Origin of the sequence: Streptococcus infantis, assembly GCF_000960085.1 — a bacterium.
Lineage (GTDB): Bacteria > Bacillota > Bacilli > Lactobacillales > Streptococcaceae > Streptococcus > Streptococcus infantis_C.
In genome coordinates, this window is the sequence record NZ_JYGT01000006.1 from 57,672 (window position 1) to 115,342 (window position 57,671).

Consider the following 57,671-nt stretch of genomic DNA (forward strand, 5'->3'; position numbering starts at 1 on the left):
GTTATCTGATTTTAATAAGAAAACCTTTGCTGAACTTGATGATAGGATTCAGAGAAAGTTTAAAAATGTTTCACTACCTATTGTTATAATTCAGAAGGATTCATCGGAAGATATTAAATATGATATATTTTCAAGAATAAATCAAGGTTCTATAAAATTAAATGGACAAGAACTATTAAATGTAATGTATAGAGGCGTATTTTTGACCAAATTAAATGAAACTTGTGAATTAGATATTGTTGATGAAATATTTGGGAAAAGAGTAGTCCTTAAGAAGAGATACGGTTATAACGAAATTTTGTTACGTGCATTTGTTATAAATGAATTTATTGATGAATCGTTTACTGCTATTAAAAAAATTGAAGTGCGAAATCCGAAACTATTAGATGGGAAAAAGGAACGCACTTATGGTGGAAGATTGAATACAGCAATCATTGAGTTCTTAAAAGAATATAGGAATGATGTAAAAAAATCTGAGGAGTTGGAGGATTTCATTTTAAAATCTATAGAGAAAGTAAATATTGTTTTTGGTAACGATGCTTTTAAGCGAATTAGTAGTAATGAACTTGCAACCAGTATCAACAAGACTGTAGCTGAAACCCAGTTAGTTATCTTATCAAGATTTTCAATTGATGAAGTAAAACAATATAAGGAAAAAATTAAAGAGTCATTTTTAGAATTCCTTGGTAAAAGTGATGAAGGTTTATTTGTGAGAGGAACAAATAATACATCTAATGTGTTAAAAAGATACGAGTGGGGAAAATTTTTAAATAAATTAATCAGGAATTAGATTTAATATGGATGTAGATAATATTTTTAAGAATTACAAAAAGTATATTGATATTTATGAAAATGACCTAAAAACATTAGATAATGAAGCTAGTACATTCTTACTCAATTCACTTTATTTATCAGTATATACAACATTTGAATATTTTTTAGACTTTTTAATTCAGCGTTATGTTGAAAATATTACTTTAAGTTCAAAAGGTATTAAACTTGAGGATTTAAAAGGATCAATAGCAATGAAATATTTTATTAATACTAATAAAAATGATAAAAAATTACATAATTTACTAATGAATCCACAAACAAAAACATTTGACTCTATTAGATCTGTTCTGTATGGTAAAATACCTAGGGAGGAATTATCTAAATATTTGAAATTTGAGTTCTTACATGATAATAAGCTAAAGGAACATTATCCAGATATTTTTGAGCAAATATTTAATGAAAGAGATTTGTTAAAGAATATTAACTTATCACGAACTGAAATGCTTGGGGGAGTTGAGAAAGTCGAAAATATTTCTGCTGAGGTGTTTATATTAAGGTATAGAGATATTCGAAATAGTATTGCACATGAAAATTATAAATTTTCAGTGGAAAATGAGCAATTTAAAGAATATGTTGAAAATTTTCAAAAAATTATTAAATGTATGATTGATAAATTCGAGACGGTTACAGGTTTCTCTGTTGATTCAAAATCAAATAACATTTTGGAGAGCCTCTAAATCATCTTATTTATATAATTAAAAAATTATACATTTTCAATATTTCACCTTAATTCTCATAGATTGTTGGGTATTGAATTCATCTGGATCGATACCGAAAACCCACCAATCGATGCTATCTGCTGGGTAGCAAAATAGTGCTGAACAACACAAAAAATCTCTTAGATTCATTTCTAAGAGATTTTTTCTTTCTTCCACCTCACAACCAGCCTTCTTCTTCGGCAGTTTTGGCTGCTTCGGTTCGGTTGCTTGCGCCTAGTTTGGAGAGGATATTGGTCATGTAATTACGGACGGTGCCGTTTGAGAGGTAGAGCTTATCCGCAATTTCTTGGTTGGAGAGCCCCTGTGCAACTCCATGCAAAACAGCGACTTCTTGCTCGGTCAAGGGATTGGGATGGGTCATCATGACTTCCATCAGCTCTGGAGAATATTCCTTGCGTCCCTCTAACACCGTATGCAGGGTTTGCATGAGTTCGGCGATGCTTCGCTCTTTCAAGACATAGGCGTCGACTCCTGCTTTGACCGCTCGTTCAAAATAGCCTGGGCGTTTAAAGGTCGTAACGATAACCACCTTAGTTTCAGGCACTTCTTGTTTGATCCACTCAAGTGCTTCGAGTCCTGTCTTGACTGGCATTTCGACGTCAAGGATGGCAATATCTGCTGCTTCTTTCCCCAAAACCTCAATAGCCTCGGCTCCATTTTTTGCCTGCAGGACAGTCTCTACATCTGGTTGAAAGCTTAAGAGCTGGCACATAGCATCTCTAAGCATACTTTGATCTTCTGCGACTAATACTTTCATCTACTTTCTCTCCTTATAAGCCAGATGCACGCGCACCTCTGTGGGATCTTTCAAACTGACCAGCTCTACTTGACCTGAGAAGGCTGCTGCACGGTCACGGACTGTATGGAGTTCATTTCCTTTTACAGCTGCAAAGCCTTTCCCATCATCTCTGACCGTCAGGAGCAGTTCCTGATCTGTTCGTTCCAGTTTTAGGTAGGCTTTTTTAGCTCTGGCATGCTTGATGATATTGGTTGCCAGTTCTAACAAAATCATAGCAGCCGTCGATTCTACATCCTGAGTCAAGCTTGCCTTGTCCAAGTGATTCTCAATCTGAACTTCAATGCCAGCAATCTCAAGCATCTTCTTGACAGTTTCTAGCTCTGAAGCTAGGGTCCGTGATTTCAGATTTTCCACAATGGTTCGCACTTCATTCATGGAATCCTTGCTTATCTGGTGAATTTCTTTTAATTCCTTCTCCACCTGTGGATAAGCCTGCATTTGAAATAACTGCAAGGCTAGATCAGTTTTAACACTCAGCATGGCAAAGGTGTGCCCCAAACTATCATGCAAATCCTGACCGATACGACTGCGTTCATTTTCAGCAAGCAATAGATTTATCTGGGCATTTTGCTTAGCCTGAGCCTCTTTCAAATCCTCTACAATTCGAATCCGAACCAAACCAAAAGTCATCAAATCGACAAAAGTAATAATTCCAAGTAGAAAGACTAGAAACTCAACTCCGATTCTCTGAAAAATCACAAGTTGCCCCACAACAAGGACTTGAGTAAGGAGAAAAGTTCGGACATGTAAAGAATTAAAACTACGTACACCGAAATGATAAGTTAAAAGATTGGAAAGGAAAAAGAAGAACCAGATATAATTTACAGCAACAAAGGCGGTATACCCAGCTACGTAGGCTAGCATGATAATCCAACAGAGCCAGGATAAACGCTGACTCTTTGTGGTTAAAACACCTAAGTAAGCCAAGACAAATAGAATATCAATCAATAAATGCCAGCTAGGAAGCTCCCCAGTCACTACAGGGACAATGGGAAAAACCATAAAAATCAAACTGGCCCAAAACATATAATGTATGCTTTTCAGTCTTTCAAGCATTAAGCATTCTCCTTATGACTTTGAAGGTAAATGGTCAAACCAAACAAAACTGCTGAAAAAACAAGTAGATAAACTGAGGCTGACAGATTGATGCTACCCTCGTTTAAGAAGCTCTTGAGCAACTCCATCAACTGATAAGTTGGTAGGCACTTCCCGATTGCTTGCATCCAATCTGGAAATAAAGAGACAGGCATCCAGAGTCCGCCTAACACAGCCAAGCCAAAGTAAAGAAGATTGCCTACGACAGACATCAACTGACTAGAAGGTAAGAGAGTCAAGGTCAAGCCAAGAGCTACAAAAGCTACACTTCCTACTATCAGCAAGAACGCAGCCCCAATCCAGTTTCCAAGAGACATATCCACACCTCTTACAAAATGCCCAATTGAGAAAACAACCAGAATTGAAACCAAATAATCAACTATCATACTTGTTATCTTTGACAGATAATATTCTACCATATTTACTGGAGTATGGCGTAATGTTTTCTGCCAGTTGTTGATTTTATCGGTATGTAAAACAACTGGGAATGAAAAGATAGCTGTCGACATCATGGAAAAGGCCGTCATGGAGATAAGGTAGTCGCGCATAAAATTAGCCGGTCCACCTGGTGTGTCCTGGTACATACCTGAAAAGAATAAATAGAAGGCTGTCGGCATCCCTACGGATAACAGATAATAGACTAATTGTCGTTTGGTCAATAGAAATTCTATCTTGTTTAGTGCGATCCATCGTTTCATCTTAGTCATCTCCTTTTTGTGTTTCTTCAAAGATTGTATCCAACAAGCTACGATTATTGACTTCAATTTCTTGAATTCTACAGCCTGCCTGGACTAACAGTTCCCAGAAAGCATCCGCTTCACGTGTGACTACTTGCAAAGCATCTTGTTTTTGTGACCAGTTTTCAACCAAGTTAGACTGCTCAATGACTTCCTTGTATACTAGAGGAAGGATAAAGTGCTTTTCAATCTCCTCACTGCGCATGGCTAGAGGTGTCGTATCACGAATCAACTCTCCCTTATTTAAGACCAAGATTCGGTCCGCTGTATGCTCTACCTCTTCGATATAATGGGACGAATAGAGAAGAGTTACTCCCTGCGCTTTTAGATCCTGAACAATTTCCCAAAAGCGTTGACGGGTTGAAGTATCCATGGCAGCAGTTGGTTCATCTAAAAAGACAAGCTTTGGTCGGCCAATCAAGGTCAAGACAAAAGAGAAGAGACGCTTTTGCCCACCTGACAATTTTTCTGCCAATTGTTCTTTTTGTTGCTTGTCAAACTGCAATAGTTGATCGATTTCTTGGTTGCTCAAGGGATTTGGGTAAATGCTTTGAAAGAAAGCAATCAACTCTTTGACCTTTAATTTCTGAACGATGACATTTTCTTGAGGCAGGTAGCTTCTAATATAGTCTAACTGAGAACTCGTCACTGGCAAGCCTTGGATAGATACTTGACCGCTGGTGACCAGTTTATCTCCTAGCAAACAGTCCAAGAGTGTGGTCTTCCCAGCACCATTGGGACCAATCAAGGCGACGCATTCACCTTCAGCTACCTCAAAGGAAATATCCTTCAAAATAGCCTTGCCCTTGATGTTTTTATTTAGGCTTTCTACCTTAATCATGTTCATGATATTCTCCTTTCAGCCACTCCTTTCCCATCGGAAAGGCGATAAAAATCATAAATCCTAATCCCCAGGCACCACGGATGAATTGGTGAAGGAAGGCTTGATCAAACCAACCTGTAAACATTTCTACCAGCCATACCACTAGTGATAGTCCAATAAAAAGATAGAGAATCGCTTTTTTCATTTTTCAAACTCCTTTTTCACATCTGAGACCAATTTCAAACCTTCTCGGATCAACCAAGACATCATGCCAAATCCTGCAAATAGCTCCCAAGGAAAATGATAGAAACCTTCATCCAATCCTGAGAACATGAGATAAGTCATGACTCCTGCTGCTACTAAACTCATTGCGATGATTACTTTATGTTTCATTTTTTTCTTCCTCCATTTGATACATCTAGTATAATTCTTTGAAGGTATAATCACTAGAAGCTTCTGTCATGAGGAAATATGACAAATGTCACAAAAAGTCTAATCGCTATGAAAATCGAATTCTCTGAAAATCAAAAAGAGGTCGGGAAAATCCCGACCTTTCTTTTTTATTCTTCTTTAAATCCGTGTAATTTTAATGCAGCGATTAGTGTATTAGGTTTTTTAAAGTCTTCTATACTATCCGCAAGTGGTTTAAAGAAATATGTATTTTTTACTTTATTCAAGTCTGCTTTTTCAAGATCGAGTTCCATAACGACTCTCATCTTTTTGTCCTCGGTGATAAAATATTCTACATTAACACCAGGCTCGTCCTTGATTTCAAGATACTCTGGACTATCTTCCATAGCTTCACGGAAGATTGTTTGGAATTCTTCTGGAGTAACTCCAGCAGGAATCTCCTCATTTATTTTCCCAAGCATATCCATCTTGAAGTTTTTAACAACATCCGTATAAACAAAGGTCATGGTGACATCAAATTCTTCCATTTTCCCTTTAAGAACTTTTGTTTTTTCTTCTTTTGCTTGATTGGTTGTCGTTTGACTTGTAGACGGATCACTCGCTTTACTCTTGTCACTTGAGCGGTGAGGCAACAATTTACTACAACCCACAAGTAGAGTTACCGAAATAAGTGTTAATCCTAAAATCTTCTTCAATTTGAATCTCCTATTCCACACTGAAAAGATATGGATAAACCGGTTGTTGACCTTGGTGGATTTCCACTTCGACATCTTCGAATTCTTCTGCGATTTCTTGAGCAATTTCATTTGCCAATTCTTCGCTTCCGTCTTCTCCAACATAGAAAGTTACGATTTCACTGTCTTCATCCAACATATGCTTCAATGTTTCAGTCAAGGTTTGGTGCATATCAGGATTTGATACAAGAATCTTACCATCCACCATACCAAGATTATCATTTTCATGAATTTCTAGACCATCGATAGTTGTGTCACGAACGGCTGTTGTTACACTACCACTGATGACATCACCAAGGGCTGCAGTCATGCGTTCTTTGTTTTCTTCGATTGATTTGCTTGGGTCAAAGGCAAGAAGACTAGTCAATCCTTGAGGAATTGTACGAGCTTCTACCACAACAGCTGGTTGTTCCAATACTTCAGCTGCAGATTGAGCTGCCATGAAGATATTTTTGTTATTTGGCAAGAAGATGATGTTGCGAGCATTGACTTTCTCAACAGCCTTGACAAAATCTTCTGTAGAAGGGTTCATGGTTTGTCCACCTTCGATGACATAGTCCACACCTTGTGCACGGAAGATGTCTGCCAAGCCTTGTCCAGCTACTACTGCGATAAGAGCATATTCTTTTTCTTCAGCTGGCTTACTAACTTGAGCTGCTTCTTTTTCTACTTGCGCTTCGTGTTGGTTACGCATGTTATCGACTTTAACCTTAACCAAGCTACCGTATTTAAGACCTTCTTGCAAGACAAGTCCTGGATCTTCTGTATGGACGTGAACTTTAACGATTTCGTCGTCATTGACAACAAGTAGAGAGTCCCCTAGATTGTTCAAGTAGTTACGGAATTCTTCGTAGTCAAAGTCTTTAGCATAAGTTGGGCCTTGTTTGAGGGCAACCATGATTTCAGTACAGTAACCAAAAGTAATATCTTCTGTTGCCACATGTCCAGCTACAGACTTGTGGTGTTCAGCATTGATCATCTCACTCATGTTTGCTGGAGTAGCAACAAAGTCCTCAGAAGCGCTGTATTCACCAGTAAGAGCTGAAAGGAAACCTTCATAGATGAAGACCAAACCTTGACCACCTGAGTCCACAACTCCAACTTCCTTCAAAACTGGAAGCATTTCAGGAGTTTTAGCAAGAGCTGCTTTAGCTCCTTCTAAGGCTGCACGCATAACTTCAACTGCGTCATCTGTTTGCTCTGCTTTTTTCTTAGCACCGATGGCAGCTCCACGTGATACAGTCAAGATAGTTCCTTCAACTGGCTTCATAACAGCCTTGTAGGCTACTTCTACACCAGATTGGAAGGCAAGGGCCAAATCTTGGCCTGTAAGTTCATCTTTTTCCTTGATAGCTTGTGAGAATCCACGGAAAAGCTGAGAAGTGATAACTCCTGAGTTTCCACGCGCACCCATCAAAAGACCTTTAGCCAAGATGCTTGCTGCTTCTCCAACTGTTGATGCTGGTTTGTCAGCTACTTCTTTAGCTCCATTTTCGATGGTCATTCCCATGTTTGTTCCTGTATCTCCATCTGGAACTGGGAAGACGTTCAATGAATTGACATATTCGGCTTGCTTGTTCAAACGAGTTGAAGCAGCCTGTACCATTTCTTGAAATAAGCTTGTAGTAATATTTGACACGATTATTCTCCTACAACTTTGATATTTTGAATGTAGACATTCACAGTTTGAGCAGTGATTCCAAGTTGATTCTCTAGGCTAAAGCGAACACGTTCTTGGATGTTTTTTGAAACTTCACTGATTTTTGTACCGTAGCTCAATACAGTATATACATCAACTGCAATACTACCGTCTTCAGCTGCTTTAACGACTACACCTTTTGAATAATTTTCCTTACCAAGAAGGGCTTGGAAATTATCTTTGAGGGCATTTTTACTAGCCATACCGACTACACCAAAAATTTCAGTTGCTGCACCACCTACAACAGTAGCGATCACATCATCTGTCAGTTCGACTTGACCATCTTTTGTATTAATTTTTACAGTCATTTTTTTTACCTCAACTAGTTGATACTCTATTTTATCATATTTCATCCCAACTGTAAAAGCAGAATGATGTATCATCGGATATTTGCTTGATTTTTCAAATGATTTCAGCTTTCGAGCAAAAGAAAAAGACCCTGTAGGTCTTTTCATGTTTATTAAACGCGTTCTACTTTTCCTGATTTCAAAGCACGAGCTGAAGCCCAAACTTTTTTAGGTTTACCATCGATAAGAACAGTAACTTTTTGAAGGTTTGGTTTTACGGCACGTTTAGTTTGGTTCATCGCGTGTGAACGGTTGTTTCCTGATACAGTCTTACGACCTGTAAAGTAACATACTTTAGCCATTGTGTTTTCCTCCTATTAGATCTAATATAGCGGATGTGCTAGCACCACATACCGTACTATGTTATCACACTTTCTCCATTTTGGCAAGGGAATTGGAAGACTTTTTTTATTTGACGTAGACGACTTCTAATTTACCAAAAGCTACCTCTCCACGGATAATCAAGGTTTTGCTGGTTGGGGCTACAGGAGCATCTGCCTTGGCTACTCCACAAGAAGTCTCCACCTTCAGGTCCACTCTCCAGTGTTGGGGCACATAGATAACTGCATTCCCTAAACTGACTTCTACCTTCAAGGTTGCACTATCGCCTAACATCTCTGCATTGTCATAATAAATCTTGGCATTTCCACAGCTAACTTCAAACTGGTCTTCTACCAAGTCTTGGTCCTGTTTGTAAAAAGTTCCACTACCAAAGGCAACTTCCTTTTCTGTAAGAATGGTCTTTTCAGCGTCATACCACCATTTCTTTCCGTACCATGTTTTACTAGAATTAGTTAGCATACCGACCCCGAGAACGATTAGCACTCCAGCCCAAAACAGTGATTGATTGGGAATTGGTAAAAAGTCATAAAAATGATTAGCAATCATGAGGGCTACTAGGGCTGTAAAAGAGGCTGAAGTTAAGTGGCGACGCAACAAAGCTTCAACTGATTGATAAGCAAAAAATCCAATACCGATCAAGGGCCAAATGTGTCCTCCTAAAGAAGGAATCCCAAAATTCCCCTGTAACAATACTAAGGCTGCCAATACTAGCAACACAATACCAAATGCTTTCTTTTTCATGTTCTTACCTCATGTTTCTTAGATTTTCTTTTAGGAGGGATTGGTAGTGCCGTGACACGTGAACCTCCTTGTGGGTCTGATAAAAGGAAATAGTTCCTGTACCTGAGAAGGACTTGTCCACCGAGTAGACCTGACGGATATTGGCAATGGTCGACTTGGATACCCGACTGAAATAACGGGGCAGGATAGACTCCAACTCATAAAGCTTAAGCCGAACCTCGTAGGCCTCTTTCTGGGTATGGGCGTAAATCTTGTTCCCTTCCGTCTCAAAGAAGAGGATTTCTGCCAAGTCTAAGTAGTACTCACCCGTTCCCTTATAAAAGATTAGCCTAGGAGCCTTGCTTTCTTGCAAAAGTCGTTGCAAGTCAGCTATCTCATCTGTCAGGGCTGCAGCCTTGATGACAATCTCTGTCTCAGTTAATTCACTATCAATCTCGATTCGTAACTTCATCCTATCTCCTTTCTGCATCTACTATACCAAAGGCCAGAAAACTTTACAAGGGCAAAAAAGCAAGTGGTCACTTTTGACCCGTAAGTGGTTACGAGCCCAAGCTCACTTGCTTTGCTTTTTACAAAATAAAGAAAAGAATTCCCCAGAGGAGTCCACAGGCATAGCCGACTAAAACATCCTTGGGATAATGAACACCCCCTAAAACTCGCACCAGACCTAGAAGAGCTGATAAGACCAACAAAACCAACCCCACAGGAAGATTTGCATGCAGGCAAGCCATGGAAATAATGGTTGCTGAAAAGACATGGCGACTAGGCATTGAATTGCCAGAGCTGTCCTTGTCTAGTAGCGGAATAATTTCCCAAGTCTCATAAGGACGTGGTTGATTGATCCACTTACGAACTAGCGTCAATAGGACAAAGCCTAAAGCTGGCACTAAGATATAGGTGGCAAATTCTTTCCCCAAGCCCTTGCTTATAAGACTTGTCCCCAACAAAGTCAAGTAGGCTAAGGGCATCAGAACTGTCATCATGCGATTAAAAACTCGCATCAATTGTAATAGCTGTGGATGTCGAAGGAGACTTGATTTCCTCTTATCGTACCACTCTTGATAGTTTTTCATATCTATTTCTCATACTTTTCTAGGACCTGCTGAGTTGTTTTACCCTTGGCAAGCCAGTCTACTAATTTGTCCAGACGACGGATTTCCTGCATCAGAGGATCCTCAATTTCCTCAATACGAACACCACAAATCTTTCCTGTAATCGCCATCCGTTTAGGTGCATAAGACGGTGCCTGTCGAAAAAAATCTCCGTAGGTAAGGTCCCTATCCAGACAAGCAAGGATGTCACTCACCTCATAACCTGTCAGCCAACTGGTCACTTGGTGAACGGACTCTGCCCTTCCACCCTTTCGCTCAACCTTTGCAATCAAGGCTGGATAGACCGCAGAAAATTTCATATTGTATAATTTCTGACTCATACATTCCTCTTTCTATTATACCAGTATAAAGAAGAAAAAGAAGGCCGTCAAGCCTTCTTTGGGTTTATTCTTCTACTTCATCTTCTGTAAATTGACTATTGTAGAGGTCAGCATAGAAACCACCCTGAGCCATAAGCTCTTCATGATTGCCTTGCTCAATGATATTTCCATCCTTCATAACCAAAATCAAATCGGCATTACGAATAGTTGACAAGCGATGGGCGATGACAAAGGATGTGCGTCCCTCCATCAAACGGTCCATGGCTTTCTGAATCAACTCCTCTGTACGTGTGTCAACTGAAGATGTCGCTTCATCAAGAATCAAGAGCGGAGCATCCTTGAGAAGGGCACGAGCGATGGTCAAGAGCTGTTTCTGTCCGACTGACAAGGTCACTGTATCATCTAAAACAGTATCGTAACCATCTGGTAAGGTTGTGATAAAGTGGTGGATTCCTACTGCTTTGGCTGCTTCGATCACGCGCTCTTCACTAATCCCAGTTTGATTGTAGATAAGATTATCTCGAATGGTTCCTTCAAAGAGCCAGGTATCCTGCAAGACCATTGAAAAGGCATCATGCACTTCCGAGCGTTTCATCTTCTTGCTATCCACACCATCAATGCGAATGCTTCCCTTATCAATCTCATAGAACTTCATCAAGAGGTTGACAATAGTAGTCTTCCCAGCTCCAGTCGGCCCGACAATGGCAACCTTTTGACCCGCATGAGCTGCCGCAGAAAAGTCATGAATGATGGTTCGCTCAGGAGTATAACCAAAGGAAACTCGGTCAAAGACAACTTCACCCTTCATGCCAGTCAATTGTCTTGCCTTATGAGATTCGTCTTCCATCTCAACTTCACTTAAAAATTCAAAGACACGGGTCATAGCTGCACTAGCTTGTTGTAAGCTGGTAATCCCTTGGGCAATCTGTGATAAGGGTTGTGAGAAGGTACGAACATAGACCATGAAGGCTACGATAATTCCGATACTGATATGACCTTCAAGAGCCAAGGCTGCACCGACGATAATGACCAAAACATAGCTAAAGTTCCCAACAAAGAACATAGCGGGCATCATGATCCCTGAAATAAACTGAGATTTCCAGATACTATCATGTAGATTCTGATTCAAGCCTGCGAATGTTTCTTTAGTGGTATCCACAGCATTATAGCTGGTCACCACATTGTGGCCAGAGTACATTTCTTCCACATAGCCGTTGACAGCTGCTAGGTTGTTTTGTTGGGCTTTAAAGTAGCCTTGTGACTTAGCCATAATGACTGAGACAGCAGCAAAACCTACAAGGGTTGAAACAACTGTTACCAATGCCAAAATCCAGTTCATGCCAAACATGGTAATCAAAACAGCAATCAGTAGAAAGCTAGCTGAGAGAACTGTTCCCAGACTTTGGTTGAGAGACTGAGCCGCCGTATCGACGTCATTGGTAACACGAGAAAGGGTGTCTCCTTGAGAATGACGGTCAAAATAAGCAAGTGGCAGACGGTTAATTTTTTCAGCGATAGCTGTCCGCAAGCGTTTTGAAAAATGTTGGATACTCGTTGAAAAGATATAGGCTTGCGTATAGTTGAGAATGGCACCAAGTACATACAAAACAGCTAAAAAGCTGGCGATGCTAGACACAGCTACCAAATCGATTTCTGTAGCCAAACCGTCTGAAATCAAGTTGGTGATTTCCTTAATCTTAGTTGGTCCATAAACAGTGATAATACTTGAACATACAGCAGCCACGACAGCTACTAGTAGAGGAAGTTGGAGACCTGCTAGAAAAGGTTTGTATTGTTCCCAAAGGGACGTCTTCTTATTTTCCATGTTCCAATTCCTCCTTCGATAGTTGTGAATAGGCAATTTCTTGATAAACTTCGTTAGTTGCAAGAAGTTCCTTGTGGGTGCCTTGTCCCACGACTTTACCCTGATCTAAGACTAAGATCAGGTCAGCATCCATGATGGTTGAGATACGTTGGGCAACGATCAACTTGGTCATAGATTGTGTTTTTTCGGCTAGTTCTTGGCGCAAGATACGGTCTGTCTTGTAGTCCAAAGCTGAGAATGAATCGTCAAAAATGAGAATTTCTGGCTTACGAGCCAAGGCGCGTGCAATGGCCAAACGTTGTCTTTGTCCTCCTGAGAAGTTGGTACCGCCTTGGGCCACTTCGGAGTCTAGACCTGCTTCCTTATCCTCGATAAAATTCTTAGATTGAGCCAATTCCAAAGCTTGCCACATGGCAGTCTCACTTAGTGGCGTTTCTTGACTCTTACCAAAGTCTAGATTGCCCTTGACATCTCCTGAGAATAGGACGGCTTTTTGTGGGATATAGCCGACTTTATTCCGCAAGTCTTCCAAGTCATAATCCTGCACATTGACACCGTCTACTAGGATTTCTCCATCAGATACATCATAAAAACGAGGCAAGAGGTTCACAAGCGTCGATTTACCAGAACCAGTTGATCCGATAAAGGCAATGGTTTGACCAGCTTCTGCCTTGAAACTGACATGCTCCACAACCGCTTCTGAGTTTTTAGAGTAACGGAAGGTTACATCACGGAATTCCACTTGACCTTTTACAGATGATTCTGCAGTCTGTGGTTGACTAGGATTTTCAATAGAAGAATGCAAGTCTAGCACCTGATTGATACGTCCTGCAGAAACCAAGGTACGAGGAAGGACGATAAAGAGAGCTCCCATGAGCAAGAAGCCCATCACGACCTGCATGGCATAAGACATGAAGACCACCATATCACTAAAGAGTGGCAGACGGTCTGTCAGGCTAGCATCATTGATGATATAGGCTCCAATCCAGTAGATAGCTAGACTCAAGCCACTCGAAATCGCCATCATAATAGGATTCATAATCGCCATCAAACGGTTGACAAAGAGATTAAGACGAGTGACTTCCTCATTGGCTTCTTCGAATTTCTTGTCTTGATAATCCTCGGCATTATAAGCACGCACCACTCGAATCCCTGTCAAACTTTCACGAGTAATACTATTGAGTTTATCTGTCAATTTTTGAATGACAGATTGTTTCGGAAAGGCCAGAGTCAGGAGAACAGTTGTCATCAAAACATTGACGATAACAGCGATTACTACTGCCCAGAGCCAGTACTCAGACTTCCCAAGGATTTTTCCAATGGCCCAGATAGCCATGATTGGTCCACGAGTGACCACCTGGAGTCCCATGGTAAAAAGCATCTGAACCTGTGTTATATCATTAGTCGTCCGAGTCAAGAGACTTGGGATTGAAAAACGTTTGATCTCTGTCTGCGAGAAATCTAGAACACGATTAAAAATATCGCTTCGTAAATGAGTTGTGTAAGACGCTGCAACGCGAGCGGCAAAAAATCCAACAGTAACGGATGAGAGAAAAGCAAGTAGAGACAAGCCTATCATCTTAATGGCTGGTGACCAAAGATCTCCTAGCTCCGTACCTGGAGTTCCAAGTAGTTCTGTAATTTCTGAAATGTAAGTCGGTACTTCTAACTCTAGATAGACCGAGAAACAGGTAAAGAGGACAGTCAAGAGAATCATTCCCCACTCTTTTCCTGTGATACGTTTAGCGAGTTTCTTCATTCTTACCTCCCATTTTATCTACATTAGCCTGTAGTAGACCCATGACTTCTTCAAAAACAGCTAGTTTTTCCTCAGAAATTCCATCAAGTAGACTACGGTCAATTCGATCAAAGAAAGACTTGATTGGCTTCATCTGAGAGCGTGATTTGTCCGTCAATCGAACGTACTTAGCTCTCTTGTCATTTGGATTCACTTCCAATTCCACCAAACCATTTTGCACCATACGCTTCACTAAATTACTAGCAACTGACTTGGTGACATTGAGTTCTTGTTCAATATCCTTGATTAACACCGCCTGTTCAGACTCCTCACGATAGTCTAAAAATCGTATGACTTGGCCCTGCGGTCCGCCCATAAATTCAATACCACAACGTTTAGCTTCCTTTTGCACCATAAGGTGAACCTGATGACCAAAACGTTTAAAAGCTAACATCGGCTTATCCATGATTGCTCCTTTTTACACATAAATAGTTCTCACGAGAACCAATTGGTTTTCATGAGAACTATTTTATCACTTTCAAATAGGATGTCAAGAAAAAAGTTTCCTTGAGAACTATCTAAGCAGAAATTGACATTAGCTCTTATTTTATCTATAATAAACACTATCTCACATAGATACGAATCCAGTTTACTAGAAATGAGAAATTCACACATGAAACAAAAAGAACAGAAACTCTTAGGAATCCTTGCCATCATCTTTGGAGCCCTGGCGCTTCTTGGTTCTTGGATACCTATCGTCAACATCCTATCATTTTTCCTTGCCATTGCCACTTTGATTTTAGGAGTTTTTGGTATTGCCATCAATCTCAGAAACCGTAAAACATTGGCTATCATCGGGACAACCTTAGGTCTTATTTCCATTGTCCTTGTTTTAATAACTCAAGTTCTATCTACTAATGTCTTTACTGATTTCGCCAGAACCTTTAGTCACCCCTATAGAAACATCACTTCTTCAACTGATACTGAGGATTATGGTGAACTTCCTGATAGTAGTACAGGTGAGGAAGAGGATAGCGAATTCTTCACTTGGAGCCAGGAACAGTTCGATGCCTTGGTAGAAGGTGATACTTCTGATAGCGGGAAAGGTGGCAGCAACTACAAAGATATTATCAGGAAACACGGAATCCCAGATTCAGAAACAGATTCAGTTATGGGAGACTACGAAATAAAAAGAATCACCTATCTCTCCATCAGTTCAGATCCTAAGACCGTTGTGCTCACGTTTGTTAAGCAGGAAAATGGCCAGTTTCTTCTAATCCGTAAATTTGCTGTCGGACTGGACCGAAAAGAACAATCTGATTCTGGAGTGAAGGTTTAACATAACTAAAAAGGTGCCGGGAATAGCAATCGGTAGACCAAGTCTCGATTTCTAAACCCCAGCACCACGATATTTCCACAATCCATTGGATTATGGACAATTATAGATTACTAATAACGTTTTGAGCAAAAGAAATTTTTGTCTCTTTCCTGCCCCTTTTGTCATCACAGGATAAACAAACCCCTTGAAAACACTGAATTTTCAAAGGGGTTATTTTTATTCTTAGAATCCATCTACGTTAGTGTAGATTTTTTGTACGTCTTCGTCGTCTTCAAGAACGCTGTATAGTTTTTCAAATGTTTCCAAATCTTCACCTGACAACTCAACTTCTGATTGAGGAATCATTTCCAATTCAGTTACTTGGAATTCTTCAATACCAGATTCACGCAAAGCAACGATAGCCTTGTGAAGATCAGTTGGAGCTGTGTAAACAGTGATTGTTCCTTCTTCTGCTTCTACATCGTCTACATCGACATCTGCTTCAAGCAAAAGCTCAAAGATGGTATCCGCATCATCACCTGCAAAGACGATAACACCTTTGTTGTCAAAGAGGTAAGATACAGAACCTGAAGCTCCCATGTTTCCACCGTTTTTACCAAAAGCAGCACGAACATTGGCAGCTGTACGGTTGACGTTTGAAGTCAAGGTATCAACGATCAACATTGAACCATTTGGCCCAAATCCTTCGTAACGTCCTTCTGTAAAGGTTTCGTCTGTATTCCCTTTTGCCTTATCGATAGCCTTATCAATAACGTGTTTTGGCACTTGCGCTTGTTTAGCACGATCGATAACGAATTTCAAAGCAGTGTTTAATTCTGGATCTGGTTCACCTTTTTTAGCTGCAACATAGATTTCTACACCAAATTTTGCATATACTTTAGAGTTAGCTCCATCTTTAGCCGTTTTCTTGGCTACGATATTGGCCCATTTACGTCCCATTAGGAATCTCCTTTATTCACATTTTAATCTTTCTTATTATAACACAAGTCTAGCTGATTTTCACTAGAGGAAATGGATTTTCTTTTGTAAAGCAAGCTAGAATTTTCCACCAACTGCCAAGATTTTCTTGCCTTCTTTTATCCAAGGGTGTTGGGAGAGCGAGAAGTAAAGCTGGGCAGTCATAACAAGCCAAAGTAGTGGTTCACATAGGATAACACCCGTATAACCTGCCCAAGGGATAATCCAAGCGACGAAAATAATTTTACCGATAAACTCGATAAAGCTTGATACAAGTGGCAAGAATTTTTGACCGAGACCCTGCAAGCTATTTCTATAAATCAATAAAAGACTCAAAAACGGATAGAATACTGAACTGATACGTAGATACAAAGCCCCATTTTCAATCAAGTAAGCGTCTGTCGAACTTGCCAGGAAAGAAACTAGGCTAGGACTTGCAAAAAATAGGAACACACAAGCAAAGGTCGCCCAAGACATACTCAAATAACTCCCTATACGAAGACCTTGAACGATACGTTCGGGACGTTTCGCTCCAAAGTTTTGAGAGATAAAAGTCGTCATCGAAGCTGAAATAGCCGTCATTGGCAATAGGGCAAAGGCCATGATTCTACGCGCTGCCGTTTGGGCGCTGATAATGACTGCTCCAAAGCCATTAACAGAGGATTGCAAGATGACGCTTCCGATAGAGACAATTGACCCCATCAAGCCCATGGCTAGCCCCTGTTCCAAGAGATCCACATAGAGTGCCTTATTCCATTTGAAATGTTTGAGACCTGGAAGAAGCTCCGGAACACTCTTGCGAATATAGAAATAACAGAGGATTGCTGACAAACCTTGCGAGATAATGGTTGCAAGACCCGCAGACTGAACTCCTAACTGCAATTGCGTAATAAAATACAAATCCAGAATGACATTAACGATAGCTGAAAAAATCAGGAAAGCAAGCGCAGCAAGGCTATCACCAATTGAGCGCAGTAATCCTGCAAATAGATTGTAAGCAAAACTAACTCCCACACAGCTAACAATCATGGAAATATATTCATATGATTGAGGGAGAATTTCTGCAGGCGTTTCTAGGTACTGTAAGAGTGGATAAAGACCGAAGAAACCCATCAGCATGACAAGACCACTCAGGATGGCACCCAAAATCCAAGTTGCTGCAACAGCTTCTTTAATCTTAGCAAAATTACGAGCACCATAGAGACGTGCAATAACAACTCCCATCCCATTTCCGACTCCGAGAGCAAAGCCAATAATCAAATCAAAAATGGCTGTCGTAGCTCCGACTGCCGCCAAGGAATCTTGCCCTAAAAAACGCCCGACAATCAAAATATCAGCTGTATTGTAGAGCTGCTGAAAGATATTGGATAGTAAAATTGGTAAAGCAAAACTAATCAGTGAAGGAAGAATAGGACCATGAATCAAGTCCACCGTTGATTTTTTATTCATAAGGGTATTATATCAGCTTTCTAGTAGAGGAACAAGGGAGTTTCGTTAAGAAAGCGTTGCCTAGATACAAACAATCTGGTATAATCGTGACAGAAAAGGAGGGTATGTATGAGCTTAACAAGCCAGTTAATTACAGATGTATTCCCAGACCTTGAGAAAGTTGACCAATTAAACAAGGAAGCCTTTCCTGAAGAAGAACGTGTCTCCTTGGAAGAATTTTTGCTTTACCAGGATAGAGATGACGCCCACTTTTTTGCTTTTTATAACAAAGAAGAGTTTGTCGGCTTTGCCTTTGCCATTTCCAACCAAAAAGCTTTCTACATTAGCTTCTTTGCCATTATGCCCCATCTCCGTAGTCATGGATATGGAAGAGAAATCATTGAAAAACTCATTGATTTTTACCAGCGTACTATGATTCTTGAAGTGGAGCGATTGGACGAAGACTGTGATAATCTCGAACAACGAAAGGCCCGCATGGATTTCTACTTACAAAATGGTTTTAAAACTGCCAATGCCTTTTTAGAATACGAGGGAATGAGTTTTGAAATTCTCTACCGTGGTGACCATTTTGATGAAGAAGTCTATCGCAACATCTTTCAAAAATTGCAAGAAGAGAATTACTTTGACTTTCGCATCAAATACCGACGCTTTAGTGATTACTAAGCAAGACAATTCCACGTATAAAAAACATTATCTTTAATCTGATATGTTTTGAATTTCGATTTATTTTCAAAATAAAAAATGCATGCAATTTATAAAATTACATGCATTATTTATTCTTATTTACAATGTAGCTTAAGCTTCTGCTCCACCTTCTGGAAGGATAAAGTAAAGAATAGCGTAAGCAAGTAGACCTGAACCACCAGCTAAAGTGAAAAGAATCCAAAGAACACGAACTAACATTGGATCCATGTTAAAGTAGTCAGCAAGACCTGCACAAACACCACCGATTTTTTTATCTTGAACGTTACGAACTAAACGTTTGTCCATTATAGTAATCTCCTTTTTTGTTGTTCTTATTCATTTTAACATCAAATTATTAGAAATTCAATAGTTTTCTGGATTTTTCTAAGGAAATAGGCCTTTTATTCTCTTTTTCAGAAAGAGTAAACCTCTAATGAATAAAAATAAAAAGTGGAAAAACTCCACTTTTTATTTTTATTCTTCAATTTCGATTTCAAGAGCATCGCCCAAATCAAGAGTTACTTCTTGGTTAGAACTTGTTTCAGTTGCTGCTGAATTATCTTTTGAACCTTCTTCCTCTTCAATCAAACCATATTGAACACGAACTTGGTGGTCAATCTCATCAAAGATTTCTGGATGATCTGCCAAGTATTTCTTCGCATTCTCAGAACCTTGTCCGATTTTTTCACCCTTGTATGAGTACCAAGCACCTGCTTTTTGGATGATATCCAAATCACTTGCAATCTTCAAGAGTTCACCAGTTCTAGAAATACCTTCTCCGTACATGATTTCAACAAGAGCTTCTTTGAACGGTGGAGCAACCTTGTTTTTCACAACTTTAATCTTAGTTTCTTTACCGACGTTGGTATCTTTTTGGTCACCAGTTCCCTTGATTTGTGTGCTCCCACGAACGTCTAAACGAACTGAAGCGTAGAATTTAAGGGCGCGTCCACCAGGTGTTGTTTCTGGATTACCAAACATAACCCCAACTTTTTCACGCAATTGGTTGATGAAGATGGCAATTGTCTTAGTCTTGTTGATAGAAGCACCAAGTTTACGCATAGCTTGGCTCATCATACGAGCTTGAAGACCAACGTGGCTATCTCCGATATCTCCATCGATTTCCGCACGAGGTACAAGAGCTGCAACCGAGTCAATAACGACTAGGTCAACTGCACCTGAGTCAATCAATTTCCCTGCAATTTCAAGACCTTGCTCACCTGAGTCTGGTTGTGACAAGAGCAATTCGTCAATATTCACTCCAAGAGCTGCTGCATAAGCTGGATCAAGCGCATGTTCCGCATCGATAAAGGCTGCAATGCCGCCTTCTTTTTGTGCTTGTGCTACAGCATGAAGGGCTACTGTTGTCTTACCTGATGATTCTGGACCGTAGATTTCAATGATACGTCCCTTTGGATAACCACCTGAACCAAGTGCAATATCAAGGGCCAACGAACCTGAGCTCATCACTTGCACTTTTTGCTCTGCACGTTCACCCAAGCGCATGATTGACCCCTTACCGAAGTCTTTTTCAATCAATTTAAGGGCATCATTCAAAGCTTTTTCACGATCAGCTCCAAATTTTTTGCCGATTTCATCTAATTTTTTTGTTGGTTTTTTCGCCATTTTGTTCTCCTATATTTTAATGTTTTTTAGAACCTTCTTCTATTATATCAAAAGTCAGTCACTTAATAAAGCTTTGCGAACTAAGTTAAACGCATGCATAACCGCAATTTTACGAACATCTGCTCGACTTCTTCCAGCTATATTGGCTTGAATGACTTCGGAACCTGATGCTTGAGATAGGCCGATGAAAACTGTCCCTGCTGGATGCCCTTCTAGGCTATCCGGACCAGCTACTCCTGTCAAGCTAATCCCAAAATCTGACTGGGTTTTGAGGCGAGCCTGCTCAGCCATTTTTTCCGCTGTATATGCTGACACGACTCCATGTTCTTCCAACTCTTCTCGTGGAATGTCTAACATCTTAGCTTTTTCTTCCAGGCTATAAGTGACAAAACCGCCTTTAAAGATAGCTGATACTCCCGAAAATTCTGCTAATGTTGCTTGGAAAAGGCCTGCTGTCAAACTTTCTGCAGCAGTGATGGTTTTCTTCTGCTTTTTCAACTTCTCAACAACTACGCTGGCTAGGCTCGCTTCCTCCCCATAGCCATAACAGATATCCTTTAAAGCAATTCCTTCAAAAGTCTGACGTGCAAAGATTTTTTCCTCTATATTATCTAAGGCCTTTCTAGCTTCTTCTTGACTAGTAGCCTTTGTAGACAAACGCAGAGTCACCTCTCCTGTTTTTGCATACGGTGCTATGGTTGGATCCATCTGCTCTTCAATCAAATCTGATAAAATCGTCACTAGCTGGCTCTCACCAATGCCAAAGAAACGTAGCACACGTGAGTACAACTTAGCTCCTGTTGTCAATCTTGGTAGTAGCTCATTTAAAACCATTGGTTTCAGTTCACTTGGCGGACCTGGTAGGACAACATAAGTCACGCCAGCTACCTCAATCATACCACCAACCGCTAGTCCCGTTTCATTGGGTAGCGGAGTTGAGCCCTCAACAATTTGTGCCTGACGTTCATTATTTGGAGTTCGAGCATAGTCTGGTAGATGAGCAAAGAAATCATCTAATTTAGCCTGTGCTTGAGCATCAAAAGTCAAATCACGCCCTAGAAATTGTGCCAAGGTTTGTTTGGTCAAGTCATCCTCTGTTGGACCTAGTCCTCCCGTTAGGATAACTAAATCACTCCGTTTCTGAGCAATCTCCAACAAGGATAAGAGACGAGATTCATTATCTCCTACAGCCGTTTGGAAGTAGACATCAACACCGATTTCAGCCAACTTTTCAGACAAAAACTGAGCATTGGTATTGACGATTTGACCTGTTAGAATTTCTGTCCCAACAGCTATTATTTCCGCTTTCATTTTTTCCTCCTACTTATCTATTCGGATTTCTTTGAAAAAATCGCAGGAAAATTCCTACGATTTGAGTATTCATTTCTTATTGTTCTTATTGTTCTTATTGTTCTTGCTGTTCTTGTTGAATCTGTTGTTCCTGTTCCGCAACAGAACTGGTATTTTGTGGTGAATGAACATAAAGATTTTCATACAAGACTACATTGGTCTCCAAGTTCGTAACCTCTGGTTGCCCGAGCGAACGACGTAACATATTTTGCATCTCTAACATATGAGCAGATGACACAATTTGGTAGGATGTCCCGTCAATCATTGCATCCTCTCCACGCAACTGTTGAGAATCAATATTTTTAAAGGAATCTTGATAACCCATCAATTGAGGAATGGTTGTTGTCGTAATCTCGATATTGGTCTGCATGTTGTCGCTAAGAGCCTTCAGAATTTCTTGGTAGTGACTGACACTATTCAAGCTAAGAATCTTCTCGACAACTTTTTGAATCACTTCACGCTGTCGTTTTTGACGACCGTAGTCTCCCTCTGGATCCTGATAACGCATACGTGAATAGACAAGAGCTTCTTCACCATTTAACTTTTGTTCACCAACACCGATAGAAATCGTATTAAATGGCTCCTGGTCTTGAATAGAGATAGGGAAACCTAGAGTATTATTTACTGTAATACCTCCGACAGCATCAACCATTCTTTGAAGACCATGCATATTGACCATCACATAGCGGTCGATATGGATATTCATCATTTTTTGAATAGTCGATATAGCCAGTTCTGCTCCACCATTGGCATAGGCAGCATTTAGTTTCGCCTCTATTACGCTACCGTCTGGTTGTTGGATTTGTGTCAAAATATCACGCTCCAAACTCATCATAACAACTTTCTTGGTCTTAGGATTTACCGTTACCAAGATCATCGAATCACTGTTACCTTCCCATGGGTCTGTGCGTTCAACGTTACCCGTATCCACACCCATCAGTAGAATTGTCAGAGGTTCAGTTGCCTCGATAACCTTCGTTTCTTCCCCGATTTGTTTATAGGTTTTGGCTAAAGTCTGTGTACTTTGTTGATAGATTGTAAAGGCAAAAGCTCCAACACCAAGCACTGTCACAAGAACAAAGCCTAAAAACATTCCGATTATTTTTTTTACCATACTTTTATTCGTCTATCAGTCGACCCATTTGGTAAACGTCAAGAAACTCTCCTCCCTCTATACAAGCACCACGTTCCTGTAATCCTTCTATGATAAAGCCCATCTTTTGATACAGATGAACAGCTGCAAGATTGCGTTTTTGAACTGTCAATTGTAAACGTCGAATACTAGCACTCGATTTGGCCCATTCAGTAGCTTCTTCCAACAGGATACTACCGAGACCATTTCCCCAGTATGCTTTTTTGATGCCCAAAAAGACATCACCAATATGTCGAACTCGCGGACGTTGATCAGCTGTAATATTGATGACCCCTGCCAATTCATTATTCAAAAAAGCTAGTAGAGTAATCTGGTTATCCGACTGGGCTTGCTTGTCAATAAAATGCCTCATTTCTGATGTAGTCATTGCAATTCCGTCTTTATCCAGACTGGTAAAGCTAGATTCCTGACCAATCTGATCCAAAAGTGCAATAAGAACCGAAGCATCTTGGACTTCAGCTTCACGGATTAAAAGATCATACTCCATCTGTCAACCTCTGCAAAAGTTCTGCTGCTCGTTGACCATGGGCATGAAAGACAACTTCGCGTCCGTCACCATCTTTGAGAATTTCTAATTCCAGATAGTCTGCCGGAAGAGCTTCTCCTAATAGATGACCCCACTCAATAACAGTCACACCTGATCCAAAAAGAAATTCATCCAAGTCGATAGAATCTGCATCCCCTTCAATACGATAAACATCCAAGTGATACAAGGGTAGACGACCTTCATATTCTCGAACAATGGTATAAGTAGGACTTTTAATCATTTGATGAATCCCTAGACCTTTAGCCAAACCTTTTGTAAGTGTTGTTTTCCCAGCACCTAATTCACCGGTCAAAATCAATACATCATTTTCCTCTAGTAAAGAGCCTAACTCTTGTCCAAGAGCAATGAGTTCATCTTCATTTTTTATGTGCATGTAATCATTATACCAAAAAGTTTTCTTTTGCGATATTTCTACTAATAAAAAAGGAGGAGATTCCTCCTTCTTTTTTTAAGTGTTTATCATTAGTTAAGAGCCATGCTGATATAGTTCAAGATAAACAAGGCATCCAAAATCCAAATCATGACATGTACATCTTTAACTTGGCCTTTGACAACCTTTGTCAAAGTATAAGTCAAGAAACCAACTGCAATCCCTTGAGTGATTGAGTAACTGAATCCCATAAAGATAGATGTGAAGAAGGCCGGAACAGCTTCTGACATATCATCCCAAGGAATGTTTTTCAAGTTAGAGAGCATCATAATTCCGACAATAATCAAAATTGGTGCAGTTGCCGCTGTTGGAACAATCGCTAACAGTGGGCTAAAGAAGCTTGATAAAGCAAAACAGATAGCAACAACAAGGGCTGTCAAACCAGTACGTCCACCAGCACCGATACCTGCCGCAGACTCAACATATGTCGTAACATTTGAAGTACCAGCAATGGCACCAACTGAAGTTGCCACCAAGTCAGAATAAAGAGCTTTATCCAATTTAGCTGACTCATGGTTTTCACCACTTGTCGCAACGATACCAACTTTTTCACCAGTACCAATAAGAGTACCGATAGTATCAAAAATATCTGTCAATGAGAAGGCAAGAATAGCCATCAAAGTTTCTGGCAAACGAGAAGTGTTTGAAATCAAAGATCCTAAACCTTCCGAACCAAGAGCAGCGCCAAACAAGGTACCTAAATCGTTAACTGCTGATGAAAGATTGTTGTTAGCGAAGTCAATCCCTGACACATTAACAAGACCAACCGCAATGGCAAGAATAGTCGTTGTTAAAATAGAAAGGATGATCCCACCTTTGATACCTTTAACAACAAAGAAGATAGTAATAGCAAGACCTGCAAGAGCTACCAAAACTGCTGTAGTATTGAAATCTACCAATCCTGGAACAGCTGCTGAGTTCGCAGTAATCGCCGCTTGAGCCTTATCTGCTCCTTCACCTGCTACAGTATAAGTACCTGGGTCAATTGAGAATTTCAAAAGACCAGCATTCTTAATACCTACATATGCTAAGAAGACACCGATACCGGCTGAAATTGCTGAGCGAAGCGTTGTAGGAATAGATTCAATGATCATTTTACGAACATTGGTCAATGTAATAATCAGTGAAATAACTCCACAGATGAAGACCATCCCAAGAGCTTCTTTCCAAGTATAACCCATCCCAAATACGACGGTAAATGTAAAGAAGGCGTTAAGTCCCATACCTGGGGCTTGAGCATATGGCAAGTTAGCATAGAAAGCCATCATCAAAGTTCCCACAACAGAACCTATGATTGTCGCCAAGAATACACCTTGAACAGGCATTCCTGTTTGTGAAAGCATTTGAGGGTTTACAAAGAGAATATAACTCATTGCAAAGAAAGTTGTTAAACCAGCAAGAACCTCTGTACGGACATCTGTCCCGTGCTCTTTTAGTTTAAATAGTTTGTCCATTTTTAATCTCCTTTGTCATTTTACGAACAATATGACTATTATAACATCAATCATTCATCTTTTCAAGGTATTTTTACCGAATTATAAAAATCTTATCCGATGCTATTCTTCTTCTTTTTACTTATTGTCAGCTTTTCTAGCCACTTTTTGATATAATAGAAAACATCTTATCTGAAACTAGATTCGGGAGGATTTTATGACTAAAAAAATGATTGCCGTTGATTTAGACGGAACTCTACTCAACTCTGAAAGCAAACTTTCTGACTTTACTATTAAAACAATTAAGAAAATCTCTAAAAAAGGCCACCAAGTCGTTATCGCAACCGGTCGCCCATACCGTATGGCCAAAGATTTTTATGACCAACTTGAACTTGAAACGCCTATGATCAACTTCAATGGTTCGCTCACTCACCTACCAGGCAAGACTTGGAAACATGAAAAGTGTCTGACTGTGGACAAAAAATACCTCTTGGATATCGTGAAGCGTAAAGAAGAAATTGAGGCAGACTTTATCGCTGGTGAATATCGTAAAAAGTTCTACATTACGGCCCCAGACCAAGAAATTGCCGATCCTAAATTATTTGGTGTTGAAAACTTTCGCCCAGAAAATCAATTCAAGTCTGACTTAGTTACTAAAGGACCTAACTGTATTTTATTACAAACTAGGGCAGACGATAAATATGCACTAGCTGAAGAGATGAACAGCTTTTACAAACACCAACTCAATATTAACACTTGGGGTGGCCCTTTGAACATTCTCGAATGCACTCCAAAAGGTGTCCACAAGGCTTTTGCCCTCGAATACCTTCTCAATGTCATGAATATCGACAAACAGAATTTGATTGCCTTTGGTGACGAACACAATGACCAAGAAATGCTTTCTTTTGCAGGTAAAGGCTATGCCATGAAAAACGCAAACCCTGCACTGTTACCTTTTGCAGACGAGCAATTACCATTGACTAACGAAGAAGATGGAGTCGCCCACTTTTTGCAGGAACGATTTCTTTAATTTCACTCATTCTATACTTTTTGGTGGACATTAGCTACCTTAAAAGTATGGAATTTTTTTGAGCTCAAAGTCAACGAAAAAAAGATTTGAATCTTTTTATCCAGATTCAAATCCTTATAAAATATCTATTTTTTTAAAACAATACGATCAGAAACGTCGCGATCCATGTCATCGATAATAATCTGGTTCTCCTCAGCTACATAAATCTTGACCTCGTCTCCGATAATAACTTTCTGATTTTCTGGTTCGAAGGTCACCTTCTTAACCTCTTGATCTCCGTCCGCTTCCACTTCTGTCCACGTTCCGGTATTTCCAGTAACTACAAGAGTAATGCTATCACCCTCGTCTTGTCCCTTGTAGGTCCCATCTAGATTAGTAGTTGTGTCAGTCTTTACACTAGTAGTAGAACTAAAAGCGCTGGTTTCTGACACTTGACTAGCGCTCGCCTCAGAGCTAGTGCTTGCTTGGGATGAAGGTGTCGATTTAGCTGTTGACGAACAAGCAACTAAAAGACTAAGACTTGCCACAGTAGCAAGAGAAAATGTAATTTTTTTTAGTGACATAATGTCTCCTTTCTTTCAGGAGCTAAAGGCAGAAAAACTGCAGAGTTATTCTACTTATACTATATTAAATAAAGGAAACAAGGTCAATCAACCAACTATGTTTTTATAAGGTAGGCACGAACTTCAGATATAAAATAGAGGGAACCTGTAACAAACAGTAAGTCTTTCTCCCCTGCAGACTTTTCAAAATCATCTATAAAGTCTCGATAGGAAGCAACTCTATGATAGCCACTCAAATCTTGCTCCTCCAAAGAGCCTTGATAGTCGAAACTCGTCACATAGAGAGCTGTATCAGGTAAATGATCTGTCAGATAAGTTAACATTCCGCTATAATCTTTACGCTTTAAAGCACCAAAAAGAATTTGAGCATGGTAGCCTTGCTGGATTTTTTCCTGGATAAATTCAACCAAACGTTCCAAGGCTGGTAGATTGTGAGCCCCATCCAGATAAATGTGCTCAGTGATAGCTTCTAGCCTTCCTGCCCATCTGGTAGCTCGCAAGGCGGCTCGTACTGCTTCTTGATCAACCTTCTCACCTCTCTGATTCATAAGCAATAGAAAGGCTTGTATGGCAAGAGCTGCGTTTTCCTCCTGATAGGCCCCTTCCAAACCTAGTTTTAGTTGGTTCAGATTCGCAAGAGAAGAAGAAAAATGACCATTCTTGAAAGAAAAATCTCGATCAGCTTGGTAGAGAGTCACATCCAAATCATGAGCAGTTCTTTGACAAACGAGCTGGGCTTCCGGTGCTAGATTGGCAATAAGAGCTGACTTGCCTGACTTAAAAATCCCTGCTTTCTGCTCAGCAATAGCTGCTAAACTATCGCCTAAAGTCTCCTGATGATCAAAGCCGATGGACGTGATAACAGCAATCTCTCCAGTTACCACATTAGTGGTATCAAGTAGTCCACCAATTCCAACTTCCAGCAAAACCAGATCCACTTCTTGCTCTTTAAAATAAAGCAAAGCAATCAAAGTCAACAACTCAAAAAAAGATAATTGATCATAAGTTTCTAGAAGTCTTTTCTCCATTGCTTTTACTTGATCAGCTAAACGAATGAAATCTGCATCCGATATGGGGTCTCCATTGATGCAAATGCGATCATGAATGCTGACAATATGGGGCGAAGTAAAGGTTCCAACTTTCTTGTCGTGAGAGACAAAAAGCTCTCTCATAAAGGCAATGGTTGATCCTTTCCCATTTGTCCCCGTCACATGGATAATTGGATAGGTTTGCTCAGGATTCCCCAGTAAATCCACTGCTTTTTGCATCCGTCCCAAACCTGATCTAAAATTCAATCCAATCCGACTATGGAGCCATTTTTCTACTTCAAACACGCTTATCTCCTTAATCTTTAATAAAAAAGCGAAGATTCTCTTCGCTTTTTACTTCATTTGCTAGAACCTAGCTTGTTTTAATTTCAATATGGGCTAAAAACATCCACTGGAGTCACCAGTTCTCTCTTATTTCAAGGAACTGGGCTGATACAGTCTCCCAGACTATCTGCGTTTTCAATTTCTAGCGCAGGGCTAAAAACATCCACTGGACTTACTGACGGTTCTTATTTTTAGCGTCAGGCTAAAAACATCCCCCGGATGTTTTTACTCCTCCATAAAGCTGTTGAAGACTTCTTCAATCATGTTCCATTCGTCATCTGAATCTTCAGGAATTGGTTGCAATTCGCCTTCTGTTCCGTCTTCATTTTCGATGAATGAGTATGCTTGAATTTCAACTTCGCCGTTTTCATCTTCTTCTGCATTAACTGGTACAAGAAGAACATAGTTTTTACCGAATTCTTCTTTTCCGTCAATAGTCAAAAGGATTTCAAACAAAGTTTCGTTTCCTTGCTCATCTACAAGTGTAATAAGTTCACGTTCTTCGTGATCGTGGTTGTGATCGTGTGACATAGTTTCTCCTCTGTCTTAAAATTTTCTATCTAAATAATTTTGCAAAATCAACTGAGCGGCTAATTTATCGATAACTTTTTTACGCTTATTACGACTAACATCTGCTTGCTCAATTAACATGCGCTCTGCAGCAACCGTGGTCAGGCGCTCATCCTGGTATTCTACTGGCAAACCAAAAAGTTCTTCCAGTTTTGCTCCATATGCTTGACTCGCTTCCACGCGCGGTCCACTGGTATTGTTCATATTTTTAGGTAAACCAACAACAAAGCGCTCCACCTTATAGCTATCAACCAATTCCTTGAGTCGTTCAAAACCGAACTCTCCCTGGTCTTCATTGATTTGGATGATTTCGAGCCCTTGTGCTGTAAACCCTAACGGATCGCTAATCGCTACTCCTACCGTTTTGGAACCAACGTCCAACCCCATAATTCTCATAGATTATAGATCGACTCCTTGTCCTTTAAGGTAGTAGCGGACCAATTCTTCAACAATCTCATCGCGTTCGTATTTACGGATTTGATTTCTTGCGTTATTGTAACGAGGAACGTAAGCTGGGTCTCCACTGAGAACATAGCCCACAATTTGATTAATAGGGTTATACCCCTTCTCATTCAATGAAGCATAGACTTCTGTCAATGTTTCACTAATTTCTTTTTTATTGGAATCATCCAATTTAAAACGTACGGTTTCTTCAGTAAATCCCATTCTAACACCCTCTTTCCTTAGAATAGTACTATTATAGCACATTCACAGTCGTTCTACAAATCACACAGTCTGATTTTGTTGATTTTCTGCGACTTTCTTACTGGACTGTCGCACCACTCGCAACTCGATTTGCGATATACTCTTCTGGTTCGTTTTTTAGTAGATTTTCTAATCCCACATTTTTTAAATATTCGCTTTCGCTTGCCTTTTTAACGTCTAGAACTTGAAAATCATAACTTGTTTTTGTTTCAATCTCGGTTTCACTTAAAAGATTGGTTTCAAGACTAAAACCAGGAATTTTTCGAGCTGCTTGAACTGACTCATCTTTATCCTCCACCTCTTTCAAAGCTTTCTTTGCATCTTCCAACCCATGTTCTGCAATGAAACTCTTGAGTTCATCTGAAACTGGTCGTTTCTGCTGAATCGTTAAGGTCAAGAATTGTTTGTCCTTATATGTAATGGTCTGAGTTTGTTTAACCCCATTTTCATTGGCTGGAAAAACTAGAGTTTTGGTAACCACAGTATTTTTTGCTGCATTTTCTAGAACTGGCAAATTAGATTGGAGAATTTCTGTCGTTGTATCTTTAGCAGGTTCCGCAGATTCTTTTTTCTGACCACAACCAGCTAGTAAAAATAGAAGGGCAACTATACCGATTACTATCTTCTTCATATTCAATTTTCCTTATTTACCTATCAAATAAGGCCAGGAGTCACTCCCAGCCTTTATGTTTTATAGTGCTGCACGTAAACGTGCTTCTGCATTTTCTACATTGCGGACAGAGCGTGGCAAGAAGGCACGAATGTCGTCTTCTTTATAGCCAACTTGCAAACGTTTCTCGTCAACAAGAATTGGACTTTTTAGGATACGTGGTGTTTCCATTATTAAGGTGAGCACCTCATTGACACTCAAATCTTCGATATCAACTCCAAGAGCTTTAGCGTAGCGATTCTTTGATGATACGATGCTCGCAATTCCATTGTCTGTTTTTGTTAGAATATCTAATAATTCTTCTCTAGAAATCCCCTCTTTACCGAGGTTTTGTTCTTTATAACTTAACTGGTGGGCATTGAGCCAGGTTTTCGCTTTTTTACAGCTAGTACAACTTGAGACTGTATAAATTTTGATCATGTACCTACCCCTTTCGCTACATGTTATTATCAGTTTAGTCTATTATACCATAAAAAACATCGGACTTGCGACCTATTTTTGAAAAAAATAAACTTTTTTTGAGTTTTTCCAACTTTTTTATTGACAAAACACGAACTATAACCACTCTCTGTACTTCTTAATGTAAAACTTCTTAATAACGGTAACGCTAAACATGTACAAGAAAATAATACCGACCAAGAACAAGAAGTATGGAAGTCCCAATGGAGCTAAACGAAGGATATTTACTAGTGGTCCATAAGGTAAACTAGTTACAAAGAAAGCTGCAACCAAAGTCATCAAAATCACAAGCCAAGCTGGTCTACTTTGTACAAAAGGAACTTTTGCTGTACGAAGCATATGGATAACCATGGTTTGAGACCACATAGATTCGATGAACCATCCTGTTTGGAACAAGATGATAAACTGAAGGGCAGATTCAGAACCATGAACATAATGATGGCCAGTCACCAAAGGAACAATGATAAAGTAGAGGAAGATAAAGGTCAAAATATCAAAGATAGATGAGATTGGACCCATCCAAACCATAAATCGTGTAATGGATTTTGCTTCCCATGTATGAGGTTGTTTGAGGAAGTCTTGATCCACATTATCAAATGGCAATGCCACACAAGACAAATCATAGACTAGATTTAGGACAATGAGATGAACAGGAGCCATTGGTAAAAATGGCAAGAAGATACTCGCAACAAGGAGTGAGAAGATATTCCCAAAGTTTGAACTAACGGTCATCTTGATGTACTTGGTCATGTTGGCGTAGACCTTGCGACCCTCAACGATACCTGTTTCAAGGACCATGAGGTCCTTGTCTAGCAAAATAACATCCGCAGTTTCCTTGGCGATATCAACTGCTGTATCCACAGAAATACCAACATCCGCCACCTTCATGGATGGGGCATCGTTAATACCGTCACCCATATAACCAACTCCATGACCATTTCTCTTCAACTGTTGAATGATACGCGCTTTTTGGTCAGGTGACAATTTAGCAAAGACTGTTACTTTTTCAACAACATCTGCCAATTCTTGGTCTGTCATTTGGTCGATATCAGCTCCCAAAAGGATATGTTCAACATCCAAACCAACCTTTTCACAGATGGCTTGGGTTACTTTTTCATTATCCCCAGTTAAAATCTTTGTTTTGACACCATGCTCAAGCAGAGCCTGAATAGCTGGTGCTGCAGATGGTTTTGGTGGATCCAAGAAGGCAAGATAACCAGTAAGGATCATGTCACTTTCATCAGTCACGGTATAAGCATAGTCTTCACGTAGACCTGATTTGTAACCTACACCTAAGACACGTAAACCTTGACGGTTTAATTGCGCAACTTCTGCTAGTACTTCTTGACGAATGTCTTCGGTTAGGGGAATGATTTCTCCACGGTACTCCACATGTGTCGAAATGTTCAACATTTCTTCTAAAGCGCCTTTGGTAACCATACTAACGACATTACTATCATCTTTGACGATAACACTCATGCGTCTACGTTCAAAATCAAATGGTAGTTCGTCGATTTTTTGGAAACTAGTATCTAAATTTTGTAGGATAGCGTGTTCTTTGGACTCTTTTTCAGTTCTACTGATGATAGCACGGTCCATCAAGTTTTTCAAACCGGTTTGAAAATGTGAATTTAGATAAGCTCTTCTTAAGACCGCCATATCCAAATCACCGTGGATATCCAAAGGATATTCTAAAACAATCTCATCCTGCGTTAAAGTTCCAGTTTTGTCCGTACATAGGATATCGATTGCTCCTAAGTCCTGGATAGCGTTGAGTTTTTTGATGACCACCTTTTCCTTGGCCATGATAATAGAACCTTTGGCCAAGCTGGCTGTAATAATCATTGGAAGCATTTCTGGTGTAAGTCCGACACCAACACTCAAGGCAAAGACTCCAGCCTCTAGCCAGTCTCCATCGGTCAAACCATTTGCAAAAAACACGATCGGAACCATGACAAGCATCAAACGAATCAAGAGCCAGGAAATGCTGTTCATTTCACGTTCAAAAGAAGTTGGTTCATCGTAGGTGTTGAGAGTCTGTTCAATAGCTCCCATCATGGTGTCATCACCAACAGCTAGAATCATAGCTGTAGCACTTCCTGAGATAACGTTTGTCCCCATGAAGGCTAAAGATTCTGCTTCTAACAGGCTCTCTACATTTTGAGTAGTAGCTTTATTTAAAGCAAGCTTTTCGACTGCATCACTTTCTCCAGTCAAACCTGACTGTTGAACAAAAAAGTCTCGTGATTCAAATAAGATGACATCTGCTGGAATCATATCTCCAGCGCTCAATTTCACAAGATCTCCCACAACCAACTCATCGATAGGCAACTCTTGTTCAAGACCATCACGAATAACAGTTGCTGTATTGACAATCATTTTTGAAAGATTGGTTGTTGCCTTGTCGCTCCGCAATTCTTGGACAAAACGAATACCTCCTGAAATCAAAACCAAGACAACGATAATGATAGAAGTCGTTGGATCCTCTTGACCGGGTTTGGCAAGCCAGACGTTTGTAACGAGAGAGATAAAGGCAATCACAAGCAAAATGATTGTGAAAGGATTGATAATGGACTCATAAATCTTTTTAAAGATGGAATCCTCTTGACCCTTTGTGATGGTGTTTTCACCATATAGGTCACGGTTTTCTTCGACTTGTTCTGAATCTAAGCCTTTTAGACTTGTATGGTAAAAAGCTAGACTTTCTTTGAATGGAGTTTGAATAGCTGCTGCTAATCTTTCTTTTGTAGTTTTCATTGGTTTCTCCTATCTGTATGAATAGTGATTTCATACACAGGGACCAATCACTTTATAAGGACAGAACGACACAAATCAGCGATTGGCTGTGTATGTGCGGTTCTGGATGATCGTCAATTTGCATCGTTTGTCTCCTTTCTTTGTTTTAAAACAGCAGAAAGTCCTGCCATAAAATGGCAGGACTAAAAAACTTATTGTCTGTTTTCGTTCAAGCTTTAACTCCATAGGGCGATGTAATGAGCTTAGTCTTGACCTTCGCGACCAGGACTGTTGACCAACGAGTAGTGTCTCCACTGCTTTGCGGTAGTCATCCGTATCCCTATGGTAGCCTCACCTACCGTTTTCGCCTTTCAGTATAAACCTTTAACTAGTAAAAGTCAACGATTTATCTCAATTTTCTTAGATTACGATTAATTCTTTTGGAGCAAGGGTTAATAACTCACAACCTGTATCTGTAATCAAGATATCATCTTCGATACGAACACCGTATTTACCTTCAATATAAATACCAGGTTCATCAGTCAAGACCATTCCAGATTTAATAACTTCTTTGGAAGTTTGGCTAAAGTAAGGTTCTTCGTGGATATCAAGTCCGATACCATGCCCGATACCGTGTGTAAAGTATTCGCCATAGCCTGCTTCTACAATAATATCACGAGGGATTTTATCAAAATCACGGAAACCTAAGCCATCCTTAGCTTGGTCAATCAGAGCTTGGTTAGCCTTCAAAACAGTGTTGTAGATTTCTGCTTGTTCATCACTGACATGGCCTAGATAGATGGTACGTGTCATATCACTGACATAGTGGTCATAAAGGCAACCGAAGTCCATGGTGATTGCTTCGCCTAGTTCTACTGGCTTGTGCATTGGGTGGGCGTGAGGTTTAGAAGAGTTGATCCCACTCGCTAGAATCGTGTCAAAAGACAAACCAGCAGCGCCTAATTCACGCATACGGAAGTCCAGGAAGTTGGCAATTTCAATCTCTGTCTTACCTGGCTTGATAAAGTCAAGAGCATCGTGGAAAGCTTGGTCTGAGATGGAACAAGCCTTACGAATAGTCGCAATCTCTGTCTCATCCTTAATCATACGAAGGGCTTCAACAAACTGTGTCTGTGGAACTAGTTCTAAACCTTCAAAGGCGGTTTGCATGCGATGGTAATAAGAAACTGAAATCTCATCTTCAAAACCGATACGAGAAAGGCCCATATCTTTTGCAATCTTTGCGATAGTTGCCAACTCATCACGTTCTGCAAAAATCTCAAAGCCAGTAACTTCTTGCTTGGCAGCGATAATATAGCGGGCATCTGTCACCAAGACTTGACGGTCACGACTGATAAAGACCGTTCCATTTGAACCCCAAAATCCTGTCAAATAGTAGACATTTTTAAGGTTATTGATAATGATTCCATCTAGTTCTTTTTCTTGCATTTTATCTAAAAATGCTTGCACACGTTTATTCATGATGTAACTTTCCTTTCAAATACTGTCCTGTATAGCTAGCTTCATTGGTAGCTACTTCCTCTGGTGTTCCTGTTGCGATAATAGTTCCGCCACCGACACCACCTTCTGGACCTAGGTCGATGATATGGTCTGCTGTTTTGATAACATCTAGATTGTGCTCAATGACGAGAACTGTATTTCCATCATCGACAAAGCGGGACAAAACGGTGAGTAGGCGAGCGATGTCCTCAGTATGCAACCCAGTTGTCGGTTCATCTAAAATATAGAAAGACTTACCTGTCGAACGCTTGTGGAGTTCACTAGCCAGCTTCATACGCTGGGCTTCTCCACCAGAGAGTGTCGTAGCTGGTTGTCCCAAAGTCACATATCCTAGACCAACATCTTTGATGGTCTGGAGTTTGCGTTGAATTTTCGGAATATGTTGGAAAAATTCTACTGCGTCATTGACCGTCATATCCAAGACTTGCGAGATATTCTTTTCCTTGTAGTGAACTTCTAGCGTTTCACTGTTGTAGCGAGTCCCATGACAGACTTCGCAGGCTACGTAAACATCTGGCAAGAAGTGCATCTCAATCTTGATAATCCCGTCACCCGAGCAAGCTTCACAGCGACCGCCCTTGACGTTGAAACTGAAACGCCCCTTCTTATAGCCACGAATCTTGGCTTCATTTGTCTGAGCAAAGAGGTCCCGAATGTCATCAAAAACACCTGTATAGGTAGCAGGGTTAGACCTCGGTGTTCGTCCGATTGGACTTTGGTCAATATCTATCAGACGGTCGATATGTTCAATCCCTGTAATGGTTTTAAACTTACCAGGCTTGTCTGAATTGCGATTGAGCTTTTGTGCAATGGCTTTTTTGAGAATACTGTTAATGAGGGTCGACTTCCCTGAACCAGAAACACCCGTTACTGCAATGAATTTCCCTAATGGGAAGCGAGCAGTGATATTTTGCAAGTTGTTCTCACGCGCACCTGTCACTTCGATAAAGCGACCATTGCCTACACGGCGTTCTTGCGGCACTGGAATCGCGCGTTTTCCTGATAGATACTGTCCTGTAATGGATTTGCTGTTGCGAGCTACCTGCTTAGGCGTTCCTGCAGCAACAATTTCTCCACCAAAGACACCCGCTCCAGGACCGACGTCAATCAAATAATCCGCCTCTCGCATGGTATCTTCATCATGTTCTACTACGATCAAGGTGTTCCCCAAATCACGCATCTTTTTCAGACTGGCAATCAGACGGTCATTGTCCCTCTGGTGAAGACCGATGGACGGCTCATCTAAGATATAGAGGACTCCTGAGAGATTGGAACCAATCTGAGTCGCCAAGCGAATACGTTGGCTCTCCCCACCTGATAATGTTCCTGCTGAACGAGAAAGTGTCAGATAGTTAAGTCCGACATTATTAAGGAAGGTCAAGCGGTCTTTGACTTCCTTAAGAATTGGACGAGCAATGATGGCTTCATTTTTTGATAGGGTCAACCGATCAATAGCTTCCAAATGGTCTGCGATGGAGAGGTCTGAAATTTCTCCGATATGGAGCCCTTTTTCTCCCCCTACTCGAACAGATAAGGCTTGGTCATTGAGACGATAACCATGACAAGTGCCACAAGTCAGCTCGTTCATATAGAGACGCATTTGTGTACGAGTGTAGTCGCTATTGGTTTCATGATAGCGACGCTTGATATTACCAATCACTCCTTCAAATGGAATATCGATATCACGAACTCCGCCGAATTCATTTTCATAGTGGAAATGGAATTCTTTCCCATCTGAACCATAGAAAATGAGATGTTTATTCTCTTCAGACAACTCCTCAAAAGGCGTATCCATATCCACTCCAAAAGCTGTCATGGCTTGTTCCAGCATATTTGGATAATAGTTAGAAGAGATTGGATTCCAAGGCGCTAAGGCTCCCTCGCGAAGAGTCTTGCTAGCATCTGGTACAACTAAATCCGTATCAACCTCTAGCTTGATTCCCAAACCATCACACTCACTACAGGAGCCAAAGGGTGCATTGAAGGAGAAGAGACGAGGTTCTAACTCTGGAACCGTAAATCCACATACTGGACAAGCATAGTGTTCTGAAAAGAGCAACTCTGAATCATCCATAGTATCAATAACGACATAACCTTCAGCGATACGGAGAGCTGCTTCAATCGAATCAAAAAGACGACTACGGATACCATCCTTGATGATGATACGGTCTACCACCACATCGATGGTGTGTTGTTTATTCTTTTCAAGTTCAGGAACTTCAGTCACATCATAGACAACCCCATCGACACGGACACGGACGTAACCATCCTTTTGAATCTTTTCAATCAGAGTCTTATGCTGACCCTTTTTCTTACGAATAACAGGAGCTAGAATCTGCAAGCGTTGGCGCTCTGGTAATTCCAAGACCTTGTCTACAATCTGTTCGACAGACGAAGCCTTGATAGCGCCATGTCCATTGATACAGTAGGGTGTTCCTACACGAGCATAGAGGAGACGGAGATAGTCGTTGATTTCCGTCGTAGTACCGACAGTCGAACGTGGATTTTTACTAGTCGTTTTCTGGTCAATGGAAATAGCAGGACTAAGACCATCGATAGAGTCCACATCTGGTTTCTCCATATTCCCTAAGAACTGACGAGCGTAGGCTGATAGACTCTCAACATAGCGACGTTGCCCTTCTGCATACAGGGTATCAAAGGCAAGACTGGACTTGCCCGAACCCGACAGCCCCGTCACCACAACTAGCTTGTCACGTGGAATTTCCACATCAATATTTTTTAAATTATGGGCGCGTGCCCCATGGATGACAATCTTATCTTGCATATTACTTCTTTCTAGTTCATTGTTGCTTTCCATTATACCAAAAAAAGTGAAATTCTATTACCAAAAAAGGCGAATTTGTAGTATAATAGTACGGTGCTAAAAATCACTTAAACACAGAATAGATTAGGAAAGGATAGGGGATATGAAACAAGTCTTTCTCTCAACAACAACTGAATTTAAAGAGATCGATACGCTCCAGCCGGGCACTTGGATCAATCTCGTCAATCCTACCCAAAGCGAATCGATGGAAATTGCTTCTGCTTTTGAGATTGATATCGCGGATCTCCGTGCACCACTCGATGCGGAAGAAATGTCTCGTATCACGATTGAAGATGAATACACTCTGATCATCGTAGACGTTCCCATTACTGAAGAGAGAAATAATCGCACCTACTATGTGACTATCCCCTTAGGGATTATCATCACAGAAGAGGCTATTATTACCACTTGTTTGGAACCTCTACCGCTTCTAGATATCTTCATCAACCGTAGACTTCGGAATTTCTATACCTTTATGCGTTCGCGCTTTATCTTTCAAATCCTCTACCGCAACGCTGAAATATACCTGACAGCCCTTCGTTCAATTGAACGTAAGAGTGACCAGATTGAAAGCCAGCTACATCAATCCACTCGAAACGAAGAATTGATTGAACTCATGGAGTTGGAAAAGACTATCGTCTACTTTAAAGCCTCTCTTAAGACAAATGAGCGCGTGATTAAAAAGTTGACCAGCGCAACTAGTAATATTAAAAAATACCTTGAGGACGAAGACCTGCTGGAAGATACCTTGATTGAAACCCAACAGGCCATTGAGATGGCAGACATTTATGGAAATATCTTGCACTCAATGACAGATACCTTTGCATCAATTATTTCAAACAACCAGAATAATATCATGAAAACCTTGGCCCTTGTGACCATCGTTATGTCTATCCCAACCATGATCTTCTCGGCTTACGGTATGAACTTTAAAGACAATGAAATCCCTCTAAACGGGGAACCAAACGCTTTTTGGCTCATCGTCTTTATCGCCTTTGCTATGAGTGTTTCTCTCACTCTTTACCTCATCCATAAAAAATGGTTCTAAACAGGAGTTATTATGTCACAGATTGATTTAAAAGAATTAACAAAGAAAAACCAAGAATTTATCCATATTGCAACCCAGCAATTTCTCAAGGACGGAAAAACAGATGCTGAAATCAAGGCTATCCTTGAAGAAGTCATTCCTCATATCCTCGAAGAACAACCAAAAGGAGTGACAGCACGTTCTATCTACGGAGCACCAACTCACTGGGCTCATAGCTTCAGCGAAAAAGAGCAATACGAAAAAGAACATCCAAAAGAAAACGACGATCCAAAATTGATGATGTTGGATTCAGCCCTTTTCATCACAGGATTATTTGCAGTAGTTAGCGCCTTGATGAGCTTCTTCTCAAACCAACCTGTGGCCTACGGATTGGTAACACTTATCAGTGTAGGGGCCTTTGGTGGAGTTGCCTTTTACCTGCTCTACCACTTCATCTACCGCTACTACGGACCAGATACTGACCGTAGCCAACGCCCACCATTCTGGAAATCACTTTTGGTTATGTTAGCAACCATGTTTGCCTGGGTCTTCATCCTCTTCTTGAGTAACTTCCTTCCACAAGCCATCAATATCAGCTTACCTCCTCTTGTTTTATTGGTTATCGGAGGAGCTCTCCTTGCCCTACGTTTCTACCTCAAAAAACGTTTCAACATCAAGAGCGCAAGTGCTGGACCTGCTAGATATTAAGATAAACAATAAAAGTAGTGTGTTTTACAGACAGACTACTTTTATTATGGCTCCAAAGCTTTTTTTTATTCTCCAAAGAAAAGTAGCTACATTTTCTAAAAACGTTCTAATGTAAAGTCTTTCCTTAGAATCCCGAGGTTTTGTCCTTGAATCCAAGTTGTTTTTCTGTTATACTAATAAAGTAATAAGGAGAAATATATATGACTAAACAGAGAATTAATCAAATTGTTGGTTCAATCGGTGCCTTTATCGGAATTATTGTATTTATAGCCTACATCCCTCAAATTTTTGCCAATTTACAAGGGAACAAAGCTCAACCATTCCAACCTTTATCAGCAGCTGTCTCTTGCTTAATCTGGGTCATTTATGGATGGACAAAAGAGCCTAAGAAAGACTGGATTCTAATCATTCCAAACTCGGCTGGGGTTATCCTTGGCGGACTGACCTTCCTTACTGCTCTATAAGAAATTAACTACTATAAAAGCAACCACATGATTGGTTGCTTTTTTACTACTTTCTTGATCTAAAAGCCTTCTTCTGACTCTAATTCTTGTTGTTTTCCCTCATCTTTTGTGATACAATAGCATCAATTTTTTCTAGGAGGATAATATATGACTTCTACTATTGGTATTATAAGTTTATCTAGTGGGATTATCGGAGAAGACTTTGTCAAACACGAAATGGACTTGGGTGTCCAACGTCTCAAGGGCCTCGGACTCAATCCTATCTTTTTACCCCATTCGCTAAAAGGCTTAGACTTTATCAAAGAACATCCTGAAGCTCGTGCGGAGGATTTGATGCAGGCATTTTCTGATGAAAGCATCGACATGATCTTATGCGCCATCGGTGGAGACGATACCTATCGTTTATTGCCTTATCTTTTTGAAAATGACCAACTACAAAAGGTTATCAAACAAAAAATTTTTCTTGGCTTCTCGGATACAACTATGAACCACCTCATGTTGCATAAACTAGGAATCAAGACTTTTTATGGTCAATCCTTTTTAGCAGACATTTGTGAGTTAGACAAAGAAATGTTGCCATACAGCCTCCACTACTTCAAAGAATTGATTGAGACGGGAAAAATCTCAGAAATTCGCCCTAGTAACGTTTGGTATGAGGAACGAACTGACTTCAGTCCCAAGGCTCTGGGAACACCTCGTGTCAGCCATGCAAATACAGGTTTTGACTTGTTACAAGGAACTGCCCAGTTCGAGGGAAAAATCCTCGGTGGTTGTCTTGAGTCTCTCTATGATATTTTTGACAACTCTCTACACGCAGATAGCACAGATCTCTGCCAAAAATACAAACTTTTCCCTGACTTATCCGACTGGAAAGGAAAGATTCTATTGCTAGAAACAAGTGAAGAAAAGCCTGAACCTGATGATTTTAAAAAAATGTTGCAGGCTTTAAAAGAAACTGGGATATTCGAAGTCATCAGTGGACTCTTGGTCGGAAAACCTATGGATGAAACCTTCTATGACGACTATAAGGAGGCTTTAATGGACACCATTGATAGCAATATCCCGATTGTCTATAATCTAAACGTTGGCCATGCTACACCAAGAACTATTGTCCCCTTTGGAGTCCACGCCCATGTAGATGCAAAGAAGCAAGTCATTCGCTTTGACTATAACAAAGAAAGCTGAGATGAATTTCTCAGCTTTTTCTATATTCTGCGATGTTCTAGACATCTAACGTCACTTATTTCCACTTTTCCATTCACAATCATTCTCATGGTCATCAACTAGCCCTGCAGCCTGCAGAAAGGACAAGACAGCGACTGGTCCTGTGAACTTAAAACCACGTTTTTTGAGATCCTTGGATATTTTTTCAGACAAAGGCGTTTTGGCTGGTGCTTGACTGTAGTCCGGGATATCATTGACCATGGTTTTCCCCTCTACAAAAGACCAGAGATAAGCATCAAAAGAGCCAAACTCTTTCTGAACTTGTAGAAAAGCCTGGGCATTCGCTCGCGTCGCAAAAATCTTGGCGCGATGACGAATGATAGCTGGATTGTCTAACAAAGCTTCCAGTTCTTCATCCGCCATGTCTACAACACATTGAATTTGGTAACCCTGAAAAGCTTGACGGAAAGCCTGCCGTTTATTAAGCACCGTTTCCCAAGATAGACCGGCCTGATAAGTCTCCATACAAAGCAACTCAAAAAGCGCCTGGTCTTCATGGAGAGGCTGTCCCCATTCCTCATCATGGTAGGCTACATAAAGCGGGTTGTTCATTTTAACCCAGCCACAGCGTTTTGGCATCTTCTTCTCCTATTTCACCAACATCTTAAGGGCAGATTTGATGTAGTTCTCTGCCGTATCCGAAGTTCCTTCAAAGAATTTCTTGATTTTCTTAAGTTCCGTTGCCTTGTAGCCCAATGCCAACATGGCTTCCATGGCTTCTTCCAACTCTTGATTGTCGTTGCTAGATGGAGCAGTAGTCTTAGCAGGGAGGTCATCGCCTGCCACAACCACTTTACCTTCTAGGTCCAAGACCATCTGTTGGGCTGTTTTCTTGCCAATTTTGGGGAACTTGGTCAAGTAAGTGATATTCTTAGTCTCAATCGCTTGAACAAGCCCAGCATTGTCATCCGCCGCAATAATAGCAAGAGCAGAAACAGGGCCAATACCTGACACCGAAATCAAGCTGAGAAAGAGCTTTTTCTCGTCTTCTGAACGGAAACCGTAAAGGAGATGAGCATCTTCACGAACAACTTGATGCACATATATTTGTGCTTCTTGGTTGACTTGCCCTGAGTAAGCATAAGGGTTGGCTACGTGTAGGATGTAGCCGATGCCGTTAGTTTCTAGAACGATGTATTTAGCAGTAATTTTGGTAATGATACCTTTTAGATATTCGTACATAATTTTCCCTTCAATTTATACTCAATGAAAATCAAAGAGTAAACTAGTAAGCTAACCTTAGGCATAACTTAAGTTAGACAAGGTAAGGCTGACGCAGTTTAAAGAGATTTTCGAAGAGTATTAGTATTTTCCTAGTTCTCGTAGACTCGTGTGATTTTCCTGAATGCGACGGAACATCTTTTCCATATCTGACTTGGTAAAGTGGATCAAAACAGGGCGTCCGTGCGGACAGTTGTATGGGTTGTCACATTGAGAGAGCTGATAGAGGAGCTGTCTAGCAGAGTGGTCATCAATACGATGATTGGCCTTGATAGACCGCTTGCAGGACATCATGATGGCTAGCTCTGCTCGGTATTTCTTGATAGAAACTTCCTTAGTCAAGAGCAGCATATCGCACATTTCATAGATGCCAGACTCAATTTCTTCCTCTGCCATCCAAATAGGATGCTCACGCAGGATAAATTGATTTTCTCCGTACTCTGCTAGAAAGACGCCGACTTCCTCTAAAAGAGGCATTCTTTCCTTGAGACGAAGGGCATCATCTGCAGGAAATTCAAAGATGTAAGGCACTAGGAGTTGCTGCTGGCTCTGGTCAACATTACCAATACTTTCGCGATACTCCTCATACTTAACCCGCTCCTGGGCTGCGTGTTGGTCTATGATGTAAAGCCCATCTCGACCTTGGGCAAAGAGATAGGTGCCGTGCATCTGACCGAAAAATTCCAACTCTGGGAAGCTCGAAGACTCTTCTCGCTCTAGCTTACCATAAGCCTTATCCAAACTAGCCATATCTAACTCTGGATGATCCAGTTGGTCGTAGCTGACCGATTTTCTCTCTGCAAAATGCAGTTTGGCTGGCTTGGTCAACTGATCCAATGTTTCCTTGGCGAAGAGGTTCAAATCCTGTTTCTCTTCAGTCAAGTCTACTTGACTGTCTGAAACCTCAGCTGGAATTGAGATTGTTGCTTCCGTTTGCTCGTAGTAGAGATTGTTTTCTTTAAGTGGGAGAATGGTTTGCTCTACTTTTTCACGATTGCGAACGGTAGATTTGGCAAGATTTTCCAAGGCATCTGGAATCAAGGTCTGTTCCTTTAGACTCTTTGCGATAGCTTCTGAAACCAGTGCCATAAGCTCTCTTTCCTTGGAAATCCGCACTTCTTGCTTGGTTGGATGCACATTGACATCTGCTAGATACGGATCGATCTGGATGTGAATAACAGCCAGCGGAAAACGCCCCACCATGAGCTTGCTACCGTAACCATCTAAAATAGCACGATTGAGCAGGAAGTTTTTGATATAACGGCCATTGATAAAAAGACTGATATAGTTGCGATTAGCCCGCGTCAATTCAGGCAATGAGACAAAACCTGAAATTTCAAAATCTAGGTCAGAATTCTCAATTTCAACCATCTTTTTGGCACTAGCTAAACCATAAATCCCAGCAATGGCTTGACGCAGTTGACCCGTACCAGCTGTTCGTGTCATCTCCTTGCCATCGCTAATCAGGCTAAAGGAAATCTCAGGATGGGCCAAGCCTAGACGATTGACAATATCGATGATATGAGACAACTCTGCCTGCTGGCTCTTCATATACTTGAGACGGGCTGGTGTGTTGAAAAAGAGATCCTCCACACAAATCTTGGTCCCAACAGGACTAGTCGCAGGGATGATTTCTTCTACTTCTCCCCCACGAGCTACTAGCTTGGTCCCGTGACTTGCACCCTCTACTGCAGTCAAAAGAGTCAGTACACTAACAGATGCGATAGAAGGCAGAGCTTCACCACGAAAACCGAGGGTTCGAATCCGAAAAAGATCCGCTTGATTCTTAATCTTACTGGTTGCATGACGGCGGAGAGCCAACTCCACCTCATCGTGGGCAATCCCGTGACCATTATCGGTGATTTGGATTTTCTTAAGACCAGCTTCCTCAATCTCAACGATAATCTGGCTTGAGCCAGCGTCGATAGCATTTTCAACCAACTCTTTAACTACACTGGCAGGACGTTCGATCACTTCTCCTGCTGCGATTTGATTGGCCAAGACTTCTGGCAATTCAATAATATGAGACATCTTTCAGCCCCTTTCTCAACGATTTTTATCTATTTCTCTGAAAATAAGCTAGTGCTATTATACCATATTTCACTCGTTTCCAAAAAAGTCCAAGCAGCAACTTTCTCCCCTAAGATACTAGGCTATTTCCTGACTTTGTGGTACAATAGGTAGAAACAATATTTTAAAAAGGAGAAAAGACACATGCACATTTTTGATGAGCTAAAAGAGCGTGGTTTGATTTTTCAAACGACTGATGAAGAAGCTTTGCGTAAAGCCCTAGAAGAAGGTCAAGTTTCTTATTATACTGGCTACGATCCAACTGCTGACAGCCTTCACCTAGGCCACCTTGTCGCAATCTTGACAAGTCGTCGTTTGCAGTTAGCAGGTCACAAACCTTATGCGCTCGTTGGCGGTGCTACAGGTCTCATCGGAGATCCGTCCTTCAAAGATGCTGAACGTAGTCTCCAAACAAAAGACACAGTAGATGGCTGGGTCAAGTCTATCCAAGGACAACTTTCTCGCTTTCTTGATTTTGAAAATGGTGAAAATAAAGCTGTCATGGTCAACAACTACGACTGGTTTGGCAGCATCAGCTTCATTGACTTCCTCCGAGATATCGGAAAATACTTCACTGTCAACTACATGATGAGCAAGGAGTCTGTGAAGAAACGTATTGAAACAGGGATTTCTTACACTGAGTTTGCCTACCAAATCATGCAAGGTTATGACTTCTTCGTTCTTAACCAAGAGCACAATGTAACCCTTCAAATCGGTGGTTCTGACCAGTGGGGAAATATGACAGCTGGTACCGAATTGCTTCGTCGTAAAGCTGACAAGACTGGTCACGTTATCACTGTCCCACTCATCACAGACGCAACTGGTAAGAAATTTGGTAAATCAGAAGGAAATGCAGTTTGGCTCAACCCTGAAAAGACTTCTCCATACGAAATGTACCAATTCTGGATGAATGTCATGGACGCTGACGCTGTTCGCTTCTTGAAAATCTTTACTTTCTTGTCACTTGACGAGATTGAAGACATCCGTAAACAATTTGAAGCGGCGCCACACGAACGCTTGGCTCAAAAAGTCTTGGCTCGTGAAGTCGTTACACTTGTTCACGGTGAAGAAGCCTACAAAGAAGCTCTCAACATCACTGAGCAACTCTTTGCCGGAAATATCAAAAACCTTTCTGTCAAAGAACTCAAACAAGGACTTCGTGGCGTGCCAAACTACCAGGTACAAGCAGACGAAAACCACAATATCGTAGAACTCCTCGTATCATCTGGCATTGTTAATTCAAAACGCCAAGCCCGTGAAGACGTACAAAACGGAGCTATCTACATCAACGGTGACCGTATCCAAGACCTTGACTATGTCTTGAGTGACATAGATAAGTTAGAGAACGAACTCACTGTTATCCGCCGTGGTAAGAAGAAATACTTCGTCCTTACATATTAAAAAGTAGACTGGAGGCATTTGCCATCCAGTTCTTTTTTTGCTAGACTAAAACTATGAATACAAACCTCAAACCCAAACTCCAGCGCTTTGCTTCTGCTAGTGCCTTTTCCTGCCCTATCTGCCAAGAAAACCTGATCTTGGTAGAGTCTAGTCTCAAGTGTGAACATCGCCATTCTTTTGACCTAGCAAAATTCGGCTATGTCAATCTAGCTCCCCAAATCAAGCAATCCGCCAACTACGACAAGGAAAACTTCCAAAATCGCCAGCAAATCCTAGAAGCTGGTTTTTATCAGGCTATTTTAGAAACCATCTCGGACTTACTAGCAACGAATCCATCCGCAAAAACTGTATTAGATATTGGTTGTGGCGAAGGATTCTACTCTCGCAAACTTCAGGAAGTTCATCCTGACAAGACCTTTTACGCCTTTGATATTTCAAAAGACTCAGTTCAAATCGCAGCCAAAAGCGAACCCAACTGGGCAGTCAATTGGTTTGTTGGCGACTTAGCTCGACTTCCTATAAAAGATGCCAGCATGGATATCCTACTTGACATTTTTTCTCCTGCCAACTATGGTGAATTTCGCCGCGTTTTATCCAAAGACGGTATCTTAATCAAGGTTGTTCCTACCGAAAATCACCTCAAAGAAATCCGCCAAATGGTACAAGACCAGCTGACAAAGAAGGACTATTCCAACCTAGATATCAAGGAACATTTCCAGGAACATTTCATCATTCAAACTAGTCAAATAGCTTCCCTGACCAAGACCATCACCACAGAGCAGCGCCAAGCTCTGCTTAGCATGACTCCCCTACTCTTTCACGTTGACAAAAGCAAGATTGACTGGAGTCAGTTAATGGAGATCACCATCGAAGCAGAAATCCTTGTTGGGAAAGCACTGTAAATTAGATTTTGATATACTATAACACCCGCACCTTAGAGGTACGGGTGTAATTTTATTTTGCTAATGCATAACCTTTTAGAGGAAAGAAAAATTTATGATATAAAGCTTATCTATTTATTGTGATATAACAAACTAGCGATGTTACAACTATGACTTAGTTAGACATCGCTCGTTTAAATTCGTGTATACAAGCCTCATTTAATTTTTGTAGCTCATTTTCAGCTTTTATATTATCTAAAATACGTGATTTTCTTGAATTAAAGAAATCAATATCTAAAAAATCTTTAGCGAAAGAATTTTCTTCATTTTCAGCTTTTATATTATCTAAAAAAACTTTAACGAAAGAATTTTCTTCATTTTCAGCTTTTATATTATCTAAAAAAACTTTAGCGAAAGAATTTTCTTCATTTTCAGCTTTTATATTATCTAAAAAATCTTTAGCGAAAGAATTTTCTTCATTAGAGGATAACTGTCCTTTTTGCAAAGCAAAACGAATACTATTTTTACTCATCTTTTAAGCCTCCTTCAATCATATTTATAAAGATTATGACTTTACTAATACGTGAATATATATTATCTAACCCATTCACAATTAGTTCACTTAAACGTTCTTCAACTTCAGTGGGAACATTCTTATAGTCAATAGTAACCACTTTTTCTCCCTGAATTGGAAAAGCGCTTATTGATTTATAGCGACTATCTAATAAGTATTTTTCCCAATCAGGATCTGATTCTAAATGATTTGATAATTGCTTTGTTCGTTTTCTAAATGCTCTTCCCGCAATAGAATTATTAATATCTAATTCCCTAGTACTTGAACGTAAAAAAGTGGCACTTCTAGCGATGATATTCAATTTATCTTCGCTTCCTTCTTTATTTGAAAGTCCCCATACAGATATTCGACATTTATTTTCAGAATTAAATTCGCTAGTCAACACATCAATGTATCTTTGGACAGCAGCAATTAATACATCGTAGACCTCATTGATACGTTCGATTTTCTTCTCCTTGCTATCATCCGAAACTTCAATAATTCGAACAATTTGATCTTCTAAAGTCAGTATAATTTCTTCCAGAAGTTCAAAATTGGTTTTTAATACGGTGTTAAAATATCTAATCTGTCTATTTTCTTCCAAAAGTTGCTGATTTTGCTTAGATAAATTAAATACTCTTGATTCCTTATCAACAGCATTTGCATATTTCCAAATCGTATAAATTATAAAAACAAATACTAAAGCTACTCCAACAACCGTAAGTACAGAGATAATAATTCTGGCCCAATCGGGCAGATTTGCAAAAATTTGAGAAATTAATTCACTCATGATTGCTCCTAGCATATGAAAAGTTTATGTAGTATTAATACTTTTGTTAATTATTATATTCTACCGTAAGTTTCATATTTTTTCAAGAAATATATGAGACTTATTTGTACTACTGGTCTATTGATGTGCGATTAAATGAGTTACGAGCATCCAATCATCTTTTTATATAATCTTGTTGGTATTTTCCATATTTAGATTTGAAATGTAATTTACATACAAACTATATAATTTAAAATTAATCACTAAAATTAATTGACGGAGTTCCTCATAGTAAAAACGCATCCTAAATAGATGCGTTTTTGTTTAATCTTAGTTCAAGTGCCAGATATCTTCGTTGTACTGAGCGATTGTACGGTCAGATGAGAAGAATCCTGCTTTAGCAATGTTGACGATGACTTTATCCAACCATGCGTCACGGTTTTCGTAATCAGCAAGCATTTGCTCTTTGACTTTGATGTAGTCTTCCAAGTCAAGAAGAGTCATGAACCAGTCTTTGTTGATCAATTCGTTGTAAAGACGTTCCAAGCGTTCTTTCTTACCAACTGCAAGAACAGCGTCGCTCACGATAAAGTCAACCAATGGTTTGATCGCTTTGCGAGCGTAGAATTCGCTTGATTTGTAAGCTGATTTTGCGTAAAGATCGATAACAGTTTCTGAATCTTCACCAAAGATGTAGATGTTTTCGTCTCCAACCAACTCAGCGATTTCCACGTTAGCACCGTCCATAGTACCAAGAGTCAAAGCTCCGTTCAACATGAATTTCATGTTACCAGTACCTGAAGCTTCTTTAGAAGCAAGTGAGATTTGTTCTGAGATGTCACATGCTGGGATAAGGAAGCTTGCTGCAGTAACGTTGTAGTTTTCAACCATTACCACTTGCAAGTGTGGAGCTACTGCTGGGTCGTTAGCAATCACTTCTGACAAGCAAAGGATCAAGTGGATGATGTCTTGAGCAATTGTGTAGGCAGGAGCTGCTTTACCACCAAAGAATACTGTGATTGGACGAGCAGGGATATTACCAGCCTTGATGTCCAAGTATTTGTGGATCACATACAAAGCGTTCATTTGTTGACGTTTGTACTCGTGAAGACGTTTGATTTGGATATCAAAGATAGAGTTAGTATTGATTTCCACACCTTGGTGTTCTTTCAAGTGACGAGCCAATTTACGTTTGTTGTGAGCTTTGATGCTTTTCAATTTTTCTTTGACAGCAGCCTTGTCTTCGTATGAAAGGAGGTCTTCCAATTGAGAAGCTTCATGGTGCCATTCGCGGCCAAGGATCTCATCCAAGTAGTGAGACAAGCTTGGGTTAGCATGCATGAGCCAACGACGGAAAGTGATACCGTTTGTTTTGTTGTTGAATTTTTCTGGGTAAAGATCGTAGAAGGCTTTCAACTCAGAGTTCTTCAAAATTTCTGTGTGAAGAGCGGCAACCCCGTTTACGCTATATCCATAGTGGATATCCATGTGGGCCATGTGTACACGATCGTTTTCATCAATGATTTGAACAGCCGGATCTTTGTATTCAGCACGAACACGACGGTCCAATTCTTTGATGATTGGTACCAAGTGAGGAACCACTTCTTCCAAGAATTCAAGAGGCCATTTTTCAAGGGCTTCAGCAAGGATTGTGTGGTTTGTGTAAGCAGTCATGCTACGAACGATAGAAATTGCTTCATCAAGTTCGATACCACGTTCAGTCAAAAGACGGATCAATTCAGGAATCACCATTGATGGGTGAGTATCGTTGATTTGTACAACTGCGTAGTCAGCAAGGTCATGCAAGTTGCTTCCTTTTTCGATTGCTTCATCGATGATCAATTGAGCACCGTTTGAAACCATGAAGTATTGTTGGAAGATACGGAGCAATTCACCTTGTTTGTCGCTATCGTCTGGGTAAAGGAAAAGAGTCAAGTTGCGAGCGATGTCTGTCTTGTCAAAGTCGATACCATCTTCGATGATAGAAGAGTCAACTGAATCCAAGTCAAACAAACGCAAGCGGTTTTTCGTAGCTGTTTTGTAACCAGGTACATCGATATCGTAAAGAGTAGATGTCAATGTAAAGTGTGCAAATGGCACTTGGTAGCTACGGCTTGAGCGAACCAACCAGTTTTGGTCAGTCAACCAAGCGTTAGGAATTGTTTCTTGTTGGTTGTTTTTAAGAACTTGTTGGAAAAGACCAAAGTGGTAGTTCAAACCAACACCGTCACCGTTCAAACCAAGTGTAGCGATTGAGTCGATAAAGCAGGCTGCTAAACGTCCCAAACCACCATTACCAAGTGATGGTTCCAATTCTACTTCTTCGATTTCGATCAACTCTTTACCTGCATCAGCAAGTTCTTTTTTAACTTCGTCATAAAGACCAAGGTTAATCAAGTTGTTTGACAAGAGTTTACCAATCAAGAACTCAGCTGAGATATAGTAAACTTTTTTCTTACCAGTGTTGACTGGTTTTTGGCTGCTTGCAAGTTTGCTGTAGTTAAGAAGAGCAAGGTAAAGCTCTTCGTTGCTACATTCTGCGATAGATTTATTGTAACGATTTTGTACAAATTCTTTTAATGGTAACATTTTTTGTGTCTCCTGATAATGTCTTATTTCTTTAATTCTACCAAATTTTCATTGATTCGGCGATAAATTGTAGTCAAGTCAAGCAAAGTTTCTTCGACAGCAGGAGTCAATTGATCCTCTGTCATACGCCATGACCAGTTTCCACCAAGAGTAGATGGGAAGTTCATACGAGCTGAACCATCCAACTCTAGCAAATCTTGCATAGTAGCAATCGTCATGAAACTTACTGATGCAAAAGCTGTACGAAGCATAGCATGTACTACTGTTTCGTACTCTTTACGGTTTGTATAACGTGCCATGTACTCACGAGTTGGATCATCGATCTCATTGCGATACCAACCAAGAACAGTGTTGTTATCGTGTGTTCCTGTGTACATAACTGAGTTGGCTGGTGCCAAGTGTGGGCTGTCGATGCTTTCGTGCTCTGGGTTGAAGGCAAATTGAAGGACTTTCATTCCTGGGAAACCAGTGCGTTCACGTAGTTCGATAACTTCGTCAGTCATGAATCCAAGGTCTTCTGCGATGATGTTCAAGTCACCAAGTTCCTCTTTCACCGCTGCAAAGAGTTTGTAGTCAGGCCCTTTTACCCATTTACCAGGTGCTGCTGTTTTAGAACCAGCAGGAATTTCCCAGTAAGACTCAAATCCACGGAAGTGGTCGATACGAACGATATCGTAGATTTTGAAGCTTTCACGCAAGCGTTCAATCCACCATTTGTAGCCATCTTTGTCCATTGCTTCCCAGTCATAGATTGGGTTCCCCCAAAGTTGACCGTCTGCAGAGAACTCATCTGGTGGGCATCCTGCAATGTGAGTCGCTTTTCCGTTTTCATCTGTTTTAAAGAGATGTGGATTTGCCCACATATCACTTGAGTCCTCAGCCACATAGATAGGCATGTCTCCAACGATTTCAATGTGGTTATCGTTGGCGTATGCTTTCAATTTCAACCATTGTTGGAAGAAGAGATATTGAGTTACGCGGTGGTAAACAAGCTTGTCAGCTAATTTCTCACGGTAACTTTCAAGAGTTGAAGCTTTGCGAGCACGAGCATCAGCATCTGGCCACTCTGTCCAAGCGAGATTATCAAAATGCTCTTTGATAGCCATATACTCAGCAAAGAGTTCAAGCCATGATTGGTTTTCTTGAGCAAACTTTTCGTAATCTTTGACATCTCCAACTTCAAGGAAACGTTTAACAGCTTTCTCTAAAAGTGGACGACGTGCATAGTAGATCTTAGCGTAGTCAACTTCAGCTGGGTTGCTACCAAAGTCAACACCTTCGAGATCGCTTGCTTCCAACAAGCCTTGCTCTACCAAAATATCGAGATCGATAAAGTGAGTGTTTCCAGCAAAGGCTGAGAATGATTGGTAAGGAGAGTCTCCATAGCTAGTTGTTCCCAAAGGAAGGATTTGCCAGTAGCGTTGCTTAGTACGAACCAAGAAATCAACGAAATCATAGGCGCTTTGACCAAATGATCCGATTCCGTATGCTCCCGGAAGTGATGAGATGTGCATTAACACACCGCTTTGACGTTTTTTCATATTAGCACCTCAAGTGTTTGTATTATTAATTACTTTATCATTTGCGCAAACGTTTGCGCTAATTAAAGTATAACCCATTTCCAAAAGAAATGCAAGCGTTTTTAAAAAAAACTTTTTTTGATTTATTTATAATAACAAAAATAAAATTTACTATATACACCTTTTTAAGCTTAATAAAATTTTCAAAAAAATTGCGCAATCGTTTCCATTTGCCCATTTCCGAACAATTTTTTCTTAATTATTTACTTTTTCTTCTTATTATATCGACAGTTTTCGGTTTCTCTTAATTTTAAGCTTTTTAAAAATTTTTCAAAAAAACGCTTGCAACCGTTTTCCGTTTGTGCTATACTAGGTCCATAAGGGAAAACGTTTGCGTTTCCTCGAAATTAAAATTTGTTATTCTTTAGGAGGAATACACTATGTCAACTAAATTCATGAAGAGCGCTGCCGTACTTGGTACTGCTACTCTTGCTAGCTTGCTTTTGGTAGCTTGTGGAAGCAAAACTGCTGATAAAGCTGCTGATTCTTCTGCATCAGGAAGTCAAGAAATCACTTTCTACGTTGAAGATCAATATAAAGCATTCGCAGAATCAGCTGCAAAAGCTTACGAAAAAGAAGCTGGTGTAAAAGTTACTATTAAAACTGGTGACCAATTAGGTGGACTTGATAACCTTTCACTTGATAACCAATCAGGTAAAGCTGCTGACGTTATGATGGCTCCATACGACCGTGTAGGTAGCCTTGGTACTGACGGACAACTTTCAGAAGTTACTTTGAGCGACGGTGCTAAAACAGATGACACTACTAAATCTCTTGTAACTGTTGGTGGTAAAGTTTACGGAGCTCCAGCCGTTATCGAATCACTTGTTATGTACTACAACAAAGATTTGATTAAAGAAGCTCCAAAAACATTTGCTGACTTAGAAAACCTTGCTAAAGATAGCAAATACGCTTTCGCTGGTGAAGACGGAAAAACAACTGCTTTCCTAGCTGACTGGACTAACTTCTACTACGCATACGGACTTCTTGCAGGTAACGGTGCTTACGTATTTGGTGACAACGGTAAAAATCCTAAAGATATCGGTCTTGCTAACGATGGTGCTATCGCAGGTATCGAATACGCTAAGACTTGGTACGACAAATGGCCTAAAGGTATGCAAGATACTGAAGGTGCTGGAAACTTGATCCAAACTCAATTCCAAGAAGGTAAAACAGCTGCAATCATCGACGGTCCTTGGAAAGCTCAAGCATTCAAAGACGCTAAAGTAAACTACGGTGTTGCAACTATCCCAACTCTTCCAAACGGCAAAAACTATGCAGCCTTTGGTGGTGGTAAAGCTTGGATTATCCCATCAAGCACTAAGAACCTTGAAGGCGCTCAAAAATTTGTAGACTTCCTTGTTTCAACTGACCAACAAAAAGCATTCTACGATGCAACTAACGAAATCCCAGCGAATACTGAAGCTCGCGCTTACGCTGAAGGTAAAAACGATGAGTTGACTACAGCTGTTATCAAACAGTTCCAAAACGCTCAACCAATGCCAAACATCTCTCAAATGTCAACAGTTTGGGACCCAGCTAAAACAATGCTCTTTGACGCTGTAAGCGGTAAGAAAGATGCTAAAACAGCTGCTAATGATGCTGTAACATTGATCAAAGAAACAATCCAACAAAAATTTGGTAACTAATTGATTGCTTCAAGGGAGATAATTCAAACATCTCCCTTGATTTTTAAATACACTGACAATGTTTTCAGTAACCTTGCTGATTAGCATCGAGCTCTGAGCTCATATCTTATGAAAGGAGCACTCATGGAACAACAACCAAAAAAAGCAGCCTTGCTTTCATTGATCCCTGGGTTGGGGCAAATCTATAACAAACAAAAAGCTAAAGGTTTTATCTTCCTTGCTGTAACAGTAGTTTTTGTCCTCTATTTTGTAGCACTTGCAGCACCTGAATTGAGCAATTTGATCACACTCGGTGAAAAACCTGGACGTGATAACTCTCTCTTCATGTTGATTCGTGGTGCATTTCACTCTATCTTTGTAATTGTTTATCTAGCATTCTATATTTTCAATATTAAAGACGCACATACGATTGCAAAACGTATCAATAATGGCATTCCTGTCCCATTGACATTGAAGGATATGATTAAAGGTATCTATGAAAATGGATTCCCATACTTACTCATCATCCCATCTTATGTTGCCATGACATTTGCTATCATCTTCCCAGTTATTGTAACCTTGATGATTGCCTTTACCAACTATGATTTCCAACATTTACCACCAAATAAATTGTTGGATTGGGTTGGATTGACTAACTTCACAAATATCTGGAGCTTGAGTACTTTCCGTTCAGCCTTCGGTTCTGTTCTTTCTTGGACTATTATCTGGGCTTTATCTGCATCTACTTTGCAAATCGTACTCGGTATCTTTACAGCTATTATTGCTAACCAACCATTCATCAAAGGAAAACGTATCTTTGGTGTTATCTTCCTTCTCCCTTGGGCTGTTCCAGCCTTCATCACTATCTTGACATTCTCAAACATGTTCAACGATAGTGTCGGAGCTATCAATACTCAAGTTATCCCTCTCTTTGCTAAGGTTCTTCCTTTCCTAGATGGAGCACTTATCCCTTGGAAGACAAACCCAACTTGGACTAAGGTTGCCTTGATTATGATGCAAGGTTGGCTTGGATTCCCTTATATCTATGTCTTGACTCTCGGTATCCTACAGTCTATTCCAAACGACTTGTACGAAGCAGCTTATATCGATGGTGCAAACGCTTGGCAAAAATTCCGCAACATTACTTTCCCAATGATTTTAGCTGTTGCGGCACCTACTTTGATCAGCCAATACACCTTCAACTTTAACAACTTCTCTATCATGTACCTCTTCAATGGTGGTGGTCCTGGTAGTGTCGGTGGTGGAGCTGGTTCGACCGATATCTTGATTTCATGGATTTACCGCTTGACAACTGGTACAGCTCCTCAATACTCTATGGCAGCTGCCGTTACCTTGATTATTTCAATCATTGTCATCTCTATTTCTATGATTGCATTCAAGAAACTACACGCATTTGATATGGAGGACGTCTAAGATGAATAACTCAATCAAACTCAAACGTAGACTGACTCAAACCCTCACTTACCTCTACTTGATTGGACTTTCAATCGTCATTATCTATCCTCTTTTAATCACGATTATGTCAGCCTTCAAGGCTGGTAACGTAGTGGCCTTTAAACTCGACAGCAATGTCAACTTTAGTCTTGATAACTTCAAAGGACTCTTTACAGAAACCTTGTACGGTACATGGTACCTTAATACTTTGATCATCGCTTTGATCACTATGGTCGTTCAGACAAGTATTATCGTCCTTGCTGGTTATGCATACAGCCGTTACAACTTCTTGGCTCGTAAACAAAGTTTGGTCTTCTTCTTGATTATCCAAATGGTGCCAACAATGGCCGCTTTGACTGCCTTCTTCGTTATGGCCCTTATGTTGAACGCCCTTAACCATAGCTGGTTCCTCATCTTCCTCTATGTCGGTGGTGGTATCCCTATGAATGCTTGGTTAATGAAAGGTTACTTTGACACCGTGCCAATGTCTCTTGATGAATCCGCAAAACTGGATGGTGCAGGACACTTCCGCCGCTTCTGGCAAATCGTTCTCCCTCTTGTTCGCCCAATGGTTGCCGTACAAGCACTCTGGGCCTTCATGGGACCTTTCGGAGACTATATCCTCTCTAGTTTCTTGCTTCGTGAGAAAGAATACTTTACAGTTGCCGTTGGTCTACAAACCTTCGTCAACAATGCGAAGAACTTGAAGATTGCTTACTTCTCAGCAGGTGCTATCCTCATTGCTCTTCCAATCTGTACACTCTTCTTCTTCTTGCAAAAGAACTTCGTTTCAGGACTTACAAGCGGTGGCGACAAGGGGTAATATACCCTCGCCACCCTTTTCTTTTTGAACTTGTAGCTAGATTGTCTGATGAGAAGTCGAGCTTATCGAGAAAGCCTTCTTGTTTGTTCGTGAACAGATGTTAACAAACATTCACTTTTACCAAGGATTCTACTATCCCCGCTTGAAATAAAACCCATTTCTCTATATAATACTCGTATAGAAAAATGCCTATAGAAAGAGATTTATGTTACCATATCCGTTTTCTTATTTTAATAGTATTTGGGGATTTCGTAAGCCCCTCTCTCATCGTTTTGGTCTAAACTGGTTTCAACTGATTTTTACCAGTATTTTCTTGATTAGCTTATCCATGGTGCCTATTGCTATCCAGAACAGTTCTCAGGAAACCTATCCTTTAGAGACGTTCATCGATGATGTCTATGCTCCATTGACGGACGAAGTCGTTCAGGATCTAGCTAAGAACGCCAAGATTGTAGATGGTAAACTAAGCTATACGGGTTCAACTCCTCATCAAGCTTCTGTTCAAATTGGAGATACTTCTAGTTCAAGTTTCCCTGAGGAATTGCTCCTTAGCTTTGAACCCGAGAATCTCGCCATCAGTAAGCAAGGAAAAGAACTAACCAGCATTCGCTATCACGCTATCACGACTGAAAGTTTTCAAAACAAGGAGAGCTTGACTCAGGCCATTTCTAAAGACTGGTATCAACAGAACCGTGTCTATATCAGCCTCTTCCTGGTCTTAGGTGCTAGTTTCCTCTTTGGACTTAATTTTTTCATTGTAGCTTTAGGTGCGAGCCTTTTGCTCTACTTTACGAAAAAATCACGTCTCTTCTCATTCAAGACCTATAAAGAGTGCTATCATTTTATTTTGAACTGTTTAGGATTGCCAACTTTAATTACACTGATTCTAGGTCTTTTAGGACAGAATATGGCAACTTTAATTACTGTTCAAAACATTTTATTTGTTCTATACCTGGTCACTATCTTTTACAAGACTCATTATCGTGATCCAGACTACCAAAAGTAGGAGATTATTATGCCTGTTACGATTAAAGACGTGGCCAAGGCTGCAGGGGTTTCACCCTCAACCGTAACCCGTGTTATTCAAAACAAATCAACCATTAGCGATGAGACAAAAAAACGAGTTCGCAAGGCAATGAAAGAACTCAACTACCATCCCAATCTCAATGCGAGAAGCTTAGTTAGCAGCTACACCCAGGTCATTGGTTTGGTTCTTCCAGACGACTCTGATGCTTTCTATCAAAACCCCTTCTTTCCTTCTGTTCTGAGAGGGATTGCACAAGTTGCCTCAGAAAACCACTATGCCATCCAGATTGCAACCGGAAAAGACGAAAAAGAGCGTTTAAACGCCATTTCACAAATGGTCTACGGAAAGCGTGTGGATGGACTTATCTTCTTGTATGCCCAAGAGAATGATCCCTTGGTGCAATTAGTTGCCGATGAGCAATTTCCCTTCCTCATCCTTGGAAAATCACTTTCCCCTTTTATTCCACTTGTTGATAATGATAACATCCAAGCCGGATTTGATGCGACCGAATATTTCATCAAAAAAGGATGCAGTCGCATTGCTTTCATTGGTGGTA

59 protein-coding genes and 1 riboswitch (2 of these 60 cut by a window edge) are annotated in these 57,671 nt (G+C 40.4%); of the genes, 16 read left to right on the plus strand and 43 right to left on the minus strand.

Annotated features, from left to right (window positions below):
* Positions 1-790, plus strand: partial view of a GmrSD restriction endonuclease domain-containing protein gene (locus TZ94_RS02440; RefSeq protein ID WP_045613817.1) — the 3' portion only. 458 nt of this gene lie to the left of the window's left edge; 790 of the gene's 1,248 nt are visible here — the last part of the coding sequence; its start codon lies beyond the left edge, outside the window; its stop codon occupies positions 788-790.
* A gap of 7 nt (positions 791-797) precedes the next feature.
* On the plus strand, positions 798-1,511 hold the full coding sequence (locus TZ94_RS02445; RefSeq protein ID WP_045613818.1) for an MAE_28990/MAE_18760 family HEPN-like nuclease: 714 nt from the start codon (positions 798-800) through the stop codon (positions 1,509-1,511).
* Positions 1,512-1,710: 199 nt separating this feature from the next.
* On the opposite strand, the gene TZ94_RS02450 is transcribed toward TZ94_RS02445, so the two are convergent.
* The 17 genes from TZ94_RS02450 to TZ94_RS02530 form a co-directional block, all read right to left on the minus strand.
* On the minus strand, positions 1,711-2,310 hold the full coding sequence (locus TZ94_RS02450; RefSeq protein ID WP_045613820.1) for a response regulator transcription factor: 600 nt from the start codon (positions 2,308-2,310) through the stop codon (positions 1,711-1,713).
* The gene (locus tag TZ94_RS02455) at positions 2,311-3,408 is read right to left on the minus strand and encodes a sensor histidine kinase (RefSeq protein ID WP_045613822.1); all 1,098 of its coding nucleotides are present in this window, start codon (positions 3,406-3,408) and stop codon (positions 2,311-2,313) included.
* A complete protein-coding gene (locus tag TZ94_RS02460) occupies positions 3,408-4,145 on the minus strand; it encodes an ABC transporter permease (RefSeq protein WP_045613825.1) in 738 nt (245 codons plus the stop codon). Before TZ94_RS02460 ends, TZ94_RS02455 begins: the two co-directional genes overlap by 1 nt.
* A gap of 1 nt (position 4,146) precedes the next feature.
* Positions 4,147-5,031, minus strand: coding sequence for an ABC transporter ATP-binding protein (locus TZ94_RS02465; RefSeq protein WP_045613827.1), 885 nt, complete (start codon positions 5,029-5,031; stop codon positions 4,147-4,149).
* Complete coding sequence (locus TZ94_RS02470; protein ID WP_006146175.1) at positions 5,018-5,212, minus strand: hypothetical protein; 195 nt, start codon at positions 5,210-5,212, stop codon at positions 5,018-5,020. Before TZ94_RS02470 ends, TZ94_RS02465 begins: the two co-directional genes overlap by 14 nt.
* Entirely contained in the window at positions 5,209-5,400 is a 192-nt protein-coding gene (locus TZ94_RS02475; protein WP_004250552.1) for a hypothetical protein, read from the minus strand. The genes TZ94_RS02470 and TZ94_RS02475 overlap by 4 nt, the downstream gene beginning before the upstream one ends.
* 167 nt (positions 5,401-5,567) lie before the next feature.
* Complete coding sequence (locus TZ94_RS02480; RefSeq protein WP_045613831.1) at positions 5,568-6,113, minus strand: SP0191 family lipoprotein; 546 nt, start codon at positions 6,111-6,113, stop codon at positions 5,568-5,570.
* Between the two features lie 10 nt (positions 6,114-6,123).
* Complete coding sequence (locus TZ94_RS02485) at positions 6,124-7,791, minus strand: DAK2 domain-containing protein (RefSeq protein WP_045613833.1); 1,668 nt, start codon at positions 7,789-7,791, stop codon at positions 6,124-6,126.
* A gap of 2 nt (positions 7,792-7,793) precedes the next feature.
* The gene (locus tag TZ94_RS02490; RefSeq protein ID WP_000216443.1) at positions 7,794-8,159 is read right to left on the minus strand and encodes an Asp23/Gls24 family envelope stress response protein; all 366 of its coding nucleotides are present in this window, start codon (positions 8,157-8,159) and stop codon (positions 7,794-7,796) included.
* Between the two features lie 152 nt (positions 8,160-8,311).
* Positions 8,312-8,500, minus strand: a complete 189-nt coding sequence (gene rpmB, locus TZ94_RS02495; protein ID WP_001140948.1) for a 50S ribosomal protein L28 — start codon at positions 8,498-8,500, stop codon at positions 8,312-8,314.
* A 106-nt stretch (positions 8,501-8,606) separates the two neighbouring features.
* Positions 8,607-9,281, minus strand: coding sequence for a LiaF transmembrane domain-containing protein (locus TZ94_RS02500; protein ID WP_045613835.1), 675 nt, complete (start codon positions 9,279-9,281; stop codon positions 8,607-8,609).
* A gap of 4 nt (positions 9,282-9,285) precedes the next feature.
* A complete protein-coding gene (locus TZ94_RS02505) occupies positions 9,286-9,732 on the minus strand; it encodes a LytTR family DNA-binding domain-containing protein (protein ID WP_045613837.1) in 447 nt (148 codons plus the stop codon).
* 118 nt (positions 9,733-9,850) lie between these two features.
* The gene (locus TZ94_RS02510; protein WP_045613839.1) at positions 9,851-10,354 is read right to left on the minus strand and encodes a phosphatase PAP2 family protein; all 504 of its coding nucleotides are present in this window, start codon (positions 10,352-10,354) and stop codon (positions 9,851-9,853) included.
* 2 nt (positions 10,355-10,356) lie between these two features.
* On the minus strand, positions 10,357-10,713 hold the full coding sequence (locus TZ94_RS02515) for a DUF2200 domain-containing protein (RefSeq protein ID WP_045613840.1): 357 nt from the start codon (positions 10,711-10,713) through the stop codon (positions 10,357-10,359).
* A gap of 64 nt (positions 10,714-10,777) precedes the next feature.
* A complete protein-coding gene (locus TZ94_RS02520) occupies positions 10,778-12,538 on the minus strand; it encodes an ABC transporter ATP-binding protein (protein ID WP_045613841.1) in 1,761 nt (586 codons plus the stop codon).
* Positions 12,528-14,297 carry an ABC transporter ATP-binding protein gene (locus TZ94_RS02525; RefSeq protein WP_045613842.1) on the minus strand — a complete coding sequence of 590 codons (1,770 nt, stop codon included), beginning with the start codon at positions 14,295-14,297 and terminating at the stop codon, positions 12,528-12,530. The genes TZ94_RS02520 and TZ94_RS02525 overlap by 11 nt, the downstream gene beginning before the upstream one ends.
* Positions 14,281-14,742 carry a MarR family winged helix-turn-helix transcriptional regulator gene (locus TZ94_RS02530; protein WP_045613843.1) on the minus strand — a complete coding sequence of 154 codons (462 nt, stop codon included), beginning with the start codon at positions 14,740-14,742 and terminating at the stop codon, positions 14,281-14,283. Before TZ94_RS02530 ends, TZ94_RS02525 begins: the two co-directional genes overlap by 17 nt.
* 207 nt (positions 14,743-14,949) lie before the next feature.
* Between TZ94_RS02530 and TZ94_RS02540 the strand changes: the two genes are divergently transcribed.
* Positions 14,950-15,615, plus strand: coding sequence for a CD20-like domain-containing protein (locus TZ94_RS02540; protein ID WP_045613845.1), 666 nt, complete (start codon positions 14,950-14,952; stop codon positions 15,613-15,615).
* A gap of 222 nt (positions 15,616-15,837) precedes the next feature.
* Here TZ94_RS02540 and TZ94_RS02545 read toward each other — a convergent pair whose 3' ends face one another.
* Positions 15,838-16,554 (minus strand): YebC/PmpR family DNA-binding transcriptional regulator, encoded by a 717-nt coding sequence (locus tag TZ94_RS02545; protein WP_045613846.1) that lies wholly within the window; start codon positions 16,552-16,554, stop codon positions 15,838-15,840.
* A gap of 96 nt (positions 16,555-16,650) precedes the next feature.
* The gene (locus tag TZ94_RS02550) at positions 16,651-18,021 is read right to left on the minus strand and encodes an MATE family efflux transporter (protein ID WP_045613847.1); all 1,371 of its coding nucleotides are present in this window, start codon (positions 18,019-18,021) and stop codon (positions 16,651-16,653) included.
* A gap of 108 nt (positions 18,022-18,129) precedes the next feature.
* Here TZ94_RS02550 and TZ94_RS02555 point away from each other — a divergent pair, with 108 nt between their 5' ends.
* Complete coding sequence (locus TZ94_RS02555) at positions 18,130-18,684, plus strand: GNAT family N-acetyltransferase (RefSeq protein ID WP_045613848.1); 555 nt, start codon at positions 18,130-18,132, stop codon at positions 18,682-18,684.
* Between the two features lie 132 nt (positions 18,685-18,816).
* On the opposite strand, the gene TZ94_RS02560 is transcribed toward TZ94_RS02555, so the two are convergent.
* The 7 genes from TZ94_RS02560 to TZ94_RS02590 form a co-directional block, all read right to left on the minus strand.
* A complete protein-coding gene (locus tag TZ94_RS02560; protein ID WP_045613849.1) occupies positions 18,817-19,011 on the minus strand; it encodes a PspC domain-containing protein in 195 nt (64 codons plus the stop codon).
* A gap of 168 nt (positions 19,012-19,179) precedes the next feature.
* The gene (gene recA, locus TZ94_RS02565; RefSeq protein ID WP_045613850.1) at positions 19,180-20,331 is read right to left on the minus strand and encodes a recombinase RecA; all 1,152 of its coding nucleotides are present in this window, start codon (positions 20,329-20,331) and stop codon (positions 19,180-19,182) included.
* A gap of 54 nt (positions 20,332-20,385) precedes the next feature.
* On the minus strand, positions 20,386-21,642 hold the full coding sequence (locus tag TZ94_RS02570) for a competence/damage-inducible protein A (RefSeq protein ID WP_045613852.1): 1,257 nt from the start codon (positions 21,640-21,642) through the stop codon (positions 20,386-20,388).
* Between the two features lie 94 nt (positions 21,643-21,736).
* Positions 21,737-22,795, minus strand: coding sequence for a biofilm formation/cell division transcriptional regulator BrpA (gene brpA / locus TZ94_RS02575; RefSeq protein ID WP_045613854.1), 1,059 nt, complete (start codon positions 22,793-22,795; stop codon positions 21,737-21,739).
* Positions 22,796-22,799: 4 nt separating this feature from the next.
* Positions 22,800-23,321, minus strand: coding sequence for a GNAT family N-acetyltransferase (locus TZ94_RS02580; RefSeq protein WP_045613855.1), 522 nt, complete (start codon positions 23,319-23,321; stop codon positions 22,800-22,802).
* Entirely contained in the window at positions 23,311-23,754 is a 444-nt protein-coding gene (gene tsaE / locus TZ94_RS02585; RefSeq protein WP_045613856.1) for a tRNA (adenosine(37)-N6)-threonylcarbamoyltransferase complex ATPase subunit type 1 TsaE, read from the minus strand. The genes TZ94_RS02580 and tsaE overlap by 11 nt, the downstream gene beginning before the upstream one ends.
* A gap of 89 nt (positions 23,755-23,843) precedes the next feature.
* The gene (locus TZ94_RS02590; RefSeq protein ID WP_045613858.1) at positions 23,844-25,265 is read right to left on the minus strand and encodes an NCS2 family permease; all 1,422 of its coding nucleotides are present in this window, start codon (positions 25,263-25,265) and stop codon (positions 23,844-23,846) included.
* A 196-nt stretch (positions 25,266-25,461) separates the two neighbouring features.
* Here TZ94_RS02590 and TZ94_RS02595 point away from each other — a divergent pair, with 196 nt between their 5' ends.
* Complete coding sequence (locus tag TZ94_RS02595; protein WP_045613859.1) at positions 25,462-26,274, plus strand: Cof-type HAD-IIB family hydrolase; 813 nt, start codon at positions 25,462-25,464, stop codon at positions 26,272-26,274.
* A 125-nt stretch (positions 26,275-26,399) separates the two neighbouring features.
* On the opposite strand, the gene TZ94_RS02600 is transcribed toward TZ94_RS02595, so the two are convergent.
* From TZ94_RS02600 to uvrA, 10 genes are all read right to left on the minus strand, one after another.
* Complete coding sequence (locus TZ94_RS02600; protein WP_045613860.1) at positions 26,400-26,837, minus strand: SP_0198 family lipoprotein; 438 nt, start codon at positions 26,835-26,837, stop codon at positions 26,400-26,402.
* A gap of 95 nt (positions 26,838-26,932) precedes the next feature.
* Entirely contained in the window at positions 26,933-28,171 is a 1,239-nt protein-coding gene (locus TZ94_RS02605) for a bifunctional folylpolyglutamate synthase/dihydrofolate synthase (RefSeq protein WP_045613861.1), read from the minus strand.
* 264 nt (positions 28,172-28,435) lie between these two features.
* The gene (locus TZ94_RS02610; RefSeq protein ID WP_004250503.1) at positions 28,436-28,741 is read right to left on the minus strand and encodes a DUF1292 domain-containing protein; all 306 of its coding nucleotides are present in this window, start codon (positions 28,739-28,741) and stop codon (positions 28,436-28,438) included.
* A gap of 15 nt (positions 28,742-28,756) precedes the next feature.
* On the minus strand, positions 28,757-29,176 hold the full coding sequence (gene ruvX, locus TZ94_RS02615; protein WP_045613863.1) for a Holliday junction resolvase RuvX: 420 nt from the start codon (positions 29,174-29,176) through the stop codon (positions 28,757-28,759).
* 3 nt (positions 29,177-29,179) lie between these two features.
* Positions 29,180-29,446: an IreB family regulatory phosphoprotein gene (locus tag TZ94_RS02620; RefSeq protein ID WP_004250500.1), complete on the minus strand. Its 267-nt coding sequence runs from the start codon at positions 29,444-29,446 to the stop codon at positions 29,180-29,182.
* 97 nt (positions 29,447-29,543) lie between these two features.
* Positions 29,544-30,116, minus strand: a complete 573-nt coding sequence (locus tag TZ94_RS02625; protein ID WP_045613864.1) for an SP0191 family lipoprotein — start codon at positions 30,114-30,116, stop codon at positions 29,544-29,546.
* Positions 30,117-30,176: 60 nt separating this feature from the next.
* Complete coding sequence (gene spx / locus TZ94_RS02630; protein ID WP_006149601.1) at positions 30,177-30,575, minus strand: transcriptional regulator Spx; 399 nt, start codon at positions 30,573-30,575, stop codon at positions 30,177-30,179.
* 135 nt (positions 30,576-30,710) lie between these two features.
* Positions 30,711-33,371, minus strand: a complete 2,661-nt coding sequence (mgtA, locus tag TZ94_RS02635) for a magnesium-translocating P-type ATPase (RefSeq protein ID WP_045613866.1) — start codon at positions 33,369-33,371, stop codon at positions 30,711-30,713.
* Positions 33,372-33,563: 192 nt separating this feature from the next.
* A riboswitch (M-box (ykoK) riboswitch) is annotated at positions 33,564-33,720 on the minus strand.
* Positions 33,721-33,770: 50 nt separating this feature from the next.
* Complete coding sequence (locus tag TZ94_RS02640; RefSeq protein ID WP_045613868.1) at positions 33,771-34,832, minus strand: M24 family metallopeptidase; 1,062 nt, start codon at positions 34,830-34,832, stop codon at positions 33,771-33,773.
* A complete protein-coding gene (gene uvrA / locus TZ94_RS02645) occupies positions 34,825-37,656 on the minus strand; it encodes an excinuclease ABC subunit UvrA (RefSeq protein WP_045613869.1) in 2,832 nt (943 codons plus the stop codon). The genes TZ94_RS02640 and uvrA overlap by 8 nt, the downstream gene beginning before the upstream one ends.
* A 142-nt stretch (positions 37,657-37,798) precedes the next feature.
* Between uvrA and TZ94_RS02650 the strand changes: the two genes are divergently transcribed.
* The 4 genes from TZ94_RS02650 (at position 37,799) to TZ94_RS02665 (ending at position 41,079) form a co-directional block, all read left to right on the plus strand.
* Complete coding sequence (locus tag TZ94_RS02650) at positions 37,799-38,743, plus strand: magnesium transporter CorA family protein (protein WP_045613871.1); 945 nt, start codon at positions 37,799-37,801, stop codon at positions 38,741-38,743.
* A 12-nt stretch (positions 38,744-38,755) separates the two neighbouring features.
* Positions 38,756-39,430, plus strand: a complete 675-nt coding sequence (locus TZ94_RS02655; protein WP_006146142.1) for a DUF1129 domain-containing protein — start codon at positions 38,756-38,758, stop codon at positions 39,428-39,430.
* A 200-nt stretch (positions 39,431-39,630) separates the two neighbouring features.
* Positions 39,631-39,894, plus strand: coding sequence for a SemiSWEET family transporter (locus TZ94_RS02660; RefSeq protein ID WP_004250486.1), 264 nt, complete (start codon positions 39,631-39,633; stop codon positions 39,892-39,894).
* Between the two features lie 147 nt (positions 39,895-40,041).
* Complete coding sequence (locus TZ94_RS02665; protein WP_045613872.1) at positions 40,042-41,079, plus strand: S66 family peptidase; 1,038 nt, start codon at positions 40,042-40,044, stop codon at positions 41,077-41,079.
* A 51-nt stretch (positions 41,080-41,130) separates the two neighbouring features.
* Here TZ94_RS02665 and TZ94_RS02670 read toward each other — a convergent pair whose 3' ends face one another.
* The 3 genes from TZ94_RS02670 to mutL all read right to left on the minus strand — a co-directional run bounded on the left by TZ94_RS02670 (position 41,131) and on the right by mutL (position 44,370).
* Positions 41,131-41,697 carry a DNA-3-methyladenine glycosylase I gene (locus TZ94_RS02670; protein WP_045613873.1) on the minus strand — a complete coding sequence of 189 codons (567 nt, stop codon included), beginning with the start codon at positions 41,695-41,697 and terminating at the stop codon, positions 41,131-41,133.
* Between the two features lie 9 nt (positions 41,698-41,706).
* Complete coding sequence (gene ruvA / locus TZ94_RS02675; protein ID WP_045613874.1) at positions 41,707-42,300, minus strand: Holliday junction branch migration protein RuvA; 594 nt, start codon at positions 42,298-42,300, stop codon at positions 41,707-41,709.
* Between the two features lie 120 nt (positions 42,301-42,420).
* The gene (gene mutL, locus TZ94_RS02680) at positions 42,421-44,370 is read right to left on the minus strand and encodes a DNA mismatch repair endonuclease MutL (RefSeq protein WP_045613875.1); all 1,950 of its coding nucleotides are present in this window, start codon (positions 44,368-44,370) and stop codon (positions 42,421-42,423) included.
* Between the two features lie 183 nt (positions 44,371-44,553).
* On the opposite strand from mutL, the gene tyrS reads away from it, so the two are divergent.
* Together tyrS and TZ94_RS02690 are read left to right on the plus strand one after the other, a co-directional pair.
* Positions 44,554-45,810, plus strand: coding sequence for a tyrosine--tRNA ligase (gene tyrS, locus TZ94_RS02685; RefSeq protein ID WP_045613877.1), 1,257 nt, complete (start codon positions 44,554-44,556; stop codon positions 45,808-45,810).
* A 53-nt stretch (positions 45,811-45,863) separates the two neighbouring features.
* Positions 45,864-46,712: a putative RNA methyltransferase gene (locus TZ94_RS02690; RefSeq protein WP_045613878.1), complete on the plus strand. Its 849-nt coding sequence runs from the start codon at positions 45,864-45,866 to the stop codon at positions 46,710-46,712.
* Between the two features lie 154 nt (positions 46,713-46,866).
* Here the strand turns inward: TZ94_RS02690 and TZ94_RS02695 are convergent, their stop codons facing one another.
* From TZ94_RS02695 to malQ, 4 genes are all read right to left on the minus strand, one after another.
* On the minus strand, positions 46,867-47,223 hold the full coding sequence (locus TZ94_RS02695) for a hypothetical protein (RefSeq protein ID WP_045613879.1): 357 nt from the start codon (positions 47,221-47,223) through the stop codon (positions 46,867-46,869).
* The gene (locus TZ94_RS02700) at positions 47,216-48,034 is read right to left on the minus strand and encodes a hypothetical protein (protein ID WP_045613880.1); all 819 of its coding nucleotides are present in this window, start codon (positions 48,032-48,034) and stop codon (positions 47,216-47,218) included. Before TZ94_RS02700 ends, TZ94_RS02695 begins: the two co-directional genes overlap by 8 nt.
* A 309-nt stretch (positions 48,035-48,343) precedes the next feature.
* Entirely contained in the window at positions 48,344-50,602 is a 2,259-nt protein-coding gene (gene glgP, locus TZ94_RS02705) for a glycogen/starch/alpha-glucan family phosphorylase (protein WP_045613881.1), read from the minus strand.
* Positions 50,603-50,625: 23 nt separating this feature from the next.
* Positions 50,626-52,143 (minus strand): 4-alpha-glucanotransferase, encoded by a 1,518-nt coding sequence (malQ, locus tag TZ94_RS02710; RefSeq protein ID WP_045613883.1) that lies wholly within the window; start codon positions 52,141-52,143, stop codon positions 50,626-50,628.
* Between the two features lie 419 nt (positions 52,144-52,562).
* Between malQ and TZ94_RS02715 the strand changes: the two genes are divergently transcribed.
* The 5 genes from TZ94_RS02715 to TZ94_RS02735 form a co-directional block, all read left to right on the plus strand.
* A complete protein-coding gene (locus TZ94_RS02715; RefSeq protein WP_045613885.1) occupies positions 52,563-53,831 on the plus strand; it encodes an extracellular solute-binding protein in 1,269 nt (422 codons plus the stop codon).
* Positions 53,832-53,954: 123 nt separating this feature from the next.
* Entirely contained in the window at positions 53,955-55,244 is a 1,290-nt protein-coding gene (locus tag TZ94_RS02720; RefSeq protein WP_347227976.1) for a carbohydrate ABC transporter permease, read from the plus strand.
* A 1-nt stretch (position 55,245) separates the two neighbouring features.
* Positions 55,246-56,088, plus strand: coding sequence for a sugar ABC transporter permease (locus tag TZ94_RS02725; RefSeq protein WP_045613887.1), 843 nt, complete (start codon positions 55,246-55,248; stop codon positions 56,086-56,088).
* Between the two features lie 205 nt (positions 56,089-56,293).
* Positions 56,294-57,094 (plus strand): DUF1189 family protein, encoded by an 801-nt coding sequence (locus tag TZ94_RS02730; protein ID WP_045613888.1) that lies wholly within the window; start codon positions 56,294-56,296, stop codon positions 57,092-57,094.
* A gap of 9 nt (positions 57,095-57,103) precedes the next feature.
* Positions 57,104-57,671: the 5' portion of a LacI family DNA-binding transcriptional regulator gene (locus tag TZ94_RS02735; RefSeq protein ID WP_045613890.1), read on the plus strand. 419 nt of this gene lie beyond the right edge of the window; 568 of the gene's 987 nt are visible here — the first part of the coding sequence; its start codon is at positions 57,104-57,106; its stop codon lies off the right edge, out of view.

Excerpts from the sequence above, each read along its gene's own strand:
- TZ94_RS02445 (WP_045613818.1), top strand. The coding sequence starts at position 798 with ATGGATGTAGATAATATTTTTAAGAATTACAAAAAGTATATTGATATT.
- TZ94_RS02450 (WP_045613820.1), bottom strand. The coding sequence starts at position 2,310 with ATGAAAGTATTAGTCGCAGAAGATCAAAGTATGCTTAGAGATGCTATG.
- TZ94_RS02455 (WP_045613822.1), bottom strand. The coding sequence starts at position 3,408 with ATGCTTGAAAGACTGAAAAGCATACATTATATGTTTTGGGCCAGTTTG.
- TZ94_RS02460 (WP_045613825.1), bottom strand. The coding sequence starts at position 4,145 with ATGAAACGATGGATCGCACTAAACAAGATAGAATTTCTATTGACCAAA.
- TZ94_RS02465 (WP_045613827.1), bottom strand. The coding sequence starts at position 5,031 with ATGAACATGATTAAGGTAGAAAGCCTAAATAAAAACATCAAGGGCAAG.
- TZ94_RS02470 (WP_006146175.1), bottom strand. The coding sequence starts at position 5,212 with ATGAAAAAAGCGATTCTCTATCTTTTTATTGGACTATCACTAGTGGTA.
- TZ94_RS02475 (WP_004250552.1), bottom strand. The coding sequence starts at position 5,400 with ATGAAACATAAAGTAATCATCGCAATGAGTTTAGTAGCAGCAGGAGTC.
- TZ94_RS02490 (WP_000216443.1), bottom strand. The coding sequence starts at position 8,159 with ATGACTGTAAAAATTAATACAAAAGATGGTCAAGTCGAACTGACAGAT.
- rpmB (WP_001140948.1), bottom strand. The coding sequence starts at position 8,500 with ATGGCTAAAGTATGTTACTTTACAGGTCGTAAGACTGTATCAGGAAAC.
- TZ94_RS02500 (WP_045613835.1), bottom strand. The coding sequence starts at position 9,281 with ATGAAAAAGAAAGCATTTGGTATTGTGTTGCTAGTATTGGCAGCCTTA.
- TZ94_RS02505 (WP_045613837.1), bottom strand. The coding sequence starts at position 9,732 with ATGAAGTTACGAATCGAGATTGATAGTGAATTAACTGAGACAGAGATT.
- TZ94_RS02510 (WP_045613839.1), bottom strand. The coding sequence starts at position 10,354 with ATGAAAAACTATCAAGAGTGGTACGATAAGAGGAAATCAAGTCTCCTT.
- TZ94_RS02515 (WP_045613840.1), bottom strand. The coding sequence starts at position 10,713 with ATGAGTCAGAAATTATACAATATGAAATTTTCTGCGGTCTATCCAGCC.
- TZ94_RS02520 (WP_045613841.1), bottom strand. The coding sequence starts at position 12,538 with ATGGAAAATAAGAAGACGTCCCTTTGGGAACAATACAAACCTTTTCTA.
- TZ94_RS02525 (WP_045613842.1), bottom strand. The coding sequence starts at position 14,297 with ATGAAGAAACTCGCTAAACGTATCACAGGAAAAGAGTGGGGAATGATT.
- TZ94_RS02530 (WP_045613843.1), bottom strand. The coding sequence starts at position 14,742 with ATGGATAAGCCGATGTTAGCTTTTAAACGTTTTGGTCATCAGGTTCAC.
- TZ94_RS02540 (WP_045613845.1), top strand. The coding sequence starts at position 14,950 with ATGAAACAAAAAGAACAGAAACTCTTAGGAATCCTTGCCATCATCTTT.
- TZ94_RS02545 (WP_045613846.1), bottom strand. The coding sequence starts at position 16,554 with ATGGGACGTAAATGGGCCAATATCGTAGCCAAGAAAACGGCTAAAGAT.
- TZ94_RS02550 (WP_045613847.1), bottom strand. The coding sequence starts at position 18,021 with ATGAATAAAAAATCAACGGTGGACTTGATTCATGGTCCTATTCTTCCT.
- TZ94_RS02555 (WP_045613848.1), top strand. The coding sequence starts at position 18,130 with ATGAGCTTAACAAGCCAGTTAATTACAGATGTATTCCCAGACCTTGAG.
- TZ94_RS02560 (WP_045613849.1), bottom strand. The coding sequence starts at position 19,011 with ATGGACAAACGTTTAGTTCGTAACGTTCAAGATAAAAAAATCGGTGGT.
- recA (WP_045613850.1), bottom strand. The coding sequence starts at position 20,331 with ATGGCGAAAAAACCAACAAAAAAATTAGATGAAATCGGCAAAAAATTT.
- TZ94_RS02570 (WP_045613852.1), bottom strand. The coding sequence starts at position 21,642 with ATGAAAGCGGAAATAATAGCTGTTGGGACAGAAATTCTAACAGGTCAA.
- brpA (WP_045613854.1), bottom strand. The coding sequence starts at position 22,795 with ATGGTAAAAAAAATAATCGGAATGTTTTTAGGCTTTGTTCTTGTGACA.
- TZ94_RS02580 (WP_045613855.1), bottom strand. The coding sequence starts at position 23,321 with ATGGAGTATGATCTTTTAATCCGTGAAGCTGAAGTCCAAGATGCTTCG.
- tsaE (WP_045613856.1), bottom strand. The coding sequence starts at position 23,754 with ATGCACATAAAAAATGAAGATGAACTCATTGCTCTTGGACAAGAGTTA.
- TZ94_RS02590 (WP_045613858.1), bottom strand. The coding sequence starts at position 25,265 with ATGGACAAACTATTTAAACTAAAAGAGCACGGGACAGATGTCCGTACA.
- TZ94_RS02595 (WP_045613859.1), top strand. The coding sequence starts at position 25,462 with ATGACTAAAAAAATGATTGCCGTTGATTTAGACGGAACTCTACTCAAC.
- TZ94_RS02600 (WP_045613860.1), bottom strand. The coding sequence starts at position 26,837 with ATGTCACTAAAAAAAATTACATTTTCTCTTGCTACTGTGGCAAGTCTT.
- TZ94_RS02610 (WP_004250503.1), bottom strand. The coding sequence starts at position 28,741 with ATGTCACACGATCACAACCACGATCACGAAGAACGTGAACTTATTACA.
- ruvX (WP_045613863.1), bottom strand. The coding sequence starts at position 29,176 with ATGAGAATTATGGGGTTGGACGTTGGTTCCAAAACGGTAGGAGTAGCG.
- TZ94_RS02620 (WP_004250500.1), bottom strand. The coding sequence starts at position 29,446 with ATGGGATTTACTGAAGAAACCGTACGTTTTAAATTGGATGATTCCAAT.
- TZ94_RS02625 (WP_045613864.1), bottom strand. The coding sequence starts at position 30,116 with ATGAAGAAGATAGTAATCGGTATAGTTGCCCTTCTATTTTTACTAGCT.
- spx (WP_006149601.1), bottom strand. The coding sequence starts at position 30,575 with ATGATCAAAATTTATACAGTCTCAAGTTGTACTAGCTGTAAAAAAGCG.
- mgtA (WP_045613866.1), bottom strand. The coding sequence starts at position 33,371 with ATGAAAACTACAAAAGAAAGATTAGCAGCAGCTATTCAAACTCCATTC.
- TZ94_RS02640 (WP_045613868.1), bottom strand. The coding sequence starts at position 34,832 with ATGAATAAACGTGTGCAAGCATTTTTAGATAAAATGCAAGAAAAAGAA.
- uvrA (WP_045613869.1), bottom strand. The coding sequence starts at position 37,656 with ATGCAAGATAAGATTGTCATCCATGGGGCACGCGCCCATAATTTAAAA.
- TZ94_RS02650 (WP_045613871.1), top strand. The coding sequence starts at position 37,799 with ATGAAACAAGTCTTTCTCTCAACAACAACTGAATTTAAAGAGATCGAT.
- TZ94_RS02655 (WP_006146142.1), top strand. The coding sequence starts at position 38,756 with ATGTCACAGATTGATTTAAAAGAATTAACAAAGAAAAACCAAGAATTT.
- TZ94_RS02660 (WP_004250486.1), top strand. The coding sequence starts at position 39,631 with ATGACTAAACAGAGAATTAATCAAATTGTTGGTTCAATCGGTGCCTTT.
- TZ94_RS02665 (WP_045613872.1), top strand. The coding sequence starts at position 40,042 with ATGACTTCTACTATTGGTATTATAAGTTTATCTAGTGGGATTATCGGA.
- TZ94_RS02670 (WP_045613873.1), bottom strand. The coding sequence starts at position 41,697 with ATGCCAAAACGCTGTGGCTGGGTTAAAATGAACAACCCGCTTTATGTA.
- ruvA (WP_045613874.1), bottom strand. The coding sequence starts at position 42,300 with ATGTACGAATATCTAAAAGGTATCATTACCAAAATTACTGCTAAATAC.
- mutL (WP_045613875.1), bottom strand. The coding sequence starts at position 44,370 with ATGTCTCATATTATTGAATTGCCAGAAGTCTTGGCCAATCAAATCGCA.
- tyrS (WP_045613877.1), top strand. The coding sequence starts at position 44,554 with ATGCACATTTTTGATGAGCTAAAAGAGCGTGGTTTGATTTTTCAAACG.
- TZ94_RS02690 (WP_045613878.1), top strand. The coding sequence starts at position 45,864 with ATGAATACAAACCTCAAACCCAAACTCCAGCGCTTTGCTTCTGCTAGT.
- TZ94_RS02695 (WP_045613879.1), bottom strand. The coding sequence starts at position 47,223 with ATGAGTAAAAATAGTATTCGTTTTGCTTTGCAAAAAGGACAGTTATCC.
- TZ94_RS02700 (WP_045613880.1), bottom strand. The coding sequence starts at position 48,034 with ATGAGTGAATTAATTTCTCAAATTTTTGCAAATCTGCCCGATTGGGCC.
- glgP (WP_045613881.1), bottom strand. The coding sequence starts at position 50,602 with ATGTTACCATTAAAAGAATTTGTACAAAATCGTTACAATAAATCTATC.
- malQ (WP_045613883.1), bottom strand. The coding sequence starts at position 52,143 with ATGAAAAAACGTCAAAGCGGTGTGTTAATGCACATCTCATCACTTCCG.
- TZ94_RS02715 (WP_045613885.1), top strand. The coding sequence starts at position 52,563 with ATGTCAACTAAATTCATGAAGAGCGCTGCCGTACTTGGTACTGCTACT.
- TZ94_RS02720 (WP_347227976.1), top strand. The coding sequence starts at position 53,955 with ATGGAACAACAACCAAAAAAAGCAGCCTTGCTTTCATTGATCCCTGGG.
- TZ94_RS02725 (WP_045613887.1), top strand. The coding sequence starts at position 55,246 with ATGAATAACTCAATCAAACTCAAACGTAGACTGACTCAAACCCTCACT.
- TZ94_RS02730 (WP_045613888.1), top strand. The coding sequence starts at position 56,294 with ATGTTACCATATCCGTTTTCTTATTTTAATAGTATTTGGGGATTTCGT.